The sequence below is a fragment of the Corallococcus sp. CA053C genome (assembly GCF_003611675.1).
Lineage (GTDB): Bacteria > Myxococcota > Myxococcia > Myxococcales > Myxococcaceae > Corallococcus.
In genome coordinates, this window is record NZ_RAWA01000036.1 from 1 (window position 1) to 40,448 (window position 40,448).

At 68.9% G+C, this 40,448-nt stretch carries 48 protein-coding genes; 27 read left to right on the plus strand and 21 right to left on the minus strand.

Annotated features, from left to right (window positions below; all coding sequences use genetic code 11):
* Positions 1-214: 214 nt before the first annotated feature.
* Both D7V97_RS07315 and D7V97_RS07320 read left to right on the plus strand, forming a co-directional pair.
* Positions 215-3,379: an ATP-binding protein gene (locus D7V97_RS07315; RefSeq protein WP_120609879.1), complete on the plus strand. Its 3,165-nt coding sequence runs from the start codon at positions 215-217 to the stop codon at positions 3,377-3,379.
* 26 nt (positions 3,380-3,405) lie between these two features.
* Positions 3,406-3,807, plus strand: a complete 402-nt coding sequence (locus D7V97_RS07320) for a sigma-54 dependent transcriptional regulator (protein WP_120609880.1) — start codon at positions 3,406-3,408, stop codon at positions 3,805-3,807.
* 73 nt (positions 3,808-3,880) lie between these two features.
* Here D7V97_RS07320 and D7V97_RS07325 read toward each other — a convergent pair whose 3' ends face one another.
* Together D7V97_RS07325 and D7V97_RS07330 are read right to left on the minus strand one after the other, a co-directional pair.
* Entirely contained in the window at positions 3,881-5,038 is a 1,158-nt protein-coding gene (locus D7V97_RS07325) for a hypothetical protein (RefSeq protein ID WP_233582558.1), read from the minus strand.
* 159 nt (positions 5,039-5,197) lie between these two features.
* The gene (locus D7V97_RS07330; protein WP_158623301.1) at positions 5,198-5,716 is read right to left on the minus strand and encodes a DUF2867 domain-containing protein; all 519 of its coding nucleotides are present in this window, start codon (positions 5,714-5,716) and stop codon (positions 5,198-5,200) included.
* 124 nt (positions 5,717-5,840) lie between these two features.
* Here D7V97_RS07330 and D7V97_RS07335 point away from each other — a divergent pair, with 124 nt between their 5' ends.
* Positions 5,841-6,470 carry a TetR/AcrR family transcriptional regulator gene (locus tag D7V97_RS07335; protein ID WP_199728731.1) on the plus strand — a complete coding sequence of 210 codons (630 nt, stop codon included), beginning with the start codon at positions 5,841-5,843 and terminating at the stop codon, positions 6,468-6,470.
* Positions 6,471-6,500: 30 nt separating this feature from the next.
* Here the strand turns inward: D7V97_RS07335 and D7V97_RS07340 are convergent, their stop codons facing one another.
* Both D7V97_RS07340 and D7V97_RS07345 read right to left on the minus strand, forming a co-directional pair.
* Positions 6,501-6,926 (minus strand): DUF6691 family protein, encoded by a 426-nt coding sequence (locus D7V97_RS07340; protein ID WP_120609882.1) that lies wholly within the window; start codon positions 6,924-6,926, stop codon positions 6,501-6,503.
* Entirely contained in the window at positions 6,923-7,348 is a 426-nt protein-coding gene (locus D7V97_RS07345) for a YeeE/YedE family protein (RefSeq protein ID WP_120609883.1), read from the minus strand. The genes D7V97_RS07340 and D7V97_RS07345 overlap by 4 nt, the downstream gene beginning before the upstream one ends.
* A 148-nt stretch (positions 7,349-7,496) precedes the next feature.
* On the opposite strand from D7V97_RS07345, the gene D7V97_RS07350 reads away from it, so the two are divergent.
* The 3 genes from D7V97_RS07350 to D7V97_RS07360 all read left to right on the plus strand — a co-directional run bounded on the left by D7V97_RS07350 (position 7,497) and on the right by D7V97_RS07360 (position 10,708).
* Complete coding sequence (locus D7V97_RS07350) at positions 7,497-8,552, plus strand: hypothetical protein (protein ID WP_120609884.1); 1,056 nt, start codon at positions 7,497-7,499, stop codon at positions 8,550-8,552.
* A gap of 225 nt (positions 8,553-8,777) precedes the next feature.
* Entirely contained in the window at positions 8,778-9,458 is a 681-nt protein-coding gene (locus D7V97_RS07355; protein WP_120609885.1) for a MotA/TolQ/ExbB proton channel family protein, read from the plus strand.
* Between the two features lie 287 nt (positions 9,459-9,745).
* Positions 9,746-10,708 (plus strand): hypothetical protein, encoded by a 963-nt coding sequence (locus tag D7V97_RS07360; protein ID WP_233582559.1) that lies wholly within the window; start codon positions 9,746-9,748, stop codon positions 10,706-10,708.
* A gap of 71 nt (positions 10,709-10,779) precedes the next feature.
* On the opposite strand, the gene D7V97_RS07365 is transcribed toward D7V97_RS07360, so the two are convergent.
* Entirely contained in the window at positions 10,780-11,505 is a 726-nt protein-coding gene (locus D7V97_RS07365; RefSeq protein ID WP_199728732.1) for a hypothetical protein, read from the minus strand.
* 155 nt (positions 11,506-11,660) lie between these two features.
* On the opposite strand from D7V97_RS07365, the gene D7V97_RS07370 reads away from it, so the two are divergent.
* Complete coding sequence (locus D7V97_RS07370) at positions 11,661-12,218, plus strand: alpha/beta hydrolase (RefSeq protein WP_120609886.1); 558 nt, start codon at positions 11,661-11,663, stop codon at positions 12,216-12,218.
* Between the two features lie 178 nt (positions 12,219-12,396).
* On the opposite strand, the gene D7V97_RS07375 is transcribed toward D7V97_RS07370, so the two are convergent.
* From D7V97_RS07375 to D7V97_RS07390, 4 genes are all read right to left on the minus strand, one after another.
* The gene (locus D7V97_RS07375) at positions 12,397-13,629 is read right to left on the minus strand and encodes a tyrosine-type recombinase/integrase (protein WP_120609887.1); all 1,233 of its coding nucleotides are present in this window, start codon (positions 13,627-13,629) and stop codon (positions 12,397-12,399) included.
* A 3-nt stretch (positions 13,630-13,632) separates the two neighbouring features.
* Positions 13,633-13,848: a helix-turn-helix domain-containing protein gene (locus D7V97_RS07380; protein ID WP_120609888.1), complete on the minus strand. Its 216-nt coding sequence runs from the start codon at positions 13,846-13,848 to the stop codon at positions 13,633-13,635.
* Between the two features lie 665 nt (positions 13,849-14,513).
* Positions 14,514-14,714: a hypothetical protein gene (locus tag D7V97_RS07385; RefSeq protein WP_147444724.1), complete on the minus strand. Its 201-nt coding sequence runs from the start codon at positions 14,712-14,714 to the stop codon at positions 14,514-14,516.
* Between the two features lie 844 nt (positions 14,715-15,558).
* Entirely contained in the window at positions 15,559-15,819 is a 261-nt protein-coding gene (locus D7V97_RS07390; protein WP_147444725.1) for a hypothetical protein, read from the minus strand.
* A gap of 477 nt (positions 15,820-16,296) precedes the next feature.
* On the opposite strand from D7V97_RS07390, the gene D7V97_RS07395 reads away from it, so the two are divergent.
* The 11 genes from D7V97_RS07395 to D7V97_RS07440 all read left to right on the plus strand — a co-directional run bounded on the left by D7V97_RS07395 (position 16,297) and on the right by D7V97_RS07440 (position 24,126).
* On the plus strand, positions 16,297-16,638 hold the full coding sequence (locus D7V97_RS07395) for a hypothetical protein (RefSeq protein WP_147444726.1): 342 nt from the start codon (positions 16,297-16,299) through the stop codon (positions 16,636-16,638).
* Complete coding sequence (locus D7V97_RS44570) at positions 16,631-16,795, plus strand: hypothetical protein (RefSeq protein ID WP_158623302.1); 165 nt, start codon at positions 16,631-16,633, stop codon at positions 16,793-16,795. The genes D7V97_RS07395 and D7V97_RS44570 overlap by 8 nt, the downstream gene beginning before the upstream one ends.
* Positions 16,792-17,148 carry a hypothetical protein gene (locus tag D7V97_RS07400; RefSeq protein ID WP_120609892.1) on the plus strand — a complete coding sequence of 119 codons (357 nt, stop codon included), beginning with the start codon at positions 16,792-16,794 and terminating at the stop codon, positions 17,146-17,148. The genes D7V97_RS44570 and D7V97_RS07400 overlap by 4 nt, the downstream gene beginning before the upstream one ends.
* A 56-nt stretch (positions 17,149-17,204) precedes the next feature.
* Entirely contained in the window at positions 17,205-17,414 is a 210-nt protein-coding gene (locus tag D7V97_RS44040; protein WP_147444727.1) for a hypothetical protein, read from the plus strand.
* Between the two features lie 8 nt (positions 17,415-17,422).
* The gene (gene bet / locus D7V97_RS07405; RefSeq protein ID WP_120609893.1) at positions 17,423-18,457 is read left to right on the plus strand and encodes a phage recombination protein Bet; all 1,035 of its coding nucleotides are present in this window, start codon (positions 17,423-17,425) and stop codon (positions 18,455-18,457) included.
* A 765-nt stretch (positions 18,458-19,222) separates the two neighbouring features.
* Positions 19,223-20,932 carry an amidohydrolase family protein gene (locus tag D7V97_RS07410; protein ID WP_120609894.1) on the plus strand — a complete coding sequence of 570 codons (1,710 nt, stop codon included), beginning with the start codon at positions 19,223-19,225 and terminating at the stop codon, positions 20,930-20,932.
* A 106-nt stretch (positions 20,933-21,038) separates the two neighbouring features.
* Entirely contained in the window at positions 21,039-21,626 is a 588-nt protein-coding gene (locus D7V97_RS07415) for a hypothetical protein (RefSeq protein WP_120609895.1), read from the plus strand.
* A gap of 512 nt (positions 21,627-22,138) precedes the next feature.
* Positions 22,139-22,960 carry a P63C domain-containing protein gene (locus tag D7V97_RS45295; RefSeq protein ID WP_199728733.1) on the plus strand — a complete coding sequence of 274 codons (822 nt, stop codon included), beginning with the start codon at positions 22,139-22,141 and terminating at the stop codon, positions 22,958-22,960.
* 270 nt (positions 22,961-23,230) lie between these two features.
* On the plus strand, positions 23,231-23,617 hold the full coding sequence (locus D7V97_RS07430) for a hypothetical protein (protein WP_120609896.1): 387 nt from the start codon (positions 23,231-23,233) through the stop codon (positions 23,615-23,617).
* A gap of 56 nt (positions 23,618-23,673) precedes the next feature.
* Complete coding sequence (locus D7V97_RS07435; RefSeq protein WP_120609897.1) at positions 23,674-23,880, plus strand: hypothetical protein; 207 nt, start codon at positions 23,674-23,676, stop codon at positions 23,878-23,880.
* Between the two features lie 30 nt (positions 23,881-23,910).
* Positions 23,911-24,126, plus strand: coding sequence for a hypothetical protein (locus tag D7V97_RS07440; protein WP_147444728.1), 216 nt, complete (start codon positions 23,911-23,913; stop codon positions 24,124-24,126).
* Between the two features lie 629 nt (positions 24,127-24,755).
* Here the strand turns inward: D7V97_RS07440 and D7V97_RS07445 are convergent.
* Complete coding sequence (locus D7V97_RS07445) at positions 24,756-25,163, minus strand: hypothetical protein (protein WP_158623303.1); 408 nt, start codon at positions 25,161-25,163, stop codon at positions 24,756-24,758.
* A gap of 138 nt (positions 25,164-25,301) precedes the next feature.
* On the opposite strand from D7V97_RS07445, the gene D7V97_RS07450 reads away from it, so the two are divergent.
* Positions 25,302-26,345: a hypothetical protein gene (locus D7V97_RS07450; RefSeq protein WP_120609900.1), complete on the plus strand. Its 1,044-nt coding sequence runs from the start codon at positions 25,302-25,304 to the stop codon at positions 26,343-26,345.
* 2 nt (positions 26,346-26,347) lie between these two features.
* Positions 26,348-26,752: a hypothetical protein gene (locus D7V97_RS07455; RefSeq protein ID WP_120609901.1), complete on the plus strand. Its 405-nt coding sequence runs from the start codon at positions 26,348-26,350 to the stop codon at positions 26,750-26,752.
* 32 nt (positions 26,753-26,784) lie between these two features.
* Here the strand turns inward: D7V97_RS07455 and D7V97_RS07460 are convergent, their stop codons facing one another.
* The 5 genes from D7V97_RS07460 to D7V97_RS44580 form a co-directional block, all read right to left on the minus strand.
* Positions 26,785-27,492 carry a site-specific DNA-methyltransferase gene (locus D7V97_RS07460; protein ID WP_120609902.1) on the minus strand — a complete coding sequence of 236 codons (708 nt, stop codon included), beginning with the start codon at positions 27,490-27,492 and terminating at the stop codon, positions 26,785-26,787.
* 145 nt (positions 27,493-27,637) lie between these two features.
* On the minus strand, positions 27,638-28,327 hold the full coding sequence (locus D7V97_RS07465; protein ID WP_120609903.1) for a hypothetical protein: 690 nt from the start codon (positions 28,325-28,327) through the stop codon (positions 27,638-27,640).
* Positions 28,318-28,980, minus strand: a complete 663-nt coding sequence (locus D7V97_RS07470; protein WP_199728734.1) for a DNA-processing protein DprA — start codon at positions 28,978-28,980, stop codon at positions 28,318-28,320. The genes D7V97_RS07465 and D7V97_RS07470 overlap by 10 nt, the downstream gene beginning before the upstream one ends.
* Positions 28,981-29,308: 328 nt before the next feature.
* Complete coding sequence (locus tag D7V97_RS44575; RefSeq protein WP_158623304.1) at positions 29,309-29,467, minus strand: hypothetical protein; 159 nt, start codon at positions 29,465-29,467, stop codon at positions 29,309-29,311.
* Between the two features lie 8 nt (positions 29,468-29,475).
* On the minus strand, positions 29,476-29,622 hold the full coding sequence (locus tag D7V97_RS44580) for a hypothetical protein (RefSeq protein ID WP_158623305.1): 147 nt from the start codon (positions 29,620-29,622) through the stop codon (positions 29,476-29,478).
* Between the two features lie 178 nt (positions 29,623-29,800).
* Here D7V97_RS44580 and D7V97_RS44045 point away from each other — a divergent pair, with 178 nt between their 5' ends.
* Positions 29,801-30,625, plus strand: a complete 825-nt coding sequence (locus tag D7V97_RS44045; protein WP_147444729.1) for a hypothetical protein — start codon at positions 29,801-29,803, stop codon at positions 30,623-30,625.
* A gap of 74 nt (positions 30,626-30,699) precedes the next feature.
* Here D7V97_RS44045 and D7V97_RS07480 read toward each other — a convergent pair whose 3' ends face one another.
* The 6 genes from D7V97_RS07480 to D7V97_RS07500 all read right to left on the minus strand — a co-directional run bounded on the left by D7V97_RS07480 (position 30,700) and on the right by D7V97_RS07500 (position 33,373).
* A complete protein-coding gene (locus D7V97_RS07480) occupies positions 30,700-30,879 on the minus strand; it encodes a hypothetical protein (protein ID WP_233582560.1) in 180 nt (59 codons plus the stop codon).
* 32 nt (positions 30,880-30,911) lie between these two features.
* On the minus strand, positions 30,912-31,544 hold the full coding sequence (locus tag D7V97_RS07485) for a hypothetical protein (RefSeq protein WP_147444730.1): 633 nt from the start codon (positions 31,542-31,544) through the stop codon (positions 30,912-30,914).
* 47 nt (positions 31,545-31,591) lie between these two features.
* A complete protein-coding gene (locus tag D7V97_RS07490; protein ID WP_120609908.1) occupies positions 31,592-32,131 on the minus strand; it encodes a hypothetical protein in 540 nt (179 codons plus the stop codon).
* Positions 32,132-32,190: 59 nt separating this feature from the next.
* Positions 32,191-32,676, minus strand: coding sequence for an NlpC/P60 family protein (locus tag D7V97_RS07495; protein WP_233582561.1), 486 nt, complete (start codon positions 32,674-32,676; stop codon positions 32,191-32,193).
* Between the two features lie 57 nt (positions 32,677-32,733).
* The gene (locus D7V97_RS44050) at positions 32,734-32,979 is read right to left on the minus strand and encodes a hypothetical protein (RefSeq protein WP_147444731.1); all 246 of its coding nucleotides are present in this window, start codon (positions 32,977-32,979) and stop codon (positions 32,734-32,736) included.
* A 70-nt stretch (positions 32,980-33,049) separates the two neighbouring features.
* On the minus strand, positions 33,050-33,373 hold the full coding sequence (locus tag D7V97_RS07500; protein ID WP_147444732.1) for a hypothetical protein: 324 nt from the start codon (positions 33,371-33,373) through the stop codon (positions 33,050-33,052).
* A gap of 1,070 nt (positions 33,374-34,443) precedes the next feature.
* Between D7V97_RS07500 and D7V97_RS44055 the strand changes: the two genes are divergently transcribed.
* The 6 genes from D7V97_RS44055 (at position 34,444) to D7V97_RS07530 (ending at position 40,353) form a co-directional block, all read left to right on the plus strand.
* On the plus strand, positions 34,444-35,061 hold the full coding sequence (locus D7V97_RS44055) for a hypothetical protein (protein ID WP_147444733.1): 618 nt from the start codon (positions 34,444-34,446) through the stop codon (positions 35,059-35,061).
* Between the two features lie 255 nt (positions 35,062-35,316).
* Entirely contained in the window at positions 35,317-35,919 is a 603-nt protein-coding gene (locus D7V97_RS07510) for a hypothetical protein (protein ID WP_120609921.1), read from the plus strand.
* Positions 35,909-37,426 (plus strand): terminase family protein, encoded by a 1,518-nt coding sequence (locus tag D7V97_RS07515; RefSeq protein WP_120609911.1) that lies wholly within the window; start codon positions 35,909-35,911, stop codon positions 37,424-37,426. The genes D7V97_RS07510 and D7V97_RS07515 overlap by 11 nt, the downstream gene beginning before the upstream one ends.
* 55 nt (positions 37,427-37,481) lie before the next feature.
* Positions 37,482-37,907 (plus strand): hypothetical protein, encoded by a 426-nt coding sequence (locus D7V97_RS07520; RefSeq protein ID WP_147444734.1) that lies wholly within the window; start codon positions 37,482-37,484, stop codon positions 37,905-37,907.
* 34 nt (positions 37,908-37,941) lie between these two features.
* Positions 37,942-39,297, plus strand: coding sequence for a phage portal protein (locus tag D7V97_RS07525; protein ID WP_120609913.1), 1,356 nt, complete (start codon positions 37,942-37,944; stop codon positions 39,295-39,297).
* A 27-nt stretch (positions 39,298-39,324) separates the two neighbouring features.
* Positions 39,325-40,353: an HK97 family phage prohead protease gene (locus D7V97_RS07530; protein WP_120609914.1), complete on the plus strand. Its 1,029-nt coding sequence runs from the start codon at positions 39,325-39,327 to the stop codon at positions 40,351-40,353.
* Positions 40,354-40,448 lie beyond the last annotated feature (95 nt).

Below are 40,448 nucleotides of genomic sequence, written 5' to 3' on the forward strand. Positions count from 1 at the left end.
CGGCTTCACTCTAGGTCATTCCGGGATGACTCCTGGAGTGACGGGGCGGTAGGTCCGGAGGGGAGGCCCTCGCGCGTCCTGGCGCGAACGTGGAGAAGCGGCCGGGCCCAGGCCCTCCGGCTCGCCGCGGCGGCGCGGGATGCCGGGCACGGGTCGCATGGCTCCAGCGCGGGCACATGCGTAGCTTTTGCCTACACCCTTGAGGCCCCGTGCCATGGCGCAGCACCCCTGTGACGACACCCTGCCCCATCTGACCTTTCAGGCCAGCGGCTTGGAGGGCGCGTCCGCATGGGAGCTCGCGGAGGCCCTGGACGACGGGGTCATCGCGGTCAGCTCCCTGGGGCAGGTCCAGGCGGTGAACCCGGGCGCCGAGCGCCTCCTCCAGCGCCCCCGGGCCGAGCTGCTGGGCCGAACGCTGGAGTCCCTCTTCGACGAGCCAGCGCTCCTCCGTGCGCTCGCCCGGGGGGAGCCCGCGAAGCTCGTCGCGCATCGCGCCAGCTCCGGACGGAGCCTGGAGGTGCGCCTTCATCCGCGACGCGGGGAGGGATGGCTCTTCGTGCGCGACGTCTCCCTGGAGCACGCGCGCGGGAGCCCTCGTGGGGATCCCAACTCCTTCGAGGAGGCACAGCGACGTCTCCGGCTGGTGCTGGACCACACACCCGTCCTCCTGTTCGCGTTCGACACGCAGGGCATCCTCACGGTGTCCGAAGGCAAGGGCGTCGAGGGCCTTGGGAAGGCGCAGGGCGAGCTCGTCGGTGAGTCCATCTTCAAGGTCTACGCGGACATTGATTGGATCATCCAGAGCGTCCACCGCGTGCTGGCGGGTGAGGAGGTCTCCGCGGTGGGGGGCGTGCACGGGACGTGGTTCGAGGTGCACTACACCCCGCTGCGCGATGACGGGGGGAGCGTGACCGGCGGCATTGGCATCGCCTTCGACGTGACCGCGCGGGAGCGGGCCATCCAGGTGCTCCGCCATCAACAGGCGGTGCTTCAGTACGTCATCGCCAACGTGCCCCACGCGGTCTTCTGGAAGGACCGGAAGGGGCGCTTCCTGGGCGGCAACCAGAACTTCCTCAACGACACCGGCATGCGCACGCTCGAACACCTCGTGGGCAAGAGCGACTACGACGTGTGGAAGAAGCGCGAGGAGGCGGACTTCTTCGTCCAGGTCGACCGCGAGGTGATGGAGCAGGGCCGGGCGTTCCATGACATCGAGGAGCCGATGCTCCGCGCCGACGGCACCCAGCGAACGCTGCTCACCAGCAAGGTCCCCATCCGGGATCAGGCCGGGCACGTCACCGGCCTGCTGGGCATCTACGTGGACATCACCGGGCGCAAGCGGATGGAGACGGAGCTCCAGGCGGCGAAGCAGGCTGCTGAAGAGGCTGCCCGCGCCAAGGACGAATTCCTCACCGTCATGAGCCACGAGCTGCGCACGCCCCTGACCCTCATCCTGGGCCCGCTGGGCGCGCTGCTCGCCTCCTCCACCAGCGCACTGTCCGACGGCACCCGGTACGCGCTGGAGCGGATCCACGGCAACGCCGTGCGGCTCTTCCACCTCGTGGACGACATCCTGGACCACCAGAAGCTGGGGGCCGGACAGCTCTCGGTGGACCCGCAGCCCGTGGACGTCTCCGCCCTGGTCGCGGGCATCGTGGAGGATGCCCGGCCCGCGGGAAGCTCGCGGCGGATTGATGTGCGCTTCGAGCCTGACGCCTCGCTCGCCACCCTCCTCCTGGACGGGCGCAAGTTCGAGAAGCTCGTCCTCAACCTGCTGGGCAACGCCCTCAAGTTCACCCCCGCGGAAGGACAGGTGACCGTCCGCCTGCGACGTGTGGAGGGGAAGTTGGAGTTGTCCGTGAGCGACACCGGGCCGGGGATCCCCAAAGACAGACAGGAGGTCATCTTCCAGCGCTTCCAGCAACTCGACGGCTCCGCCACGCGCCGGCACGAGGGCACGGGGATGGGCCTGGCCATCGTGAAGGAGTTCACGGAGCTGATGGGCGGCCACGTCCGCGTGGAGAGTGAGCCCGGCAAGGGGGCTCGCTTCACCGTGCGGCTCCCGGCGGAACCGGTGCGCCCCACCGACGCGGGCCTGGAGGAGCGTCAGCCCTCCGCCTCGCATCAGGCCTACTTCCAGCAGTTCCAGACACCGCCTCCATCCCAGGCGAAGTCCCGGAGGCCCGCACGCGACGCACCGCACCTGCTCATCGCCGAAGACAACCCGGGCATGCGCGCGTACCTGGCCGACCTGCTCGCGGACAGCTATGACCTGGTGCTGGTGGAGAACGGCCAGCAGGCGTGGGACGCGGTGCAGCGGCGCCGCCCGGACGTCATCGTGTCGGACGTGATGATGCCGGAGGTGGACGGCATGCAGCTGGCCGCGCGGCTCAAGGCCGACCCCCGGTTCCGGGACGTGCCCCTCCTGCTGCTGACGGCGAAGACCGGTCGCGATGACGTGGTGGACGGCCTGGACGCGGGCGCGGATGACTACCTGGGCAAGCCCTTCGGTCCGGCGGAGCTCAAGGCCCGGGTGCGCGCCGCCGAGCGCCTCCACCGCGTCTACGTAGAGCTGGACTCCCGGACGCGCGAGCTGCAAGCCACGCTGCACACCCTGCGCGACACGCAGGCGCAGCTCGTCGAGGGCGCCCGGCAGGCCGCGGTGGGCACGTTGGTCGCGGGGCTCTGCCACGAGCTGAACAACCCGCTCGCCGCCATCCGGATGAACGCCCAGTTGTTGGCCCGGCACGCGGTGGACCCCAAGCTCCTGCACCGGGCGTTGGTCGCCATCGAGCGGCAGTCGCAGCGCTGCTCGGGCCTGCTGACGGCGCTGCAGGCGTTCTCCGGGCAGACGCCCGTGAAGCGCGCATGGTACCCGGCGGGGACGCTGGTGGACCGGGCGCTCGCCACCGCCGGCCCCGAGGCCCAGCGCCGCGCGGTGCGCCTGGAGCCAGGGCTCCCCACGGCCGCCCTGCCCTGGGTCCACGTGAATGCCACGGAGGTGGAGACCGCCCTGATCAACGTGATGACCAACGCGCTGGAGGCCAGCCCCGCGGGCGCCACGGTGCGGGTCGAGGCGCGGCCGCTGTCGCGGGGCGACCGGCAGGGCCTGGAGGTGAAGGTGCTCGACAGCGGGCCCGGCATTCCCCCCGCGGTGCTGCCGCATGTCCTGGACTTGTTCTTCACGACGAAGGCCCCGGGTGAAGGCATGGGGCTGGGCCTGGCGCTGGCCCATCAATTCATCACGGGCCAGGGCGGCACCGTCGACGTGGAGAGCGAGGAGGGCCATGGGGCCCGGGTGCGGCTGTGGCTCCCCGCGAGGGACGCGCCTCCGGACGTGCCGTGCGTCGCCGTCGGGGCAGGCAGGGCCGAAGGGTGACCGAGGCCTCGCCAGAGGAGGCCCCGATGCGCGGCCGCATCCTGGTGGTCGACGACGAGGAGGACATCCGCGAGGCGCTGGAGATGATCCTCGCCCTGGAGGGCTACGACGTCCGCACCGCGGAGGGCGGCGCCGCGGCCATCGCCCGGGCGGAGGTGGAGCCCTTCGACCTGGTCATCACCGACCTGAAGATGCCGGGCATGGACGGCGTGGAGACGCTGATGGCCCTGAAGCAGCGCCACCCGTGCCTCCAGGTCATCGTGGCCACCGGCTACGCGTCCAGCGAGACGGCCCGCCGGTGCCTGAGCGAGGGCGCGCATGCCTACCTCAAGAAGCCCTTCGACATGGACGAGCTGCTGCGGCTCGTCGAGCGGGCCATCGCTGACGGCCGGGTGCCCCCTGACGGGCCTTCCGCGCGAGGGTGCTGAAGGCCTGCCTCGCGACGCGTGCGCCGCGAGCCCTCGGGCTTCCCTGCCGAGGGTTCGACTACGCCGCTGCGCGCTACCACGGGCGCACGGTGGTGCCCCACCCATAGAGCGAGGCTTCCAGGGGGCGTTTCCAAGGGTGTTCCAGGGTGGTGCCGATTCCCATCTCCCTTGCGGCATTGAGCAGGTGGAGGTGCCATTGCCCGTGCTCGCTGGACAGCCGGGTGGCGGCGATGGCCAGCGCGCTCGCGCCCAGGGAGTAGCCGCCGAAGACGAGCGGGCCGCTGGCGGAGTCCTCCGGGCCCTTCACACCGCGCGGCCACTCGCGGCAGGCGGCGAGGGGCATGGCGCTGCCGGCGGGATGGTCGCAGTAGCCGTCCACCAGCGTGGCCGTGAAGCGCCGTGCCGCCGGGTGCGAGGCCATGGCCAGGAAGGCACCCGTCCACGCCAGCGTGGTGCCGCGTTGCGTGGACTCCACGAGGCGCCCCTTCGCGTCCACCTTCGCGGGGAAACCGGTGGGCAGGTCCGCCAATTCGATGAGGCGCGCGACGAGTCGCTCACCCGCGGCCCGCGAGTCCGCGTTGCCCCGGAGCCGCCCGTGCAGCAGCAGCCCCGCCGCGGCCGGAGCGCTGTCGCAGGGCCAGATGGTGCGCCCGAAGCTGGGCAGGAGGAGCTGTCGCGAGAGCGCCTCCACGAGCTGTGCGGCCAGTGCGTCGAAGAGGGCGGTGGACTCCGCGTCCGCGAGCCCGGCGCGCTCCGTGCCCGCGAGCATCAGCAGCACGTAGCCCCGGTAGAGGACGCTTTGCGGGAGCGTGTACCCCGCGACGTGCGTACCCCCATCTGCGTTGAAGGGGCGTCGGGCCCGTCCGAGCGCATCCGCGAGAAGGGCCTTCAGCCGGCGCTGGGTGTCCGGAACCGGGTGCCCGTCCAGCGCGGCCTGGATGAGGATGAACGACAGGTGCGCATCGCAGAGGAGCTGCGCCTCGATGAAGCTGCGGCCCGCGTCGCCGAGCAGCTTCGGTTCGCAGCCCTTGCCGAGGATTCGCTGCTCCAGCGCTGCCAACGAGTCCCTGGGAAGGGCGGGGGTCGTGGGCTCCGGCGAGGCAAGGGGCGCGGTGGTGCCTCCGTCGGTCGGCGCGCCCTCCGCGCGGGCAGCCACCGGGAGGCAGAAGGACAGCACCAGGAGCGGGAGCAGCGCCCGCGGGCCGCGGAAGGAAGCGGAGGCTTCGGACATGCGCGGAGATGTCAGCACGTCCCTGTGTGCCCGGGCCCACCGGGTGGCCGGCGGTCACGACCTGAGGTGGAACGGTCATTCCGGCCGGGTGAACGGCGGCTCGGGCAGCCATGACTTCGGAAGGAACGCTCGTTCCCGACGGGAGGTCCTCTGTCTCGTCTACGCCGGGCCTGGCGCGCGCGCCGCGCTGCGCGCCATGGCCCCGACGACGAGGTGGTGGAAGGGCCGGATGACGTTGAAGTACACGGGCCCGGCCCAGTTCCGGTAGTGCACCAGCGTGACGACGTGGAAGCGCCGCCGGGGTCCACCGCCCGGCTCCATCACGACGGCGAGCGTGGCGTCCAGGTGCTGGTCCGTCGCGGACACCACCCAGACGTGTTCCTCCTCCGCGTGGCGCACGGTGAAGAACAGGGCCGCGCTGCCAGGGGTCATGGGGATGTCCTCCGGGCGCAGGTGCTGGGGCCGGGGCATCCCGTGCTGGCGCATCCCGAGCAACCGGACGAAGCCGGCGCGCACCCCGTACAGGGCCGTCATCCACGCGGGCTGGTACGACAGGAGCGCCGCGAGGAACTCGCGCAGCGTGGCTGCCGACTCCACCGTCTTCACGTCTACATGGTCCGCACCCTGCGCGAAGGGCCGCAGCACCTCCGGCAGCAATGTCCCTGTCGTCACCCGCATGCACGGCCCCCTATTCCTGTCATCGGATACGGCACCGTATACCGATACGGTACCGTATAGCGCCGGTCCGCCGGGGATGCGCCCTGGACCTCCGGGAGGGGGTCCGCCAGACTTGCGGTCAACGATGAGACGCACTACTTCCCGCCCGCCGGAGCCTTCGCCCTTCCGGAGCCTCGAGGACATCCGCAAGCGGCACCGGGGCCCAGGCCTGTCCGCGGAAGACTGGGCGGACGCCGCCCTCTGGAGCCTCGCGGAGGGCGTGGAGGCCCTGTCCGTGGAGCGGCTGTCCCGCGGCCTGGGGGTGACGAAGGGCGGCTTCTACTGGCACTTCAAGGACCGCGCGGACGTGCTCCAGGCCGCGCTCGCGCGCTGGGAACAGCTGGCGACCACGGAGTTCATCCAACGGCTGGAGGCCCTGCCGGACCCGAGGCAGCGGCTGCACCGGTTGCTGGCGCTGACGTTCGACCTGGGCCCGCATGGGAAGATTGAGGTCGCCATCGTCGCGGGCGCCGCTTCTGACCCACGCATCCAACCCGTGCTCGCGCGGGTGTCCCAGCGGCGCCTCGACTACCTGGTGAAGCTGTACCGTGCACTCGGGCTGCCGGCCCGCGAGGCGCGCAATTGGGCCTTGCAGGCGTATTCCACGTACGTGGGGCTCCTGCACCTCGTCATCGCCAGCCCCAAGACGCTGAGTTCAAGCCGCGCTCGCGCGGACTACATCCAGCATGTCGCCCGGACGCTGATCCCCGCGTGAGGGTGCCGGTCCCCGCGCCCGCTTCCCCCCTCAGCCAGAGGCCCGGGCCCGCGTCCAGAAGCCGAACAGCAGCATCCCCGCCAGCATGGAGCCGACGAACAGCAACACATCCCGTCCGCCCGTGGCCAGCGACGTGAACGCGGGGCCCGGGCAGTAGCCCACGAGCCCCCACCCCACGCCGAACAGCGCCGCTCCAGCGACGAGCGACAGGTCCACCTTCGACTGGGAAGGCGCCGCGAACCGGGGAGCCAGCACCGGCGCGGGCCGACGACGGATCCGCAACAGGAAGACGGCGTGCACGCCCACCGCGCCCAGCATGACCAGGGCCAGCGAGGGATCCCACCGACCCGCGACATCCAGGAAGGCCAGCACCTTCTCCGGCTGCGTCATCCCGCCCAACCCCAGGCCGAGCGCGAAGAGGACGCCGCACAGCCCCGCACTCAGGAGGGTCTTCACGTCGCACCTCCCAGCACGTGGCGCACGACGAAGACCGTCAGGATGGCGGCGGCCATGAACGTGAGCGTGGCCACCAGTGACCGCCGCGAGCCCCGCGAGATGCCGCACACCCCATGGCCACTGGTGCAGCCATTCCCCAAACGCGTCCCCACTCCGACCAGCAGGCCCGCCGCCACCAACCACCCGGGACCGGACACGTGGGGCGCCCCCAGCGCTCCAGGCCATCCGAAGCGCAGGAGCAGCCCTCCGCCCAGCATCCCCGCCAGGAAGGACAGGCGCCAACCACGGTCCCCGCTCGCGGCTCCGAACAGCCCCCCGGCGATGCCGCTGATGCCCGCGATGCGTCCGTTGAGCAGCAGCAGCAACGAAGCACTCACTCCGATGAGGGCTCCACCCAGGAGCGGGAGAAACAACGAGGACATGGGAACCTTTGGGGAGGCGTGGTGAGCGTCAATGTAGTCATCGAGCAAGAGCACCTGCTGGATTGCAGCCCCTTACCGCAGGGCAATACCCGGCGCCTCCTTCCAGACAGAGATTCCGCACGGCATCCGTTCCTGGCGGAGACGACGCATGACGCAGATGACCGGGAATGGCTCAGGGACCTCCGACGTGGAGGCCTCCCACTTCGGGCATCCCTCGCGGGAGGAGTTGATCGCTCAGCTTCACCAGCGCGAGCAGGAGATCCGCGAACACCTGAACGCGCTGAATCCTGTTTCACGTCGGGCCCGCTTGTTGCCGACGGATGATCCGGTCAGGACCAAGAACCTGGAGAAGATCGCCACCCAGCTCCAGGACCTCCTCTATTTCGTAGCGCAAGAGCACGACCGCCTGCTGCCGGAGAACCAGGAGCTCCTCGGCTGCCTGCTGGCACAACTCGCTGCTCCCCGAGGATTGTCCGCGAACAATGCCTGGGAGCTGGCGGATGCGATGGAAGTGATGCTGGTGCGGCTGGGCGACGACCCCTATGTGCGACGGCTGATCCTCAACGAGTTTCCCCGGGACCTGCCGGAGTCGCTGCGACCTGCGCATCCAGCCTCGGAGACAGGGAACGACGCGACGGGAGCGCAGTCATTGGATATGGGCCGCGCCAGGGAATATCTGGTCCAGCGGCGGCGAGCCCAGGCCCACGAATACCGGCGCGACCGGGCCAAGATGCGGCTGCGACAGCGGCAACTGCTCATCATGGCGGCGGTGCTCCTGACCCTCCTGACGCTCTTCAGCGTCGCCCTGGTGTGGGCGGAGGCCATCGGGTCGGTCCTCCTCCTCCTGGTCCTGTTCGCCGGTGCCGTCGGCAGTGTGCTCAGCCGGGCGATCCAGTTGAGCAAGCAGCCCCTCAGGGCGGGAGAAGCGCCGCGTCCCGGCGACGTGCGTCCCCAGGAGGTGCCCCTGGGCATCCGTGCACTCATTTCGGCATGGACCGTGTTCGTGGCCCAGCCGGTGCTTGGAGCCACGGCGGCGCTGATCCTCTCCCTGGTGTTCACCTCCGGCTTGCTTCAAGTGGGAGGGCTCGCGCAACTCAATACAGCCACGCTGGCCCTCCTGGCATTCCTGGCCGGTTACTCCGAGCCCTTCTTCACCGACATCCTGGGGAAGGTCGCCGAGAAGGCGGGTGGATCGCTGGGCTGAGCGTGGCGACGCGCTGGGACATCCACCGTCACGCGGGCAGCGTCTTCCGGAGCGTGATGTCAGACATGCGGCGGACGCGATGACGGAACGATGACCAACGCATGGACGCGAGCCCACCCTCGCGTCCATGCGCCTGCGTACCTTGGACACCGTTCCCGTCACCCGCCGTTCCCTCAAGGGGCCACGCCGTGGCCCACGCGCACGGAGGCGCGTCTCGTTCCCACCATGAACTTCACACTCGCGGGTCTGTGGACCCACATGGGTCCGGTCGCACAGCTCATCGTCATCGCCATGGGCGTGATGTCGATGGTGTCCCTCCTCATCCTCGCCGAGCGCACGCTCGTCTTCCGCGCCTCCCGCCGCCACTCGCGCAGGTACGCCGCGCAGCTGGGCGCCATGCTCGCCCGTGGCGACTTCGACGCCGCCGCCGAGGCGAAGGCGGGCAAGGACGTGGGCTACCTGGGGAGGACCATCCGCGCGGGGCTGACGGCCTACCGCAGCTCCGACACCGACAGTCGTGAGGAGGTCATGGAGTCCGTGGCGCGCAGCCTGGAGCGACAGGCGCAGCGCGAGGTCCAGAGCCTCAAGCGCGGCCTGGGCCACCTCGCCACCGTGGCCTCCACCGCCCCCTTCGTGGGCCTGCTCGGCACCACCATCGGCATCGTCACCGCGTTCCAGGAGATGGGCGCCGCGAACTCGGGCGGCATCGGTACCATCTCGACGGGCATCTCCGAAGCGCTCGTCACCACGGCCTTCGGCCTGCTCGTCGCCATCCCCGCGGTCATGGGCTACAACTCCCTGCAGGGCTGGGTGGACGCCCGCGCGGTGGACCTCTCCGAGGCGAGCAACGAGTTCCTCGACGCCGCGTCCCGCGCCCTCAAGCGCACGCGCGTCGCCGCGCGGTGAGGACGGCCCGTTACGGTGGAGACCGTCCACCACAGTGCCTCCGTCCAGGCTCCGTGTTCTTCGAATGACGTAAGCCCTGTCGTTAGTGGATGAAGACCTCAGCCCGGAGCGCCAGGGGGGCCCAGGGCGTCTCGAACTCAGGCTAATTGAGTGCTGAGGGCTCATCGCCGCGCCTGCTCACCTTCGCCTGCCCTCATTCCACACCTTTCCAGGGAAGGCCCATGACCTTCGTGGCGATGCAGGCAACCCGGTTTCGTGTCACTTCAGGCGCGTGGCCGTGCCTCGCGATGCTGTGGTTCGCAGCGGGCTGTGGTGTGAGCGCGGAGCCAGGAGCGCCGGTACTCCAGGACCTGTCACCACCGCGAACGGGGACCGTGGAGCAGTCGCTGGAGAGCGGCAATGGCCTGTCGTTCAACGGCCTGTCGTTCAACGGCCTGTCCTTCAACGGGCTGTCGTTCAACGGCCTGTCCTTCAACGGGCTGTCCAGCAGCGCCTTCGTGTCCTGGTTCCGCGAGGATCCGGTGCTGGCGGACATGGTGATGCGGTACGTCGTCCACTGCGCCGTCCCGGAAGGCCAGCAGCGCACCTACGCGGACGCCACCACGGGCCAGTCGCACACCTGGTCCGGAGGGTTGGGGCTGGCGCCGGCCTGGGCCGAGGGCAAGCCGGCCACGCGGGTGGAGGAGCAGGTGGTGTCCGCGTGCCTGACGGCGCATGCGAACAAGTACGGGATGCGGGTGCCCATCTCCGTGCTGGGGCTCCGGGCGGATGGCCTGGCCATTCCCGTCACGGAGGAGGAGGCGAAGCGGTACAAGTGGAAGGAGTCCTGCTTCTTCGGGAACCTCTTCAGCGGCGAGGGCGCCTTCGTGGGGCGTGACAAGGGCCGGCTCAAGCCTCGCGAGAGTTCGTCCCGCGCCTGCTCGGTCATGGCCAGCCGGGACGACAAGGGCTCCGACGCGTCCGGGGAGGAGGCCAGCACGGAAGACCCGCCCGGATTGGAGGGGGTCGACCGCCGCCACTGCGCACCGCTCGTCTACGTCGGCCGGTGCGAGCGCCACTGCGTCATGGACGCGTCGAAGACGTTCTTCAGGTCCTGCACCTGGAACGGCGTCACCTACCAGCCCCTCACCACGCGGATGGACGAGCGCAACTTCTACAAGTGCGGTGATGGCATCTGCCAGCCCACCGAGGCCTGCGGGGAGAAGAACGACTCCCTGAGCTGCAAGGACGACTGCGGCACTTGCGGCTGAGCGCCAGGCGCGGCTCTACCCCCGCCGCTGTCCGCGGCGGGGTTGGAGCCGGGCAAGGAGCGCACCGTGCTTCAGCGCGCCGACTTTTTCGAGTCCTGCGCGGCCAGCCAGTTGTCGTGCAGCCACTTCTCCGTCTGCCGATGGCCGGGCATGTTGATCCACACGATGTCGCGCTCGAACACCATGACGCGCTCGTTCGCCCCGACGATGACCCAGAACCAGCGGCCGTCCTCGGTGTTGCGCATCTTGACCTTCATGCCCGTCACGGTGATGACCTCCGGGCGGTCCTGGCGCGCGACACGGACCGGCTCGCCATGGGGCTCGATCCAACTGATCGCCATGCGAGGCAGCAGGTCGGGCGCGAACTCCTTCAGGAAGTTCATGGCGATCTCCTGGGTGCGCTCCCGGGATGGCAGCTTGTCGCTCTCGTAAGCCAGGTCCATGTGCGCGAAGCCCTTCAGCAGGCCGGCGCCGTTGACGACCAGGCTGTAGTGCTCTCCGCCGAGCCCCGCGTTGCGCCCGTCCTGGCGCTCGAAGCGGGTCAGGGTGGCGCGCTCACCATCGACGGTGACGTCGCGCGTGGAGACCTGCTTGTACCCCTCGGGCGTCAGGCTGTTGAACGAGGGGGGCGTCTTCTGGGTCTGGGCGGCACTGGCTGGCATCTTTCGCTCCTTCGATGTCTGGGCATACGCGGTGACACTGGCGGCCAGGACCAGACTGGCGGCCGCGCTCCAACCCGCGATGGCATTGCGCTTCTTCATGGATGGGCTCTCCTCGGGATTGAAGAAGGTCGCCATGGCTGCTGGCGAAACAGCGCAGCTATACGCTCCCACCTCTTGGTGCGCCACCGGGTGCTGTGTGCATTTGCACGCCCGGATGCCTGTTCATTTCGTCAAGTCATCCCACGGCTGTCCTTGACCCCACTGGGACCACCGATAACGTCCGGGGCTCCATGTCCATCGACACCGCTCCCACCGTCCTCCTTCTGCCGGGCCTCTACAACTCGGGGCCCGAGCACTGGCAGAGCTTCTGGGAGCGGGAGCGGACGGACTGCAGGCGCGTCGAGCAGGCGGAGTGGAACACGCCCCGCCGCGAGGACTGGGTGGCCACGCTGGAGCGCGCGGTCTCCACGGCGCCACGGCCCGTGGTGCTCGCGGCCCACAGCCTCGCGTGCATCACGGTGGCGCACTGGGCCTCGGCCCATCCGTCGACTGCGGGGCGGGTGCATGGCGCGCTGCTCGTCGCGCCCAGTGACACCGAGGCGCCCGGGTTTCCCGCGGGCACGGTGGGCTTCGCGCCGATGCCCCGCCTGCGGCTGCCCTTTCCCTCGCTCGTCGTGGCGAGCACCGACGACAACTACATCACGATGGAGCGCGTCACCGGCCTCGCCGCGGACTGGGGCTCGCGGCTGGTGAAGGTCGGTGCGAAGGGCCACATCAACAGCGCGGCGAAGCTGGGCCCGTGGCCCGAGGGACAGGCGCTGCTGGAGCAGGTGCTGCGGGGCGCCTGAGGCACGCGCACTCGGTAGCAGACGCGAAACAAAAGAAAGCCCTGCTCCCCGGGACTTGGGAAGCAGGGCAGCGACCCCGACAGGAATCGAACCTGTGGCCTACGGTTTAGGAAACCGCTGCCTTGGCTTTCTCGCTTCTGCCCACGCTTGCTCGGCATTGCTATCTCCTCGTTTTTCTTCAGGTCTTCGTGTGGTGCTGTTTCTCGCCCGTGCCCCGCGTTGCTCGCCGTCCCTCGCTTTTCTCTCCCACTGGACTCCCAGACTTCACGGCCCCGGCCAGTAGGACTCCGACGGCGTTGGCGCCTTGCAGGAGGCGCTCCGGCAGGGCGCGCGCGTACCGCGCCTGCGTCAGCTTCGGGTCGCTGTGGCCAAGCACCTTCTGGACGAAGTGCAGGTCCCCGGTGGTCGCGTACCCGAGCGTCGCGTACGTCGACCGCAGCTCCTTGAAGCGCAACGAGAGTGGAATTTGCTTCCACCGCACGGCGCGGCCGCACTTCGGGCACGCCATCACCTTCCGCGCCGGCAACTGCTCCCCTTTCCACCCACATGCCTTGCGGAAGCAGTACGGCCGAGCGCCTTGCACCAGCCCCGCCCGGACGCACGCGCGTGCGATGACGTCGTGGACGCGCCAGTTGTGGCTGTACTGCTTGCCGTTCGGCCGGCAGAAAAGGTACCGGCCCGGCGTCAGCTTCTGTTGCTCCAGCAGCGGCACGAGGACGTCCGGGATGGGGACGCGGCGATCCTTGCGGTTCTTCGGACTCCGCAGCAGCACGTAGCGCTCCTCAATGAAGGTGTCGTCCTTGAGGGCCTTCCGCACTTCGGCCTTGCGCGTGCCTGTCAGCGCGCTGAAGAGCGCGGCGGCGGCGAGGTGGGGCTTCATCGTCTTCACCAGCTGGTCGAACTGCTCCGGGGTGAAGAAGCCGGGCTCGCGCTCCGGGACATCGACCTTGCCCGCTTCCTTGAAGGGGTTGTCGCCCTTGAACACCTTCGCCTTGGTGCCAAGGAACGTGAAGAGCCCCTGCCCCGCCATCCTCACGTGCTCCCGCGTCTGGGGGGCGAGGTGTGACAAGCCCCCGAGGAGACGGAGCACGTGGAGGGGGCGAACCTCCTGCAGCTGAAGCGCGCCCATCGCCCGTTCGATGTGAGCCAGGAGCTGCCGCTGGCGCGCCTTCGACGCGTACTCCGTCGGCAGCGCCTCCAACCGGAGAGCGATGCCATCACGAACCGTCAGCCGCGGTGCCGCCGCCTCCTCAAGCCCGTGGCGGACTCGCCAGGCGCGCAGCTCCTTCTCGTCCGCGAGCTTCTTTGCTTCCGTCTTCGTCTTTGCGGGAAGCGCCTCGCGGCGGGGAGTGCCGGACTCATCGACCCAGCCCGCGTAGAAAGCCTTCCCCCGCTTGAACACGTAGGCCATGCCCTACTGGCCCCCGCCTCGGCTCTGCTGAGTTCTCCACGTCGCGAGCGCTTTCGGGCTGAACCGCAGCAGCCCGCCCATCTTGAAGCTGGGCACACGCCCTTCCGCAGCCCACCGGTAGATCGTCTTGTCGCTCGTCCCCAGAAATTGCGCCGCCCGACGCACGTCCCACGCGTCTTCGAGTTCCATGTCATTGCCGCTGCTCACTTCGCTGCTCATCGCTCACCCCACCGACTGCGGCACTGAACTAAAGATTAGGTTTGAAGTCTGACAACGACCTGAAAGGTTGTCACGCTGGCCGCACAGGGCCCCACGCCGGAACACCGGCGTCGAGCACGCGCGCGCAGGAGCAATCCGCGCGCCAGTTCAGGGAGACTGCGCGGAGGGGACGGGACTAGCCGCCGTCACGAGGAAGTCCCGACGACAGCGCACCACCGCTGCGCGCGAGCCATGACGCTCTTCGTGCGGCGGCGTGAGCGACAGCGGTGCATGCCATGGACGCACCGTCCGAGATCGCGGAGTGCTGCGAGAAAAACAGGCCTCGCGGGCGCCTAGAGAACGCCCGCGAGACATGCCCGACACACCTTCGCTGAACGTCGATGGGGGCACCGTGAAAGCGCCGGGAGCGAAGTGGTGCTGTGAGTGACCGTGACCCATGGCGACCCCAAAACAGGCCCCGCTGGTGCCTTGACACACCAGCGGGAACCCGCGGACACGCCTGCAGCACCATCACGCGGTTGCAGGGCCCTATCACCGGTCAGCCCATCACGACCAACCGGTGAATTCTGTGGTGAAGCTTTGGGATGCCCACTGGTCAAGGTCAGCGGGTACGGCGATACAACTTCAACTATCGTTACTGCCAGTGTGGCCGAAACGCAAGCCGGCTACTGCGAAATTGAACGCGAGGATCCGTTACCGGGCTCATGCTTCACCGGGGCGTAGCAGCCGCCCTTGTACTCGTAGAGGTCATCCGGGCACGGCGGTGCGTCATCGACGTCCACCTTCACCCAACAGCCTCCGTTGATCTCCTTCTGGCTGCCACGGCACGGCGGTCGCTGCTGGACCTTGAAGGGCTTCGACGGCATGTCGCGAGCGATGAAAGGAGACCCCACGCCAACAAGCAGAACAGGGGCCTCAACGTCCTCCGTGACGCTTTCGGCAATCCCGGTTGTGAGCGTGGCGGAGCCCGGCCCGCGGCTCTCAGCAGCGGCCCCCCCTCGCTCTTCTGCTGAGGGGGACGGCTGATCGTGAGGCCACACGAGATTCCCAAGGAACGCCACGACTAGGGTTCCCAACGCCACATCTTTCCAATGGCGGACCGTTAAGTCACGAGCACGAGTTGCTGACCGACGCCACCGGCCTCGCCAGCGCTGCGCGCGAGTGATCGGAGGCGACAGCAGATGCTCGCGCAACTCAGCTCGCTCCAGGGCTCGATCCAGCAGGTTCGGTAGGTCCTCGGACACCGCCATCAGCTCCTCATCCACTTTTGCGGGCGAGGCCGCACTGGGGATCCGGACCTTCAGCGCTCGGTACGCGGGAGACTCTGACGACGTCCACACGACCTGCAGGGAGGCACTGGGGTACTGCTCCAGCACTTCCATGGGTGTAGACGGGAGCAACTGCCCCCCGCCCACCGTTGGTCGCGCCACAAGAGCGGGCTCCCCGGTTCGGACATCCCGAGCCAAGTACACGTCCCCCTGCGTCGTCCCTCTCTCGATGCACCTACTGAGATGGTACCCACCCAGTCGGCCTGCATGCCGACCTTCGTTGGCGCGCGGCTCTCCCGAACTCGCACCACCACCTCCGCGCGTTGCGTCCGACGTACCACCCCGGCGGGTATTCACGCCCTTGCCCATCTCGTGCTCCTGCTCGTCCGCCTGGAGAGGACTCCAGCAACCTGACTCTACGGCGCTTCCCTGACTGTCCGAGCTACTTCTTCTTCGGTGGGCGCCCAGGGGCTCTCTTCTTCACGGGCTCGGCGGAAGCCGGCTCCCCGTCATCCTCTTCCATGCCCTCAAGGACCAGGGGCCCGTGCTCAGCCACGTAGGCCTTCACGAGGGAATCCGCAGCGGACCAGAGGACGTCATTCGCGGAGACCCCGCGCCGCGTAAGGGGCGACTTCTTGCCCTGCACCTTCTCCCGCTTCGCGATGGCCGTGAGCTGAAGCCACATGCGCTTTGGAAAGCGCACGTTCCTCGGAGTGATCTCGTCCATCGGATCAGTGTCATCAAAAACCGGCATCAGGATCCCTCTCTTGGCGACGGCAGCGACTGCGCCCATCGGCTCCTCCTTATGTGCGCTGGGGTGGGAAGGCAACGCCCAGGCGCAAGCCCGAGGCGCCCATAATGGGTACCCTTTAATGCTCCTATTATCAATGCCTTGATTTGGTACCAAATATGAGTATTGTTCGAGTCGTTGATGGCGGACGGACGGGGCTCCACACGGGAGAGGGCGGATGGGCGGGCGCGAGCTGGGTGGCCAGCGAGGACGTCAGCAGGTGGACGCGTTTCAGTAGTGCCTTCGGGCGGAGCGCCTGTACGGGGCCGCCTTGTTCCAGGACCGGACACGTGCCGGTCCTGATCCCTCACCTTCGAGGATGCGATGGCCAACGGCATGGCAGCGGGAGAGGTGCGCCCGCGTAACAACCAAGTGCAGCGCGCGGACATCATGACGTTGTCCCCGGCGGAGCTGATGCGCCGGGCGCTTGCTGGCGACTGGACGCGGGTGGACCGCGAGCTGCGCCGACGCGGCCCGGACGCGGTCCGCGAGGCGCTCGCGTCCGTGCCGGGCGCTACGGCGGCGCAGGCCTCCGAGCCGGTGCGCGTCAACGGCCTGACGCTGCCGGAGACGGTGGCCGCGCTGGGGCTCACGCTCACTGATGAGGGGCGCGGGCACGTCGTCACCGACGGCATGGGCGAGGTGGTGCGCCGCGGGGACGCCGCCTCGCTGTGGTGCTGGCTGTACGACTCGGGGCGCCTGGTGCCCCAGGAGGAGGACGTCCGTGGCTGAGAAGGAGAAGACGACGCGCGAGGTGCTGAGCGACTACTTCGAGACGCACGAGGTGCCGCCCGAAGTCCACGCTGCGTGGAAGACGCTCGACAAGACGGCGTCGTCGCTGGCGCTCTGGATCGCGGCGGACCTCGCCCGTAGCAGGGGGCTGTCGTGAAGCCGCTCCACGCGTTGGCGGATGCGCTCGCCATCCTCGCTCGCGAGGGCTGGACGCCGCCGGACTGCAACGTGCCGGACCTCGCGCGACAGGTGCGGGAGCTGGAGGCCCAGCAGGCCCGGACGGGAGAGGAGCTGCACGCGGCGGAGGACGCGCTGTCCCTCTGCATGCCCGACGGCAGCAACGCCACGCTCGTCCGCTGGCTGCGTCTCCAGCGCCGCGCCACCAGCTCGCGACTCCAGCTGGCGACGCTCAACACGGCCGAGGTGTACCTGCGCAGCGAGCTGGAGCGGCAGGTGTGGCAAGCGCAGCACCGGCGCGCGGAAGGCAGCACGCGCGCCGCCGCAGCGTAGCGGCTCAATGTCAGACTTGCAGAGTATGACGTATGGCATTCGACCTGGAGGGTTGAATGCCGGTAGCACGAGCGACACCCTGCCCCGCCTATGCCGAGCATCCGGACATGAGCTGGGTGCTCTGCGAGCGCGAGGACGGGCACGAGGGACGGCACCGGCGGCAGGACTTCGAGTGGGACTGCGGCACCCCCGAAGAGGAGGTGTTGGCAGAGGAGCGCGAACTACTGCGCCGGGCCGAGCAGGCCGCAGGCGAGAACTACGAGTGAGACACGCCATGCCGGACGGAAGCACCCCCAACAACAACAGCTGGAACCGGGAGCGGGTGGACCTGGTGAAGCGGACCATCTGCCCGCGAGGCATCAGCGAGGACGAGTTCCTCCTCTTCATGGAGCAGTGCACGCGCAGCGGCCTGGACCCGCTCCTCAAGGAGGCCTTCTGCGTCGCGCGCCGCCAGAACATCGGCAACCGCGAGCGGCCCAACTGGGTGACGAAGTACGAGTTCCAGCCCTCCGAGGCGGGCATGCTCGCCCGGGCGGAGCGCTTCCCGGACTTCAAGGGCATCCAGGCGAGCGCCGTGTTCGCCGAGGATGAAATCGTTGTCGACCAGGGCAAGGGCGAGGTGGTGCACCGCTTCAACCCGGCCAAGCGCAAGGGTGCCCTCGTGGGCGCCTGGTCGCGGGTGGTGCGCGACGGGAAGCTGCCGGTGGTGATGTGGCTCGACTTCGCCGGCTACGTCCAGCAGACGCCCCTGTGGGCCAAGATTCCCACGACGATGATTGAGAAGTGCGCCCGCGTGGCGGCGCTGCGCAAGGCCTACCCGGAGGCCTTCGGCGGCCTGTACGTCCGCGAGGAGCTGCCCGCCGAGGAGTACGCCGAGGAGCCGGTGGTCGCCGTGACGGTGGAGACGACGGCGCGAACGGTTGCGGCCGCGCCGAGCGTGGGCACCCCCGCGCTGCCTGAGAAGACGGCCACGCGAGAGGCAGCGGAAGTCGCCGCGGTGGGGATGAACCTGGACCGGCAGGAGGAGCCTGTCGCTGCGGAGCTGCGCGCCGAGCACGAGCCCGTCGCGGGGCAGCACGCCGCGCCGGCCCTCACCGCCGTGGTGGCGTTCGGTCCGCACAAGGGGAAGACGGCCACCGTCCTCTCCGACGACGAGCTGAGCGAGACCATCGACCTGGCGCACGAAAAGCTGCTGGAGCAGCCCCGGGCCCGCTGGGCGAAGGCGATGCGCGAGAACCTCACCGCGCTGGAGGCAGAAGCGGAGGTGCGCTGCCGGCAGGCTCCGCGCGAGCCAGGGGCGGAGTCCTGACATGGGCTGCTCGCCACGCACTCCCCGCCCCCCGTCCGACGTCGTGAAGCATCGCGCCAGCCGGCAGGAGTACTTCGCCGGCCTCCGGGCCCTGCGCGGTGAGCAGCCGCCGGATCCACCACGGCCCAGGATTGAGCCCAAGGTCGACTGCTGCTCCAAGGCGACTGTGCAGGAGTGCCCCTGTGGAGGGGCCCGCGTCTGCCCTGAGCACGGCGGGCCCGCGTGCTTCGACTGGTACAGCCACGATTGACGGCGAACGTGCATGCCGGCACCCGCCGGGGACGCGCCTCAGGACGCGGCCACCAACGTGCACGAGCCGCCCCGGCGGCATGGTGCCGCCGGGCCTTTACGCAGCCGCACGCGTTTTTCTGTTTCCCCGGCCCGGGGAGCCGATTCGCAGCGCGTGTGGTTGCAACCCGGTCCCATCGTGGGGCCGGGCCTTGTCGGTGGGAGCGGCCAGCACAGGGCTGGACGGATCCGCCCCACCTCACCCCGCCGGCATTGGGCCGCGCGGGGCCTCTCAAGGCGCCGACGTTGGGCGCTGCCCAGCGGGGTGGGGGTACTCCCCTCCGCTCCGCTGGGCCCTTTGCACGGAGCACCACGCAGACAGCAGCTGACGCACGCAGTTCTCGACGCACGTAGCACCTGAAGCACCTGCCGATGACGGGGCGAAGTGGGCCCCCGCTGCGAAGGCAGCGCACCGGTTCGAGCCCGGCGCCGGCACTCCGTCCAGCCACAACCGCAACACCAATCCCTAGGAGCTGTATGTCATTCCTCTCGCGCTATGCCGCGCTGGCACTCGTGTGCCTCGCGTCCTCTCCCGCGCTCGCCGAGCGCACCCCCATCCCGTCCAGGGTGGTGGCCGACAAGGTCCTCCTCGGCAACATCCACACGTCCGCGCGCGCCCCGGCGGCCGTCGAGGCCACGGCCCTGGCCATCAAGGACGGCAAGATCATCGCTGTGGGCTCCGAACTGCAGCTGCGCCTGCGGGGCTACGTCGGCCCCAACACCCAGGTGGACGACCAGCGGGGCCAGACGGTGGTGCCTGGCTTCGTGGGCGCGCATGACCACATCCTCAAGCCGCTGAACCCGGACACCCAGTTGTGCCCCGTCTTCAGTGCGCCGGGACAGCTCGACACGGACCCGTCCTACAGCGAGGCGCTGACCGCCGCGGCATTCTGCGCGGCGAACTACTTCCCCCCGGGCGCCCCCATGGCGCTCTTCGTGGGGCCGGAGTTCCTCGCCAGCGGGCACGGGCTCAACGCCCGCGCGGACTTCACCGTGGCCGCGCCGCTCAACCCGCTGTTCATGTTCCAGGTGCGCGAGGGCCACGGGGGGACGGCCAACGGCCCGGCCTTCGACGCGGTGGGGATGTCCACCGGGCCGGGCTCGCCGGACTACTACAGCGGCTACCTGGGGCGGATGCCGGACGACTCACCGGACGGCCACGTCCAGGAGATGCAGCAGATCCCCTTCTTCCGCATGCTCGCGTCGCTCGTCCCCGTGGAGGCGAAGCGGGAGGAGTACCGGGTGTGGTTGAACACGGCGCTGAGCCAGGGCTACGTCTACGCGCTGAACATCCCCTTCGACGGCTATGCCGGCGAGACGGTGCCTCTGGGCGACAGCATTCAGCACCCCGTCGAGCTGGACACCGCGTGCCTTCCGCTCTCTGCCACCGAGACCTGCACGCCGCATCCGCGCCAGGGGCGTGTCCGCTGGGTCAAGGCGTTCGCGGACGGCGCCATCGCGGCGTGCGGCGGGGCCACGGACCTGCCGTACGTGGACAGCACCCAGTGCCCGTCCGTCGGCCCGGGCTGGAAGGGACGTCTCGACCTGTCCCGCCAGCAGCTCGAAGCGCGCATGCGCAGCGTGATGGCCACGCCGGACCAATGCCTCATGGTTCACGCCTGGGGGCGCCGCGCAGCGCGCACGGTGGCCGAGGTGGCGGTGTCCCTGTGGCTGGAGACGGGACGCAAGCCCTGCCTCACCCTTGAGCACGGCGCCATGACGGACGCCGCCACGCGGGCCATGCTCCTGCTGGTGGGCGCGGGCATCGTCGTCAACCCGCAGCACATGGATTTCTTGGACATCATGGCGCTCCGTCACGACCCGCGTGAGCTGGCGGACGCGGAGCGGTTCCGCTCCTTCGTGGAAGCGGGATTCGTGATGGGCGTCGGGGCGGACACCTTCGCGTCTCCCGAGGCTCCGCTGAAGCAGATTCACCGGATGGTGACGCAGGCCCGGCCGGAGGAGCGGCTCACCGTGCGGCAGGCCGTGGAGGCCATCACCCGCGGGAGCGCGGAAGCCAGGCGCCTCCGCAACCTGGGCACGCTCGAGGTGGGCAAGGACGCCAGCTACGTCGTCCTCTCCCACAACATCTTCAGCGGCAACCTCCAGGACCTGGAGCAGGCCACCGTCCTGAAGACGGTCATCAAGGGTGAGCTGGGCGTCCCCGTCCCGCCGCCGGCTCCGTAGCACTCGCCCCCTGACGTCGCGGGCCGCGCAGTCGTCGCGGCCCGCCCCCGCTCCCGCGTGCCGGTGAGCCGTCCCGGCGCGCCCACTCTCTCCCCACAGGTTCCCCATGAAGAAGACGCTTCAGCTGCTCCTGGCCGCGCTGCTGTTCTGGTCGCTCCCTGCGTTCGCCAGCCTCCCGCCGCTCACCAGCACCACGGAAGTCCCGGGCCTCCGTCAGCCGTTCTCGGGCATCACCTTCAACAACTCCAAGCGCGTCCTGGACAACCTCGTCCGCGCGTTCGGCAAGCGCGTGGGTCTGGCCTCCGCGTCGGCCATGACCGAGCACGACACGCAGTGCGGCCTGGCAAAGCTCGGGGCCGGCTTCGTCCAGGAGCTGATGCTCAACACCCCGCCGGGCCTCTCTGCGGATGACGTCGCGGGTCTGCCCGATGCGCTCGCCCACTACCGTGCGCTCGAAGCGCAGTGGTGCCGTCCGCCGCCGGGCGCCCCCACGAACAAGGGCGCCGAGCTGGTGAAGCTGTGGATCATCCGAGTCACTGAGGGCACGCCCCAGGCGCGGACGATGACCGAGAAGTACTCCGCTCGCGCCGAGAGGTTGGAGGGCCCGACCATCACCGCCCGCGACGTCGCACTCGCGGTCGCCATCGGACTCGCCATCCTGGCCAAGGAGGCGTTGCCACTCCCGGTCCCGTAGCACGTCGCTGCTGAGCCTCGCCGCGGGCGGTGCAGCGCGGGCCGCCCGCTTCTTCCTCGCGCGCTGTCACGCACTGTGACGCGTTGGGTTGCTTCCCGTCGCTGGACTTCATCGGGTACGCCCGGCTCGTCCTGGAGCATTCCCGGCGGGCACGCGACGCCGGATAACTGTCGAAGCTGTCCAACCTGAAAGGTCGCCTGACTCCCCCGGTTTTCGCCGGTGGGCGGGCAAGAAATTCGACGGTGCGACAGGTCTGGGCAAGGCTGACGCAGGCACTTGAGTCGTAGGAAATCGGCGAAACGTACGTGACAGACCACTACATCTTGGGGTGCGCCAAAGAGTGGACGAGAGCCCAGACATACCCTAGGGATACGAGTGTTCAGGGGCGGCAGGTAGGACGTGCCGCAATTCACCTGGAGTGGCGGTCCCCTTCGGCGCGGGTGGCGCCGTGCAGTCAGCAGTCCTTTGCGGAGGTACCCGTGTCGTCAAAGTGCAAACCGAGCAGCGTCCAGGTGTTCGAGTTCGAGTCGCAGAAGGTCCGTTCCGTCGTAGGGCTGGACGGGGAGCCGTGGTTCGTGGCCGCAGACGTGTGTGCCGTGCTCGGCATCGCGAACCCCTCCGATGCCATCGGCCGTCTGGATGATGACGAGAGGGCGACCCTCGGTAATGCCGAGGGTCGGCCGGGCCAGGGCGCACAGTCCTTCAACATCATCAGCGAGTCCGGCGTCTGGGCGCTCACCTTCCGGAGCCGGAAGCCCGAAGCCCGACGCCTGCGGAAGTGGGTGACGAAGGAGGTCATCCCCTCCATCCGCAAGACGGGTGCCTACGTCGTGCCGATGCCCATGGTTCGCGAGGCGGTGGCGAAGCTCTTCGTGCGCACGACGCTGGGGGCCTGGACGAAGCGCTTCCCGGACGAGTTCTACTGGCACATCTACCGGATGCGTGGGTGGCCCTGGCAAAATATGGAGGTCAACCATCCACAAGTGGTCGCGAGCTACACCATCAATTTCGTCTACGAGAGACTCGCACCGGGACTCCTGTCTCAGCTGGAGAAACAGAACCCGGCCAATGAGCGTGGCAGCCGGAAGGCTCGGCACCACCAGTACCTGACGGAAGACATCGGCCACCCAGCCCTTGAAATGCATCTCCACGCCGTCCTCTGCATCATGCGCGGCTCGTCGACGTGGGAGCACTTCCTCCTGGCGCTGGACCGCTTCCACCCGCGACAGGGGCGCAACCTCCTCCTCTCGCTGGTGGATGACCTGCTGCCGATGCCGTCGGCGTTACCAGCGGGGATCCCCCTCAGCCGCGGGAACCGCCCCGGTCGCCGATAGGGACACTTTTTCACGGCGCTTCGGCTGTGGCATTACGTCCTTGAGACACGATGGGCGTCAGTCAACGCGCGTTCTCCGCGTGGATGCCTCCAGACCCCGGAGCAGGTGCTGCGCGGCCCTCGAACAAGTGCTGTCCGTGGTCGCGCGCGACGGCAGGTAACTGCTCGCGGCGCAACGACTAGCACTCCGGGGCATGGCTGGTTTCTTGCGGAGCGCCAGCTACGTGCGACCACAGACAGGGAGCACATCTCGTGCTCCCGGAGGTCGCAAATGGCAGACGCGGTGCAGCAGTTGCGAGCGGCGGATGTTGTGATGGACGCTATCCTGAAGCTGACACAGGCCGATGGGTTCCGTGTCCGGGCCAATCCCGAGCGTGGGCCCAGGCGGAGCGCCTTCGTCAATCGCGCGGGCGACGCGCTTCCCGACGTGGACGCGCCGCAGGTCCACTATGTGGATGGCGTCTTCTCGGCATACGTCCGAGGGGGAAGCAAGCCGGTGGATCCGGGTATCCAGTGGGACGATAGGTCGGCGACGTGGGTAGGCCCGTTGCTCGCAACCGGGCAACACCGCCCTGCCGCAGCTGCGCTGGTCGGCGCGGCCCTGGCCGTGACCAGCGAGGCTGATTGGGCTGTCCTCGACAAGCTCTTCCAGCAGTAGCGCTTGCCGTTGCCGCTCGGCGTGCGCATGGCCACCTTCCGCCGAGGAGGTCGCCCATGCGCACCAGCCGGATGCCCGTCGTGAAGCTGCACCTTGCCGCCGCGGCGGCGAGCCTTCACGCGGAGGCGTGCGAGACGGGCGGCAAGCTGCCGGCCAACGTGGAGCGCGTGGCCCACCTGGTGGACGACGCGCTTCGGGAGGCCAGCCGCGAGGTGCAGACAGACGTGCGCGGGCCACTGCCAGAGGACTGGGCGCCGCTGTAGCCGGCACGGGGCGTGCTCTGCGCGCCCGGCATGATGATTCAGGAACGGGTGGCGTTGGCGCAGCGCCTGGAAGAAGCGGAGCTGGAACTGCAGGGCGCGATGCGCGGGCTGGATGGGAGTCCGGCGGCGCGGATGCGGCTGGCCGATGCCCGGACCGAGTACTGCGCAGCAGAGACGCAGGCGTTGCGGGTGCTCGGAGCGCATCAGGCGCTTGAGATGGTGGAGCAGCTCGGCGCCGCACCGTGAAGGCGCACCGCGCGGGCTGACCTACGCGGCATGCATCCTGCTCCAGGCCCGTGCTCCCGCCAGAGCCGCGCCGGGGAGCTTTCGGCACGGCCCATCCCAGGACACCCCGTGCACCCACGCCAGCGCCCCTCTCTGTCCCGCTTCGCATTCCTGTTCCTCGTCGCCACGATGGCCCTGGGATGCGGCCCGTCCGATGAGGTGGACGAGGGTCCGCTGTCGTCACCGCCGGCCGCGCGCGACGCGGGCGTCAGCGACGGAGGGAGTGGCCCTGGCGACGGCGGCAACGTCGCCAGGGACGCAGGCACCACACCTCCCCGGGATGGCGGCCCCAGCTGCACTCCGGGCTGCGCAGGAAAGTCCTGCGGCCCGGACGGGTGCGGCGGCAACTGCGGGACATGCCGGAGCGGCACCACCTGCAGCGCCACCGGGACGTGCGTCTGCGTCCCCCAGTGCGACGGCCGGACGTGCGGCTCGGACGGCTGCGGCGGTACCTGCGGCACCTGTCCGTCCAACGCGACGTGCAGCGCCGCGGGCGACTCGTGCGCGTGCGCCCCAGGCTACGTGCCCAACCAGGCGCACACCGGCTGCGTCCGCGTTGGAGGCGCCTGCCAGGGCATCAACCAGTACGGCTACTGCTCCGGGGACACCTGGGTGCGGTGCGACGCCCAGGAGGGCATCGTCACCATGGAGTGCGGCCCCGGCCGGTGTAAGCGGCTCGACGCTGCCGGCAGCGGGGCCTGTACCTGCGGCAGCGTCGACGCCAACGGCGTCTGCGCCACGGCTTCCGGCGCCAGCGCCGCGACGCCCCGCGTCCACTTCACGTGCGCGACGAGCGCGGGGGTGCTCATCGCCAGCAACTGCACCGTGGAGACGGGCTCCTCCGCGGGCTTTTGCTCCACATTCGTGACTGCCTTTGGCCACCAGACGACGTGCTTCTGCGCGCCCTGCTCCTGGCCCAGCGGCCGCGACAACCAGTGCGGCTCGCTGTGCAGCAACGCCGGCCAGTGCCAGTACTCGGCGTCCGGCAACTTCCACACCTGCGGGTTCTGAGTCCTCTCGCGCGCCCGTGGACACCCGTCTCCGGCGGTGGATGGGGTCCACGGCCAGCCTTAGAGGGAGAGGGCGAGGCACGGGCGCTGCACAACTCCGGAGCGTCACGCCGCACCGGAGCTCGCATGGACCCCATCTCGTCGCGCAGCAGGACCGCCCTCCTTCCCACCACCTACCGCGACACCTCCGCTGAGTCGCCGCCGCGTCCCGCCGCGAAGCCGGCCGCCCCCGGGCGTGCTGCCAACACCGTCGACGTGTTCAGCCCGAGCACGCCTCTCCAGCGCGCGCTCGTCGACCAGGCCCGGAAGGCGAGCGCGCCCGCCCTCGTCACCATTCGCCCGCCTGCGGAAGGCCTCACGAAGGCGGATGGCGAGCAGCGTGTCTCCGCCCAAGGCTTCCTCGGGGACATCGGCCGCGGGCTGAAGGACTTCGGCGGCCGCGTGGTGGACGGCGTGGCCGGCATTGGCAAGGGCATCTACGACAGCGTGACGGGCACGCTGAAGAACACCTGGGAGATGACGGAGACGTTCGGCAAGGGCATCGGCAACATCTTCACGGGACGGTTCGAGGAGGGCTTCGCGCAGCTCGGGCTGAGCCTCCTCAAGGCCATCCAGACGCCGACGGACGGATTGCTGCGCCTGGGAGGAAGCATCCTCAGCGCCATCCAGACGATGCTCTACGTCGAGCCCACGAGCCGCAAGCTGACGGGCGCCGAGCTGGCGTCGCTGCACGAGGTGTACGGGGACTCCATTGACTACACGCGCATCGAAGTGAAGGAGGGCAACGCCGGCCTTCTCACGCTGGGCGGGCGCCCCTTCACCCACGGCGACACCATCTACATCCCCGAAGGCTCCCTGCCGCTGAAGCCCGAAACGCTCGTCCACGAAGCGGCCCACGTCTGGCAGCACCAGCATGGGGGCAACGACTACATGAGCGAGGCGCTGGTGGCGCAGTTCTTCGGTGACGGGTACAACGTCGGCAAGGCCCTCCGGCAGGGGAAGTCGTGGGAGGAAATGAATCCGGAGCAGCAGGCGGAGTTCATCGAGATGGCCTTCGCCAAGGGCTGCTTTGAAACGCATCCGGCGCCGTTCGAGCTCGACGGCAAGGACTACACCGCGCAGTTCGAGGCCGCGAAAAAGTCCCTCCGCGCCGGCCAGGGAGCACCGTGACCATGCGCCTTCACCGATTCCTGCCGCTCGCGCTCGTCCTTCTCCAGGTGGCCTTCCTCACCGCCTGCCAGCCGCCCCTGGAGGTGACGCTCGCGTCCAACAGCGAGCGGCTTCCGGGCCCCGCCTTCGTCGTCGACGAGCCGTCCCAGGACGGAGGCGCGCCGCGGTACGACGTCATCCGCGTGCTGGCCGAGAACGGGACGCAAGTGTGGCACGTGCGCGCCCTCTCCTTCGGCGGGACGCGCGGACGCCGTGTCGTCTACGGAGAGGCGCCGGATGGCTTCGAGACGGTGCAGCCCCCACAGCCCCTGGAGGGCGGGCGGCTCTACAGCATCGGCGTCTCCGGTGAGGCGAGTGGCGCGCTGCGCTTCATCGTCGGCATGGATGGCGTCGTCCGGCCCGAGTAGCAGCGCCAGCGGCAGGGCCCACGCAGGTGCGCTCAGGCTGCGCCCTTGAGCGCGGCGCAGCCGGACTCCAGCCGGCGCGCGGCGGCTTCGCAGTAGCGCTCCTCGAGCTCCACGCCCACGGCCCGGCGTCCGAGCTGCTGCGCGGCCACCAGCGTTGCCCCGCTGCCCGCGAACGGATCCAGGACGAGGCCGCCCTTCGGGCAGGAGCGCTCGACCAGGTAGGCCAGCAGGGGCACCGGCTTCTCCGTCGGGTGCGTCCGCGACCGCGCGGGCACCGGCGGGTAGCCCGCGAGCACGGCCCCGTGGCGCTTCCCGGTGAGCGGCCGGCGCTTCGGCCCGGCCGCGTGCAGCACCACCTCGTAGTCGGGCGCGTAGCCGGCCGCGCAGTCGCCCATGCCGCCCCGGGCCTTCCACCACACGAGGGCACCCTTGATGCGCAGGTGCGCGGAGGCCGCGTCGAAGAAGTCCGGCCAGCTCTCCCAGTGGCAGAAGACGTAGGCGTGCAGGTCCGGCTTGAGCGCGTGGCCCGCCGCGGTGAGCGCCTGGCGGAAGACGCGCATGCCCTGGCGGGAGCCGTCCGCGCGGATGGCCGCGCCGCTCCTGCCCTTCGCCTCGTAGGCCATGCCGTAGGGCGGGTCGGTGAGGAGCACGTCCACGGATTCGGACGGGAGTCCGGGAAGGACGTCGCGGCAGTCGGCGTGGAACAGGGTGATGGTGTCGGTCTGGAAGTAGGGCTTCACTCTGGGGGCCTCGTCGGGGACGTGGCGCTGGGGTGCACCACGCGCGCGCGTGATGCACGGGGAATGCCGCCTCGTCAGACCACCCGGCACGCCCCATCCAACGGAAGCCCGATGTACACCCGCGCTGCTCGGCGGATGACGCGCCCTAGAAGAGAACGTCGAACGGGTCTGGTGGCTCTTCCTGCAGCTCTTCCACGTGAATCGCCCATGGGTTTTCAGGGCGCGACTGGCACGTTCGGCCCGCACACACGGCGTAGATGACGGTGAGCCTTCTGCTCGCCTCCAGCGCCGCCACGGCTGCACGCAGATGCCCGCCGCTCGTGCAGACGTCATCGACGAGGATGCACGGTCCTGGCGGGGGCTTGCTCGTAACTACGAGGTTCTCACGGAGGACATTCGCGTTCCGACTGCCGCCCGCACTGCTCGCGGAAGGCTTCGGCTCCCGCCACCGAAGAATGTCGAGCACCGTCGTATGGTACGCAGTGACCTTCTGAAGCTCCTCCGCCATGCGGAGCGCGGGGAAGCGGTTAATCGTGGCGCCCACCACGCCTTCGCTGCTCGGTAGCGGAACGATGTAAGCCGGGCCCTCCAGATGCTGCAACCACTTGGCATTCAGGTAGTCACCCGCCATGTGACCGAACCAGCGATACGCTTGATTCCGGTTGGTCATCTCTAACCGAAGCCGGTTTCTGCGCACGGGCACAGTGGCAAACCCCTTGAATTGCCGGTTGCCCTTGATTGCCTTGATGAACTTCGATGCGTTGTGGTCCTCGTTGCTCCAGGGCTCGTCGCTACGCGTGAGGTACGAGGCAAAGCAGACGAGTTTTACCGCCATGAACCGGACTCCCGGAGCGCAGAGAGCAGGTCCTCGGTGGAAGTCAGGACGCGCACGCGGGGCAACCCGATGAACCCTTGCGGCCATGTGAGGTCGGGGTTCTCGACAACGGACTTCGCAATGAACAACCACCGGCCGAGCTTCCGACACTCCACCGCTTGGTGAAGCGTGCCGGAAGTCTCGCCTGCCTCAATGATGACAGTAGCGTCGGAGAGTGCCGCCATGACGCGGTTCCGTGCAGGGAAGTTGCCCTGATACACTCTGCTGCCCGGCGCGAACTGTGAGACCAGCAGATGCTCCCGATAAATTCGCTCCTGCAGGTGCTTGTTCTCCGCCGGGTACGCCTTTTCCAGGGGAGTGCCGATGACGGCAACCGTGCGCCCCCCTGCTTCGAGCGCTGAGTTGTGCGCGTTGGCGTCAACGCCCTTGGCAAGCCCCGACACCACCACCACGTCAGCGGCCACCAGTTCCTTCGCGAGCCGGCGAGCCCTGGCGGCCCCCGCAGGCGACACTTGCCGCGTACCAACGATGGAGACACAGGGCCGCGTCAGAAGAGAAAGGTCACCGGCGTAGTACAGCGTCGTCCCCTCGCCTGCCGCGAAGCGCTGACGCTCTATTTCTGGGACGGCGCGCGCACCATCCAGCAGCGCCACCAGGGGAGCAGTGGCGTGATGGGCCGGGGGGATATACGAGTTGGTCCTCGCGGTACTCGCTCTGGCCATGGGACTTCCCCAAACGTGGGCTACCGACCCACCATCATCCGTTAGCTCCCCACGCCACGCGATTTCTTGCACGGTTGCCCCCGAAAGAGCGACCAGTCTCCGGTCCCACCGACGCGCCTGTCAACGTATGCACGGATTCCCAACAGCGCGAGGTAGGGGTGCCAATGGACCCGCATCAACAGACATGTAGCACCGGGACCAGAGAGGTGTAGCGGTTCGCTTTGAGAAGCGCACCGCTACACTTGGTCGGTCGAACACGTCACCCGCCGAACGTCCATCGCACGCCGCGCCGGCCATCCGCCCGCTGGTTGGCCTCCGCGAAGGCGAAGAGGCCCAGGTGCTCCCGGAGCCGCGGACGGTACGCGGTGAGGGAGAAGCGCACGGGACCAGCGAGCAGCTTGGCGCTGGTAGACGCCACCAGTCGGGCTACAGCCGCCTGTAGGCCAGGGCCTCGCCGGAGGGCACCAGCCCGCGCCCCCGGGACGGCGTCCAGTACGCGTTCGCGCTGGGCGGGTACGGCAGCACCAGCCGCACCTCGCACCGCCCGGAGTCTCCGCCTGCCGCGTTGTCCATGCTCGGACAGAAGGGGCGGCGCCCCGGCGTGCATCGCATCCGCCACCCCGAGGCGGCAAGCATTCCTTTCTGCCGATGGCGACGCGCGCCCTGGTGACCTCGCCGTGCTTTTGCGGGCGTCGAGATGCCCCTATACCGTCGCTCAGGTTGGCGGCGACCCGCCTTGGAGATAAGGGTTATGACGGACTATCTGGGGCTCGTCCTCACGCTCGCAGCAACGATCCTCGGCGTCATCAGCGCAGAGTACGACAAAGAGCTCCGGAAGTTTCGCCGGATATCGATTTGGACATGGGCGCTTTGCGCCTTCGCTCTTGCGGGCACCATCATCTCGGCGATAACCATCTACAGTGGCAACGAAGAAAAGCGTGCAACCGCCTTGCGCCAGGAAAACATGAAGCTTCACGCGCTGGGGCGAATCGAAGCGGCGACCGCCATGCTAGTCGAATCCGCCCGCCAGCTCGGAATTGAGAAAATGCCTGTCGCGCCGCGCACGAGATATGGCTTTGGGCGAGCACTCTTAACATCAGAGCTGGACATAATCTGCGACGTGGATCTTCGGGACAAATTCATCATACCAACCAACGATCGCACGAACGCCGACATTGTCCAGACTGCGGCAAAGATGGCAGCCGCGAGACTTGAAACAGCACTGACCCGTTACACACCACATCTCGACCCGGAAACCGTTGCGCTCGTTGAGGCCTTGCTAGACGGACCACTGGCAACACCGCTGACGCATTTAGACGAACAGGTGGCTCAGGACACCGAATTCAAGGGCAAGACATACAAGGTCAATTTTAGATTTTGCCTCAACGAGCTTGAACAAAGAGAACGTCCCGAGTGGAAATTTGGTGTCGCCAAATCCGTCATTGAATTGGAGGATCACCTTAAGAGGTTGATGGCTCCACTCGAAGCAAAGCACGGCCTATCCGAGTCGAGCATGGGCGCACAATTGAAGCGGAGCGGCTGGACTGATGACGCAGGCACGCCTATCACGCCCTGACGACTAGCAGGTCGGCTAGAGTCGGTGAGGGCGGGCGGCCCACTCCTGTCCATCCAGGAGTGGGCCGTGGTGCTTCACCAGCCGAACGTCCACCGCGCGCCCACGCCGGCCATCCGCTCGCGCTGGTTGGCCTCCGCGAAGGCGAAGAGGCCCAAGTCCTGCCGGAGCCTCGCCCCACCCTCAAGGCGCGCGTACGCGCCCGAGAGGGAGGAGACGCCGGCAGACGCCTCCAGGTAGCCGGTGCGGACCGGCACGTCACGCAGCACCCGCGACAGCCCCGCGGCAACTACTGCGCGCGGGGCGTCGTAGGGACCGCCGTGGCCGGGGCCAGCGCCGCCGTGCTGCCGATGGCGCCCAGCGACTGCGCGGCGGAGACGAACTCCTCCGTGAAGCCGACGACGGGCGCCGTCTTGCTCGCCTTCATCCGGTCCACGGCCGCCTCGATGAGCCCGCCCAGGAAGGTGCCGATGCTGCCGGCGGTGAGCGACAGCACCTCCTGCAGCTCCTTCATCCCATGCTCCCCCAGGCTCTCCTTGAGTTGGGCCAGGGCTTCGGCCTTGAGCTTCGCCAGCTCGGCGGCCGAGAGGATGCCATCGGCGACGGCCTCCTCCAGCTTCGGACGCATCGTCACTTCCAGCTCACGGACGATGGCCTCCGTCACCATGGAGGCGCGGGCCCCCACCTGGGCCAGCTTCGAGTCAGCCGCCTGGGCATTCAGCTTCTTCGTGAGCGCGAGGAGCGCGGCGGCAATGAGGCCCGCCAGCGCGGTGGCCACGACGGGGACGACGGCGACGCCCGCCGCCACCAGCACGGACTGGATGCTCGGCTCCGCGCTGGTGCCGGTGGACGCCTGGGCCAGGGCCACGGGCGCGGTGAGGACGACCGCGAGGATGGCGGTCAGGGTGAGGGACTTCTTCATGGTGCTGCTCCTGATGGGGTTGAGCTGCACCACGAAGAAGGGGCGCCTCACACGCGGGGCGGCCAGAACCAGGTGCCGGGCTTGTCCGGCCCACCGAAGGGCACCGTGCCGCGCCAGATGTGCTCGCCGCCGTGCCCGCCGGCCGCGTCGAAGTTGTCGCTCGGCCCGTCGCCCAGGACCTGGATGTTCGGCGTCATCGGGTCCGGCGCCCGCAGGGACACGACGATGCCGGGCCGCACCTCGCCCTTCCGGGTGCCGCCCTCGTCGCCGAGGCAGTAGAGGACGATGCGACCGGGGCTGGGCTTCTGGGCCGGCATCGACAACGGCTGGCCCGGGGGAACCACGGACGCGACCGGGGTGTTGATCGCCTGGGCGACCGCGAGCCACGCGGCGCGCACCAGCATCGGGCACTTCTCGAACGGGGGCAGCTCGGCGCCCGTCACGGCGGAGCGCCCGCCGGTGACGCCGCAGTAGACGATGTAGAACAAAGCGGCGCGTGCGATCTCGTAGGGGCTAGCCAGTGCCAGCGACTTCTCGGCGGTGGCCAGGACTTCGGGGGGCGGGCTGTACGGGGTGGCGGTGGTCATGCGGTGCTTCTCCTGGTGCGGCGGGTGAGCTGCACCAGGAGGAAGGGGCGGCGGCCGCGTCAGGAGACGAACGGCAGCCGCCGGAAGCCCAGGACGTCCGCCCGGTACGTGATGCGGGCGAAGGCCTTCACCTTGGCATCGGCGCGCGCCGCATCCTCCAGCGTGCGTGTCGTGCTGCCGCCGCCGGAGGCGCCCACCACCACGCCCGCGCCCACGTACACCATGACGTGGTCCGGGTCGGGGCGCGTCACCGGCCGCCCCTGCAGCATCGTGTGGCCAGCGCGCCCGTACAGCACGAGGTCCCCGGCGAGCAGTTCCGCCTCGCTCGCCACCGGCCGGCACTCGTCCCACAGGCGGTCGGTGTTGTGGGTCGCGCGCCAGTCGGGCCCGCCCACCTGGTGCAGGCACCACGTCACCAGCCCGGAGCAGTCGAAGAGCTGGGCGCCGTTCGCTGCGCGCTCTCCCTTCGCGCCCCAGCGGTAGGGCGCGTGCATCTGCGCGAGGACGAGGGAGAGGAAGGCGGCACGCTGCGAGGTGATGGGCACGGCGGTCTCCGGGGACTGCGAGGTGTTCCCCGGAGAAGGGGCGCCGCTCAGCGGGCGCTACAGCTTCGGCAACACGCTCTCGACTCGCACGTGTCGCTCGACGTGATCAATTTTGAGCACCGCATCATGCTCGCCGAGATTGGCAACCCCGACTCCACCGCTGCCGTGTCCCTCTACAGGCGCCCTCCTGGGCTGATCGAGCCAGGTTCTGAGATGGGTTTCGACGGTGGGAGGTAGCTGAGAAAGCTGCTCCTGCGCCCGAGGACTCAGGTCAAAGCTGTACTTCATAACGGTCGTGGCCATGGTTCTGCCCTCCTTTGTGTGGGAGAGGCCACTATAAGTAGGCGTCTGACATGCACTGAACCACCAAGGCCTACGGACGCGGGCGGTAGAGCGCGGGCCGCGGTTCCTCCACGGCCCGCTGGAGCAGCCCCTTCATCTCGCTCACGTCGTTGCGGATGCCGGTCAGCACGCCGTCCATCCGCTCCTGGCGCAGCTCCGTGGCGTGGAGGGCGTTGGCCTGGGCGTCCTGCTTGGCACGCACGTCCACCACGTCCTGCTGCAGGCGTGTCATCAGCGCGTAGGTACCGCCCGCGCTGAAGGCGGCGATGACGAGGCTGCCCGCGAGGGAGAGCGTCAGGGTGGTGCCCGACGAGATGGGGCTGCTGGGTTCGGTCTGGGCGGGGGAGGCGCTCATGCCCGGACAGAAGGGCCGCCGCAGGCCCGCCACGCCACGCGGGCGCTGGACGTCCAAAGCCCCGCGCCGGGCGGAAAGACGCGCCTACGGGCCGCCAGGAACGGCCCAGCCCCAAAAAAATGGGGGGTCGTCTTTCAGATCTCGCTCTGAATTTCCGGAGGAATCCGTCGCGCAAGATTGCAGCGCGCCGAGCAATCCCGAATTTTGGCCGGTTTGGGGGTCCCCCACCCCCGGGGGCATGTAGGACACGCCCTCTTTCCGCTACGGGCGGAATGCGCACCCTGTCGCACATGGCCGGTGGCACGCACGTTGCCGGCTCGCCGCCGTGCCGTGCTGGCGCGTCGTCCCTTCTCACCGGGCATGACCGACGCGCGACAGCAGCAGCGGGGAGAGCGCCTCCTCCTGGGAGGACGCAGGCACAGCTTCGGGCTGGCACTCGCGCTGGCGACAGCTGCGGAGGTCGCGATGGAGCGAGGCGCCCAGGCCGAGCCCATCGGCGAGCCGCTCCGCATCAGCAACGACCAGCTGCGCGCCCTCCACTTCGACGTCGCCGGGCTTCGCAACGCGGACACGCTCCGCGACCGTGGGCTACGACTGGCCGCGCCCTCCATACGTGGCCCGACCCTCGTAGCCGATGGCCCAGGCCCGAACCGGCATGAGCGCCGGAAGGCAGCGGCGCGGCGGCGCGGGCGATGACCGCTCCGAGCGTCGTGCCGGCGTGCACGTGCCCTGCCCGGCTCACCCTTGACCTGCCGTGCCCCGTACCGCAGTGCCCGGCCGGCGTCGTCCTCCCGCGCGGCTTCCACGAGGACCCCGACGGCGCTCGCTTCGCCCGCGTCGTGGTGGGCTCGCCCGCGCGGTGGGCGTGGCAGCCGTGGGAAGCCGCCGAGCCGCGCGGGCCACACGCACCTGGGTGACGGGCCGCCCTGCTGCCCGGGCATGAGTGGAAGGGGCGCCTCTCCGCCGGAGTCCCAAATAACGAAGGCACTCATCTCCTCACCAGATTTCGGTGCCCCTATACAGTTAAACAATGCGCTGCCAGATTGGCACACCAGAGGAAGGATGTGCCCATGCCCAGCAGACAGCCGAATCTCCTGCCGTACAACGTCACCTATAATTCACGATTTGAGGCGGCGTTGCACGATGCACTGCAAGCGCCCATGAGAGCCAGAATCGACCTGAAGCTCGCTGCCCTTGCGATCGAGGCTGGCCACAACAGCGGAAGTCCCGACGCTATCCCTTCCCAAGAGTTCATCGGATCGTCGATGATCGGCACGGCGGATGTGGAGAGTTACCATATCGTCTATAGCAAGGACTCCATTGGTCGGCGACTCGTCGTCATGGATCTGGCTACCGATGGATGCCATTGTCGAACAGGAGGACTTCCGGCTCAAGGGAGGTGCCAACTCGACTCTTGTCCTGGCTCTGACGTGAAGGACTTCGTACATGCGTTGACTGTCTTCGCGCGACGTACGGGCAGGCCGACCGTAGAGTTGCCAAGGAACGTCTGGAGGCGCTTCATGCGCGAAACCGCCGCTGGGCCCGAAGAGGATGGCCGATTCACGGTTGAGGTTGAAGACGGAGTCGTTGAAATTGCGAGTACTTCATCAAGCAGGCATGTCGATGCGTGTTCGCTCTTCTCGATGCACCAGTCTGGAGACCTGGAACAAAGACTCCAAGAGCTGTGAGTCCCAAGCCTTAAACTCATAGCCATTGGTTAAGGCCGTGTGCTGACCTGAAATGTCGGTAGCATTTGTCCGCTGCTGGGGCCGGTCGGCATGGCATTCTCGCTCGGCCTCCAACGGTGCATGGATGACGGGCGCTGACGTGACGAGCTCGTCCCTCAGCCTGCCTGGAGAGTGTCCCGGTGGGCCTGGACGCCATGAGCACCCGCTGAGCCGCGCGGTCCCCACGCGCAGGGGTAGCCGGCCCTTCTGGAGGGTGTGTCTCCCCCGCGCGGCTACGACCCGAAGCACCCTCCCGGCAAGCCGGCCGGGAAGGCACGCCCGGGACGGAAGGGGAAGTGGGCGGGCCCCGCCAGCACCCTGACGTACGCCATCCAGACGGAGCTGGTGACGCAGCTCCGGAAGGGGGCGACGAAGCGGATCGCCGCTGGGCTCGCGGGCACCACCGAGGGACGCCTCCAGAACTGGCTGCGGCGCGGGCGCGAGGCCATCGAAGCGGGGAAGCGCAGCCGCTACACCGAGTTCGTCCAGGAGGTGGAGCGGGCCGAGGCCTCGTACCAGATGACGCTGGTGGAGGCCTCGACGGATGCCATCACCGACAAGGACATCAACGACAAGGTCATCCGGTGGCGCTTGGCCGTCGCGGCACCGAAGGACTTCACCGTCCCGCGCGAGGCAGCGGCACCGACAGGCAACGGCCACGGGCCGATGTTCGAGTTCATCACCCCGGACGAGGCGCGCGCGAAGCTCGACGAGAAGATGACGCGCTTCCTGGAGGAGTACGACCAGGAGGCGAGGGCCCTCGCGGAGCCGCCTCCGGAGGCGGACGAGGGCGACGAGGACGAGGGCGATGGTAGCTAGCGCCGCCGTCCTCGAAGAGGGCGAGCGGCTCCTCGCCGGCATCACCGTCATCACGTCGGAGACGCACGGCCGCTACTCCAGGGTCCAGCGCCTGGCGCTCGCCGCACGGCGCCGCGCGGGGAAGCCGACCAGCGTCGTGGACGCGCTCGCGCTGACCGCGCAGGAGCTGGTCGTCCTCTTCTACGAGTCGGAGTACTCCCTCCGGCCCGTCCAGCGCCCGCCAGCGGACTACCGCACCTTCTTCTTCATGGGGGGCCGTGGCACCGGCAAGACGTTCGCCGGCTCCGCGGCGGTCATCGACGAGGCCCGCGCGGACCCCGAAGCGCGCATCCTCATCGTCGGGCCCACGTACTCGGAGATCGTGAAGAACCAGATTGAGGGCACGAGCGGCATCCTCGCGCTCTCCCCGCCCTGGTTCTACCCGAAGCTGGAGAAGTCGAAGCGGCGCCTCGTGTGGCCCAACGGCGCGCAGGCCACGTGGCTGCCGGCGAAGAACGCCGACAAGTTCCGCGGGCACCAGTACACGTTCATCTGGGCGGACGAGCCGGTGGCGTGGAAGGGCGACGCCATTGCCGTCTACAAGGAGTGCCGGGCCGTCAACCGCCTCCTCAGCTCGCGCATGCGGAGGCTGGGCCTGTGCGCGCGCATGGTCATCACGACCACGCCGGCCCCGACGCCCCTCTTCAAGGAGATGCTGAGCGACCGCGAGGGCCTCGTGCTCGCGCGCAGCTCCACGCTGGAGAACAAGGAGAACCTCGACCCGGCCTACCTCCGCTACGTGCGCCGGGTGATGAACACGACGGAGGGCCGGCGCGAGTTCCGCGGCGAGCTCTCCTTCTCGATGGACCCCGCGCTGTACCGCCGGGTGAACTGGGACGCGACGCGCGTCCCGACGAAGTCCCGGCCGACGGAGTTCGACTACATCGTCGTCGCTGTCGACCCCGCGACGGGCGAGAAGAAGTCGGCGGACCTGCACGGCATCGTCGTGGTGGGCGTGCGCGAGGAAGCGGACGGCCTCGACCACGTCTACGTCCTCCAGGACGCCTCGCTCCAGTCGCCTGAGCCCAGCGCCTGGGCGAAGAAGGCCGTGGACTGCCTCCGGGCCTGGGAGCCGCTCGCGAAGAAGGATGGGCGTGGCAGGCCCCGCGCGTGGATCTTCGCCGAGACGAACACCGGCGGCAGCATGGTGAAGAGCACCATCCGCCAGGTCGCCAAGGTGAAGGTGAAGACGGAGCGCGCCATGCAGTCGAAGGCGGAGCGCGCCGCGCCGGTGTCCGCAATGGCGGAGGCCGGGCTCGTCCACATGGTGGGCAAGCACAAGAAGCTCGAGGAGCAGCTTGGCAAGTTCACGGGCCAAGAGGGCGGCCACGGACGCGATGACCGCGCGGACGCCTTCGCATGGCCCATCTACAAGTACGTCTGCAAGAAGAAGAAGAACGCGGGCGCGGCGGAGCGCGGCGTGGCTGAGAGCCTACCCACCGGCGAAGATGACGACGAAGCGGAGTAGCCCGGGCACACGCCGCACCGTACAGTTGCCGTTCCTCAACGCCTAAGGGGGGCAGATGAAGAGCACGAAGAAGAAGACTCCGAGATATCGGGAACGGCCCGGTTGGAGGCATGACTACAGTCCTCCGATTGCTCAGGACGGCTTCCTTCCCTACTCCAAGATCCTCACAGCGATGGACTCGGCGGAGAGCAAGTCCTTGAGCTGGTTTGCCGTCAATGCATACGTGATTGGAGGGCCGCAGACCCATACCGTGGTCATTGAGGCGCGCGAGGGCAGACGTGCCTCCCAGTCCAAGACGTCAACCCACTTCTGGGAGGGGACGTATGTCCCTGAGCACGGCATCTTCAAGATCGACCCCGTGTACGTGACTCAATACAGCCTCAATGCTGATGGCCCCGTGTACTTCGACTTCACCGGGACCGTCATCACCCAGGCTGAACTGGACGCCGAGGCGAAGGCGCGGTCCGAGCAGAAGGAGTAGCCCCGCCGCAGGGAGGCGGCCCTTCTGGTGGGACATGGCCTCCCTCTTCCGCCGCACCATCAAGGCCCTGGGCTTTCTTCCCACGCGCCGGGGCCCCCTCGTCAACGGCCTGCCCCTCTTCAGCTTCTCCCCGCGTAGAGGCAGCCGTGAGGTGCTCGCGGCCTACCGGGAGAACGGGTGGCTTCGGGCCGTGGTGGACACCGTCGCGGACGCCGTCGCCACACCACGGTGGAAGGTCTACAAGCGCGTCGGCAGCAGCTACGGGAAGTCGGGCGCCGATCCTCGCTGGCGGAGCCCGGTCTCCGGCGAGCGGAAGAAGGCGTTGGCCGATGGCGTCAGGGCCGGCGCGCTCGTCGAGCTGCCCGCGCACGAGCTGCTGAACCTGCTGGAGGCTCCACACCCCCAGTTCCCCGGGCGCGAGCTGCTCAAGCTGATGCAGCTGCACCTGGACCTGGTCGGCGAGACGTTCCTCTGGCTGCGCCTCGGCGCTGACGGGCGCCCCGTGGGCTGGGAGGTGGTACCGCCCCACTGCGTTCACCAGACGCCTCAGCCCGGGCGGCCGGAGTTCGTCCTCTCGTACAACCAGGCGCACGTGGGCGTCCCCGCCGCGCACATCCTCTGGCTGAAGCACCTGGACCCGGAGAACCCCCACGGGCGCGGCGCTGGGCGAGGGCTCGCAGTCGGCGACCAGCTCGACACGATGGAGGCCATCGACCGGAGCGCGAAGGCCGTGTTCGAGCGCGGCGGCGTGCCGCAGGCCATCGTCGGCATGGACTCGAAGAAGGACGACGTCGACCAGGAGGAGGCGGCGGATGACCTGGAGAAGCGCTTCAATGAGTCGCACCGCGGGCCCGAGAACGCGGGGAAGCTCTGGTTCGCCCCGGCCGGCGTGAGCCTCGCCCAGGTGACGGTGAACTACCGCGAGCTGCAGGCGGAGGAACTGGCGAAGGGCCAGCGGGCCTACGTCCGCCAGACATACAACGTGCCGCCGGAGCTGGTGGGCGACCTCTCCAGCAGCAACCGCAGCACGTCCGAGTCCGCGAAGTACCACCTGGCCGAATACGCGGTGTCTCCGCGTCTGGAGTTCCTCCGCGCGTACCTCCAGCTCGTGCTCGTGCCGCTCGTCGACCGGGACGCCATCCTCGACTACGAGGACCCGCGCCCTCAGGAGTGGGAGCGCGTCTTCCGCCTCATGACGACGCCCGTCACCGAGGCCTTCACATGGAACGAGGTGCGCATCCTGGCCGGGTACGAGCCGGATCCGGAGCTCGACGGGAAGCGCCCGCTTCCGATGCCCGGCGCCGGCGGCGGCAACAACGTCGCGTCCGCCGCGGCGAACGCCACGCCCAACCCGCCCCGGGACCGTAGCGGCGAAGAGGGCCGCGTGTAGCGAAGCGGCCGGCCCTTCTCTCAGGGCATGCGCACCCTCTCCATCCGCAGGAAGCTGCTTGACGGCTCCGCCCCTACCGCCGGGACGCAGGCCCCGGTGTTCCAGATCACCTCCGCGAAGCTCGACCGCCACAGGGACAGAATCCTGGGCATCAAGGCTGACGGACCCGAGCTGACGAGGCCGCTTCTGTGGGGCCATGCGAGCTGGGAGCCCGCCATCGGCAAGGCGCGCTGCTTCCAGGAGGGCGGCGTGTGGATGATGGAGCCGCGCTGCGATGGCATTGGCGCGCGCTCACAGGAGGTCGAGGCCAAGATCAAGGCCGACACCCTGGACGCCTGCTCCATCGGCTTCATCCCCGTGGAGGGCTACGACCCGGTGCCGAACACCGAGGGCGGCCTCGACTTCCCTCTCGTGCACCTGGTCGAGGTCAGCATCGTCAACGTGGGGGCGAACGAGGACGCCGTCCGCGTGCGCTCCATGGGCGGGCAGGCAGCCGGAGGTGAGGCAGTGCTGGTTGCGGCCCTCAACGGCCTCGCGCTGACCCAGGCGGCCCTGACGAAGTCCCTCGACAAGCTGACCGCCACGAAGGCGGACGAGGACGACGAGGAGGAAACCGCGCCCGCGCCCGCCGAGGGGAAGGCGGCGGAGGGTGAGCCCGACGAGACGGCACCGGCCGAGGACCTGACGCCCAAGGCGTTCGCCGAAGCGCTCGTGGAGTACCTCGAAGCCGGCAAGGCACTGGCAGAGGCCTTCCTCGCCACCGAGAGCGACGACGAGGAGCTGCTCGGCTTGGCGGAGGCGCTGCGCGACGGCCAGCCCACCGACATCGAGGCCGTGAAGGGGTGGCTGGCGCGCGCGGAGGACGTGGCTGAGCCGGCGGCCGAGGAGGAGGACGAGGAGCCCGACGCGGCGGCGGACGCGCCGCTCCCCGAGGAAGAGGCGAAGGCGCTGCGCCGCCTCGTCCGCAAGGAATTCGGCTTCTCCGTCGAGCAGTCCAAGGCCCTCTCGCCCCGGGACCTGCGTGCGTACGCGGCGCTCTGCCCGCCCGCCGTGTAGGGCCGGCCCTTCTCTCCCCTCAACCACTTTCTCACCCCGGAGTTCCGACCGATGACCACGAAGACGAAGGCCGCCCCCACCGCGCCGGCCACCAC

Excerpts from the sequence above, each read along its gene's own strand:
- D7V97_RS07455 (WP_120609901.1), top strand. The coding sequence starts at position 26,348 with ATGCGCCTTCACCGATTCCTGCCGCTCGCGCTCGTCCTTCTCCAGGTG.
- D7V97_RS07520 (WP_147444734.1), top strand. The coding sequence starts at position 37,482 with ATGAAGAGCACGAAGAAGAAGACTCCGAGATATCGGGAACGGCCCGGT.
- D7V97_RS07345 (WP_120609883.1), bottom strand. The coding sequence starts at position 7,348 with ATGTCCTCGTTGTTTCTCCCGCTCCTGGGTGGAGCCCTCATCGGAGTG.
- D7V97_RS44045 (WP_147444729.1), top strand. The coding sequence starts at position 29,801 with ATGACGGACTATCTGGGGCTCGTCCTCACGCTCGCAGCAACGATCCTC.
- D7V97_RS07370 (WP_120609886.1), top strand. The coding sequence starts at position 11,661 with ATGTCCATCGACACCGCTCCCACCGTCCTCCTTCTGCCGGGCCTCTAC.
- D7V97_RS44050 (WP_147444731.1), bottom strand. The coding sequence starts at position 32,979 with ATGGCCACGACCGTTATGAAGTACAGCTTTGACCTGAGTCCTCGGGCG.
- D7V97_RS07380 (WP_120609888.1), bottom strand. The coding sequence starts at position 13,848 with ATGAGCAGCGAAGTGAGCAGCGGCAATGACATGGAACTCGAAGACGCG.
- D7V97_RS07430 (WP_120609896.1), top strand. The coding sequence starts at position 23,231 with ATGGCAGACGCGGTGCAGCAGTTGCGAGCGGCGGATGTTGTGATGGAC.
- D7V97_RS07440 (WP_147444728.1), top strand. The coding sequence starts at position 23,911 with ATGATGATTCAGGAACGGGTGGCGTTGGCGCAGCGCCTGGAAGAAGCG.
- bet (WP_120609893.1), top strand. The coding sequence starts at position 17,423 with ATGCCGGACGGAAGCACCCCCAACAACAACAGCTGGAACCGGGAGCGG.
- D7V97_RS07515 (WP_120609911.1), top strand. The coding sequence starts at position 35,909 with ATGGTAGCTAGCGCCGCCGTCCTCGAAGAGGGCGAGCGGCTCCTCGCC.
- D7V97_RS07395 (WP_147444726.1), top strand. The coding sequence starts at position 16,297 with ATGACGTTGTCCCCGGCGGAGCTGATGCGCCGGGCGCTTGCTGGCGAC.
- D7V97_RS07530 (WP_120609914.1), top strand. The coding sequence starts at position 39,325 with ATGCGCACCCTCTCCATCCGCAGGAAGCTGCTTGACGGCTCCGCCCCT.
- D7V97_RS07490 (WP_120609908.1), bottom strand. The coding sequence starts at position 32,131 with ATGACCACCGCCACCCCGTACAGCCCGCCCCCCGAAGTCCTGGCCACC.
- D7V97_RS07450 (WP_120609900.1), top strand. The coding sequence starts at position 25,302 with ATGGACCCCATCTCGTCGCGCAGCAGGACCGCCCTCCTTCCCACCACC.
- D7V97_RS07365 (WP_199728732.1), bottom strand. The coding sequence starts at position 11,505 with ATGGCGACCTTCTTCAATCCCGAGGAGAGCCCATCCATGAAGAAGCGC.
- D7V97_RS07500 (WP_147444732.1), bottom strand. The coding sequence starts at position 33,373 with ATGAGCGCCTCCCCCGCCCAGACCGAACCCAGCAGCCCCATCTCGTCG.
- D7V97_RS44580 (WP_158623305.1), bottom strand. The coding sequence starts at position 29,622 with ATGGACAACGCGGCAGGCGGAGACTCCGGGCGGTGCGAGGTGCGGCTG.
- D7V97_RS07385 (WP_147444724.1), bottom strand. The coding sequence starts at position 14,714 with ATGCCGTCGAAGCCCTTCAAGGTCCAGCAGCGACCGCCGTGCCGTGGC.
- D7V97_RS07350 (WP_120609884.1), top strand. The coding sequence starts at position 7,497 with ATGACGCAGATGACCGGGAATGGCTCAGGGACCTCCGACGTGGAGGCC.
- D7V97_RS07330 (WP_158623301.1), bottom strand. The coding sequence starts at position 5,716 with ATGCGGGTGACGACAGGGACATTGCTGCCGGAGGTGCTGCGGCCCTTC.
- D7V97_RS07375 (WP_120609887.1), bottom strand. The coding sequence starts at position 13,629 with ATGGCCTACGTGTTCAAGCGGGGGAAGGCTTTCTACGCGGGCTGGGTC.
- D7V97_RS07320 (WP_120609880.1), top strand. The coding sequence starts at position 3,406 with ATGCGCGGCCGCATCCTGGTGGTCGACGACGAGGAGGACATCCGCGAG.
- D7V97_RS07410 (WP_120609894.1), top strand. The coding sequence starts at position 19,223 with ATGTCATTCCTCTCGCGCTATGCCGCGCTGGCACTCGTGTGCCTCGCG.
- D7V97_RS07485 (WP_147444730.1), bottom strand. The coding sequence starts at position 31,544 with ATGAAGAAGTCCCTCACCCTGACCGCCATCCTCGCGGTCGTCCTCACC.
- D7V97_RS07465 (WP_120609903.1), bottom strand. The coding sequence starts at position 28,327 with ATGGCGGTAAAACTCGTCTGCTTTGCCTCGTACCTCACGCGTAGCGAC.
- D7V97_RS07435 (WP_120609897.1), top strand. The coding sequence starts at position 23,674 with ATGCGCACCAGCCGGATGCCCGTCGTGAAGCTGCACCTTGCCGCCGCG.
- D7V97_RS44055 (WP_147444733.1), top strand. The coding sequence starts at position 34,444 with ATGCCCAGCAGACAGCCGAATCTCCTGCCGTACAACGTCACCTATAAT.
- D7V97_RS07525 (WP_120609913.1), top strand. The coding sequence starts at position 37,942 with ATGGCCTCCCTCTTCCGCCGCACCATCAAGGCCCTGGGCTTTCTTCCC.
- D7V97_RS07360 (WP_233582559.1), top strand. The coding sequence starts at position 9,746 with ATGCTGTGGTTCGCAGCGGGCTGTGGTGTGAGCGCGGAGCCAGGAGCG.
- D7V97_RS44040 (WP_147444727.1), top strand. The coding sequence starts at position 17,205 with ATGCCGGTAGCACGAGCGACACCCTGCCCCGCCTATGCCGAGCATCCG.
- D7V97_RS07335 (WP_199728731.1), top strand. The coding sequence starts at position 5,841 with ATGAGACGCACTACTTCCCGCCCGCCGGAGCCTTCGCCCTTCCGGAGC.
- D7V97_RS07315 (WP_120609879.1), top strand. The coding sequence starts at position 215 with ATGGCGCAGCACCCCTGTGACGACACCCTGCCCCATCTGACCTTTCAG.
- D7V97_RS07415 (WP_120609895.1), top strand. The coding sequence starts at position 21,039 with ATGAAGAAGACGCTTCAGCTGCTCCTGGCCGCGCTGCTGTTCTGGTCG.
- D7V97_RS07325 (WP_233582558.1), bottom strand. The coding sequence starts at position 5,038 with ATGTCCGAAGCCTCCGCTTCCTTCCGCGGCCCGCGGGCGCTGCTCCCG.
- D7V97_RS07355 (WP_120609885.1), top strand. The coding sequence starts at position 8,778 with ATGAACTTCACACTCGCGGGTCTGTGGACCCACATGGGTCCGGTCGCA.